This window comes from uncultured Pseudoflavonifractor sp., assembly GCF_944387275.1.
Taxonomy (GTDB): Bacteria; Bacillota; Clostridia; order Oscillospirales; family Oscillospiraceae; genus Pseudoflavonifractor; species Pseudoflavonifractor intestinihominis.
This window is the reverse complement of sequence record NZ_CALXEG010000004.1, coordinates 1-55,789: the sequence shown is the minus strand read 5'-3', so window position 1 is coordinate 55,789 and position 55,789 is coordinate 1. Positions and strand designations below refer to the sequence as shown.

At 64.4% G+C, this 55,789-nt stretch carries 53 protein-coding genes and 1 riboswitch (1 of these 54 cut by a window edge); of the genes, 32 read left to right on the top strand and 21 right to left on the bottom strand.

Translation table 11 applies throughout. The annotated features are described in order from the left end of the window. The 12 genes from Q0K23_RS02035 to Q0K23_RS01980 form a co-directional block, all read left to right on the top strand. On the top strand, positions 1 to 1,453 hold the 3' portion of the coding sequence (locus Q0K23_RS02035) for a UDP-N-acetylmuramoyl-L-alanyl-D-glutamate--2,6-diaminopimelate ligase (RefSeq protein WP_294517274.1). Its footprint begins 8 nt before the window's first position; only the last 1,453 of its 1,461 coding nucleotides appear in the window; the start codon falls outside the window, past its left edge; it ends in the stop codon at positions 1,451 to 1,453. Between the two features lie 134 nt (positions 1,454 to 1,587). Continuing rightward, entirely contained in the window at positions 1,588 to 2,574 is a 987-nt protein-coding gene (gene mraY, locus Q0K23_RS02030; protein WP_294517272.1) for a phospho-N-acetylmuramoyl-pentapeptide-transferase, read from the top strand. A 50-nt stretch (positions 2,575 to 2,624) separates the two neighbouring features. Then, positions 2,625 to 3,833, top strand: coding sequence for a putative lipid II flippase FtsW (gene ftsW / locus Q0K23_RS02025; protein ID WP_294517270.1), 1,209 nt, complete (start codon positions 2,625 to 2,627; stop codon positions 3,831 to 3,833). A 36-nt stretch (positions 3,834 to 3,869) separates the two neighbouring features. Then, positions 3,870 to 5,000, top strand: a complete 1,131-nt coding sequence (murG, locus tag Q0K23_RS02020; protein ID WP_294517393.1) for an undecaprenyldiphospho-muramoylpentapeptide beta-N-acetylglucosaminyltransferase — start codon at positions 3,870 to 3,872, stop codon at positions 4,998 to 5,000. 113 nt (positions 5,001 to 5,113) lie between these two features. Next, positions 5,114 to 6,376, top strand: coding sequence for a UDP-N-acetylglucosamine 1-carboxyvinyltransferase (gene murA, locus Q0K23_RS02015; RefSeq protein ID WP_294517241.1), 1,263 nt, complete (start codon positions 5,114 to 5,116; stop codon positions 6,374 to 6,376). A gap of 105 nt (positions 6,377 to 6,481) precedes the next feature. After that, entirely contained in the window at positions 6,482 to 7,252 is a 771-nt protein-coding gene (locus Q0K23_RS02010; protein ID WP_294517239.1) for a cell division protein FtsQ/DivIB, read from the top strand. A 28-nt stretch (positions 7,253 to 7,280) separates the two neighbouring features. Next, a complete protein-coding gene (locus Q0K23_RS02005; protein ID WP_294517237.1) occupies positions 7,281 to 8,051 on the top strand; it encodes a DUF881 domain-containing protein in 771 nt (256 codons plus the stop codon). Beyond that, on the top strand, positions 8,048 to 8,440 hold the full coding sequence (locus Q0K23_RS02000) for a small basic family protein (protein ID WP_294517235.1): 393 nt from the start codon (positions 8,048 to 8,050) through the stop codon (positions 8,438 to 8,440). The genes Q0K23_RS02005 and Q0K23_RS02000 overlap by 4 nt, the downstream gene beginning before the upstream one ends. 48 nt (positions 8,441 to 8,488) lie before the next feature. Continuing rightward, positions 8,489 to 9,619 carry a cell division protein FtsZ gene (gene ftsZ / locus Q0K23_RS01995; RefSeq protein ID WP_294517233.1) on the top strand — a complete coding sequence of 377 codons (1,131 nt, stop codon included), beginning with the start codon at positions 8,489 to 8,491 and terminating at the stop codon, positions 9,617 to 9,619. Between the two features lie 690 nt (positions 9,620 to 10,309). Next, on the top strand, positions 10,310 to 11,236 hold the full coding sequence (locus tag Q0K23_RS01990) for a magnesium transporter CorA family protein (protein WP_294517231.1): 927 nt from the start codon (positions 10,310 to 10,312) through the stop codon (positions 11,234 to 11,236). Positions 11,237 to 11,452: 216 nt separating this feature from the next. Then, positions 11,453 to 13,174 (top strand): FAD-binding protein, encoded by a 1,722-nt coding sequence (locus Q0K23_RS01985; protein ID WP_294517229.1) that lies wholly within the window; start codon positions 11,453 to 11,455, stop codon positions 13,172 to 13,174. A gap of 275 nt (positions 13,175 to 13,449) precedes the next feature. Then, the gene (locus tag Q0K23_RS01980) at positions 13,450 to 14,814 is read left to right on the top strand and encodes a citrate/2-methylcitrate synthase (RefSeq protein WP_294517226.1); all 1,365 of its coding nucleotides are present in this window, start codon (positions 13,450 to 13,452) and stop codon (positions 14,812 to 14,814) included. A 68-nt stretch (positions 14,815 to 14,882) separates the two neighbouring features. Here the strand turns inward: Q0K23_RS01980 and Q0K23_RS01975 are convergent, their stop codons facing one another. After that, positions 14,883 to 15,455, bottom strand: coding sequence for a chromate transporter (locus tag Q0K23_RS01975; protein ID WP_294517223.1), 573 nt, complete (start codon positions 15,453 to 15,455; stop codon positions 14,883 to 14,885). Beyond that, a complete protein-coding gene (locus tag Q0K23_RS01970) occupies positions 15,452 to 16,036 on the bottom strand; it encodes a chromate transporter (RefSeq protein WP_294517221.1) in 585 nt (194 codons plus the stop codon). Before Q0K23_RS01970 ends, Q0K23_RS01975 begins: the two co-directional genes overlap by 4 nt. 203 nt (positions 16,037 to 16,239) lie before the next feature. Here Q0K23_RS01970 and Q0K23_RS01965 point away from each other — a divergent pair, with 203 nt between their 5' ends. Next, positions 16,240 to 17,835 carry an L-aspartate oxidase gene (locus Q0K23_RS01965; RefSeq protein ID WP_294517219.1) on the top strand — a complete coding sequence of 532 codons (1,596 nt, stop codon included), beginning with the start codon at positions 16,240 to 16,242 and terminating at the stop codon, positions 17,833 to 17,835. A 50-nt stretch (positions 17,836 to 17,885) separates the two neighbouring features. On the opposite strand, the gene Q0K23_RS01960 is transcribed toward Q0K23_RS01965, so the two are convergent. Together Q0K23_RS01960 and Q0K23_RS01955 are read right to left on the bottom strand one after the other, a co-directional pair. Continuing rightward, positions 17,886 to 20,873, bottom strand: a complete 2,988-nt coding sequence (locus tag Q0K23_RS01960; RefSeq protein ID WP_294517217.1) for a M56 family metallopeptidase — start codon at positions 20,871 to 20,873, stop codon at positions 17,886 to 17,888. Further along, positions 20,874 to 21,254 (bottom strand): BlaI/MecI/CopY family transcriptional regulator, encoded by a 381-nt coding sequence (locus Q0K23_RS01955; protein ID WP_294517215.1) that lies wholly within the window; start codon positions 21,252 to 21,254, stop codon positions 20,874 to 20,876. Positions 21,255 to 21,507: 253 nt separating this feature from the next. Here Q0K23_RS01955 and feoB point away from each other — a divergent pair, with 253 nt between their 5' ends. Next, positions 21,508 to 23,940, top strand: a complete 2,433-nt coding sequence (feoB, locus tag Q0K23_RS01950) for a ferrous iron transport protein B (RefSeq protein ID WP_294517212.1) — start codon at positions 21,508 to 21,510, stop codon at positions 23,938 to 23,940. Positions 23,941 to 23,971: 31 nt separating this feature from the next. Continuing rightward, positions 23,972 to 24,124: a FeoB-associated Cys-rich membrane protein gene (locus Q0K23_RS01945; RefSeq protein WP_294517210.1), complete on the top strand. Its 153-nt coding sequence runs from the start codon at positions 23,972 to 23,974 to the stop codon at positions 24,122 to 24,124. A 52-nt stretch (positions 24,125 to 24,176) separates the two neighbouring features. On the opposite strand, the gene Q0K23_RS01940 is transcribed toward Q0K23_RS01945, so the two are convergent. Beyond that, on the bottom strand, positions 24,177 to 24,977 hold the full coding sequence (locus tag Q0K23_RS01940; RefSeq protein WP_294517208.1) for a TetR/AcrR family transcriptional regulator: 801 nt from the start codon (positions 24,975 to 24,977) through the stop codon (positions 24,177 to 24,179). Between the two features lie 157 nt (positions 24,978 to 25,134). Between Q0K23_RS01940 and Q0K23_RS01935 the strand changes: the two genes are divergently transcribed. From Q0K23_RS01935 to Q0K23_RS01915, 5 genes are all read left to right on the top strand, one after another. After that, positions 25,135 to 25,863 (top strand): NAD-dependent protein deacylase, encoded by a 729-nt coding sequence (locus tag Q0K23_RS01935; protein WP_294517204.1) that lies wholly within the window; start codon positions 25,135 to 25,137, stop codon positions 25,861 to 25,863. A 133-nt stretch (positions 25,864 to 25,996) separates the two neighbouring features. Continuing rightward, entirely contained in the window at positions 25,997 to 26,584 is a 588-nt protein-coding gene (locus Q0K23_RS01930; RefSeq protein WP_294517201.1) for a DUF2975 domain-containing protein, read from the top strand. Between the two features lie 14 nt (positions 26,585 to 26,598). Then, entirely contained in the window at positions 26,599 to 26,817 is a 219-nt protein-coding gene (locus Q0K23_RS01925; RefSeq protein ID WP_294517199.1) for a helix-turn-helix transcriptional regulator, read from the top strand. Further along, positions 26,814 to 27,308 (top strand): hypothetical protein, encoded by a 495-nt coding sequence (locus Q0K23_RS01920; protein ID WP_294517197.1) that lies wholly within the window; start codon positions 26,814 to 26,816, stop codon positions 27,306 to 27,308. The genes Q0K23_RS01925 and Q0K23_RS01920 overlap by 4 nt, the downstream gene beginning before the upstream one ends. 160 nt (positions 27,309 to 27,468) lie before the next feature. Then, positions 27,469 to 28,107, top strand: coding sequence for an alpha/beta fold hydrolase (locus tag Q0K23_RS01915; RefSeq protein WP_294517194.1), 639 nt, complete (start codon positions 27,469 to 27,471; stop codon positions 28,105 to 28,107). Between the two features lie 53 nt (positions 28,108 to 28,160). On the opposite strand, the gene cutA is transcribed toward Q0K23_RS01915, so the two are convergent. From cutA to yaaA, 4 genes are read right to left on the bottom strand one after another with little or no spacing between them, the layout of a single operon-like run. Then, positions 28,161 to 28,493 (bottom strand): divalent cation tolerance protein CutA, encoded by a 333-nt coding sequence (cutA, locus tag Q0K23_RS01910; protein ID WP_294517192.1) that lies wholly within the window; start codon positions 28,491 to 28,493, stop codon positions 28,161 to 28,163. Between the two features lie 21 nt (positions 28,494 to 28,514). Next, positions 28,515 to 28,907, bottom strand: coding sequence for a DUF5655 domain-containing protein (locus Q0K23_RS01905; RefSeq protein ID WP_294517189.1), 393 nt, complete (start codon positions 28,905 to 28,907; stop codon positions 28,515 to 28,517). A 24-nt stretch (positions 28,908 to 28,931) separates the two neighbouring features. Then, complete coding sequence (bcp, locus tag Q0K23_RS01900) at positions 28,932 to 29,396, bottom strand: thioredoxin-dependent thiol peroxidase (protein WP_294517187.1); 465 nt, start codon at positions 29,394 to 29,396, stop codon at positions 28,932 to 28,934. Between the two features lies 1 nt (position 29,397). After that, a complete protein-coding gene (gene yaaA / locus Q0K23_RS01895) occupies positions 29,398 to 30,147 on the bottom strand; it encodes a peroxide stress protein YaaA (RefSeq protein WP_294517185.1) in 750 nt (249 codons plus the stop codon). Positions 30,148 to 30,317: 170 nt separating this feature from the next. Between yaaA and Q0K23_RS01890 the strand changes: the two genes are divergently transcribed. From Q0K23_RS01890 to Q0K23_RS01880, 3 genes are all read left to right on the top strand, one after another. After that, complete coding sequence (locus tag Q0K23_RS01890) at positions 30,318 to 30,749, top strand: MarR family winged helix-turn-helix transcriptional regulator (protein WP_294517183.1); 432 nt, start codon at positions 30,318 to 30,320, stop codon at positions 30,747 to 30,749. After that, a complete protein-coding gene (locus Q0K23_RS01885) occupies positions 30,749 to 31,408 on the top strand; it encodes a YitT family protein (protein ID WP_294517181.1) in 660 nt (219 codons plus the stop codon). Before Q0K23_RS01890 ends, Q0K23_RS01885 begins: the two co-directional genes overlap by 1 nt. Before the next feature lie 92 nt (positions 31,409 to 31,500). Further along, positions 31,501 to 32,076: a 3'-5' exonuclease gene (locus Q0K23_RS01880; RefSeq protein ID WP_294517179.1), complete on the top strand. Its 576-nt coding sequence runs from the start codon at positions 31,501 to 31,503 to the stop codon at positions 32,074 to 32,076. Between the two features lie 50 nt (positions 32,077 to 32,126). Here Q0K23_RS01880 and Q0K23_RS01875 read toward each other — a convergent pair whose 3' ends face one another. From Q0K23_RS01875 to Q0K23_RS01860, 4 genes are all read right to left on the bottom strand, one after another. Further along, a complete protein-coding gene (locus Q0K23_RS01875) occupies positions 32,127 to 32,771 on the bottom strand; it encodes a metallophosphoesterase (RefSeq protein WP_294517177.1) in 645 nt (214 codons plus the stop codon). A gap of 39 nt (positions 32,772 to 32,810) precedes the next feature. Then, positions 32,811 to 33,566, bottom strand: a complete 756-nt coding sequence (locus Q0K23_RS01870) for an EFR1 family ferrodoxin (RefSeq protein WP_294517175.1) — start codon at positions 33,564 to 33,566, stop codon at positions 32,811 to 32,813. A gap of 179 nt (positions 33,567 to 33,745) precedes the next feature. Next, positions 33,746 to 34,741, bottom strand: coding sequence for a hypothetical protein (locus tag Q0K23_RS01865; RefSeq protein ID WP_294517172.1), 996 nt, complete (start codon positions 34,739 to 34,741; stop codon positions 33,746 to 33,748). A 164-nt stretch (positions 34,742 to 34,905) separates the two neighbouring features. Further along, on the bottom strand, positions 34,906 to 35,571 hold the full coding sequence (locus Q0K23_RS01860; RefSeq protein ID WP_294517170.1) for a hypothetical protein: 666 nt from the start codon (positions 35,569 to 35,571) through the stop codon (positions 34,906 to 34,908). A 281-nt stretch (positions 35,572 to 35,852) separates the two neighbouring features. On the opposite strand from Q0K23_RS01860, the gene Q0K23_RS01855 reads away from it, so the two are divergent. Together Q0K23_RS01855 and Q0K23_RS01850 are read left to right on the top strand one after the other, a co-directional pair. After that, positions 35,853 to 36,527, top strand: coding sequence for a response regulator transcription factor (locus Q0K23_RS01855; protein ID WP_294517168.1), 675 nt, complete (start codon positions 35,853 to 35,855; stop codon positions 36,525 to 36,527). Further along, on the top strand, positions 36,524 to 37,747 hold the full coding sequence (locus Q0K23_RS01850) for a cell wall metabolism sensor histidine kinase WalK (RefSeq protein WP_294517166.1): 1,224 nt from the start codon (positions 36,524 to 36,526) through the stop codon (positions 37,745 to 37,747). Before Q0K23_RS01855 ends, Q0K23_RS01850 begins: the two co-directional genes overlap by 4 nt. A gap of 58 nt (positions 37,748 to 37,805) precedes the next feature. Here Q0K23_RS01850 and Q0K23_RS01845 read toward each other — a convergent pair whose 3' ends face one another. The 8 genes from Q0K23_RS01845 to Q0K23_RS01810 form a co-directional block, all read right to left on the bottom strand. Then, entirely contained in the window at positions 37,806 to 39,218 is a 1,413-nt protein-coding gene (locus tag Q0K23_RS01845; RefSeq protein ID WP_294517164.1) for a DUF4340 domain-containing protein, read from the bottom strand. Next, a complete protein-coding gene (locus Q0K23_RS01840) occupies positions 39,205 to 40,650 on the bottom strand; it encodes a GldG family protein (RefSeq protein ID WP_294517162.1) in 1,446 nt (481 codons plus the stop codon). Before Q0K23_RS01840 ends, Q0K23_RS01845 begins: the two co-directional genes overlap by 14 nt. Then, entirely contained in the window at positions 40,650 to 41,513 is an 864-nt protein-coding gene (locus Q0K23_RS01835; protein ID WP_294517160.1) for an ABC transporter permease, read from the bottom strand. The genes Q0K23_RS01840 and Q0K23_RS01835 overlap by 1 nt, the downstream gene beginning before the upstream one ends. Further along, a complete protein-coding gene (locus Q0K23_RS01830; RefSeq protein ID WP_294517158.1) occupies positions 41,510 to 42,583 on the bottom strand; it encodes an ABC transporter ATP-binding protein in 1,074 nt (357 codons plus the stop codon). The genes Q0K23_RS01835 and Q0K23_RS01830 overlap by 4 nt, the downstream gene beginning before the upstream one ends. Positions 42,584 to 42,772: 189 nt before the next feature. Then, the gene (locus Q0K23_RS01825) at positions 42,773 to 44,539 is read right to left on the bottom strand and encodes an aryl-sulfate sulfotransferase (protein WP_294517156.1); all 1,767 of its coding nucleotides are present in this window, start codon (positions 44,537 to 44,539) and stop codon (positions 42,773 to 42,775) included. A 34-nt stretch (positions 44,540 to 44,573) separates the two neighbouring features. Continuing rightward, positions 44,574 to 45,350, bottom strand: coding sequence for a sulfite exporter TauE/SafE family protein (locus tag Q0K23_RS01820; RefSeq protein WP_294517154.1), 777 nt, complete (start codon positions 45,348 to 45,350; stop codon positions 44,574 to 44,576). A gap of 298 nt (positions 45,351 to 45,648) precedes the next feature. Further along, a complete protein-coding gene (locus tag Q0K23_RS01815) occupies positions 45,649 to 46,122 on the bottom strand; it encodes a TspO/MBR family protein (RefSeq protein WP_294517152.1) in 474 nt (157 codons plus the stop codon). Between the two features lie 51 nt (positions 46,123 to 46,173). Beyond that, positions 46,174 to 47,034 carry a hypothetical protein gene (locus Q0K23_RS01810; RefSeq protein ID WP_294517150.1) on the bottom strand — a complete coding sequence of 287 codons (861 nt, stop codon included), beginning with the start codon at positions 47,032 to 47,034 and terminating at the stop codon, positions 46,174 to 46,176. 195 nt (positions 47,035 to 47,229) lie between these two features. On the opposite strand from Q0K23_RS01810, the gene Q0K23_RS01805 reads away from it, so the two are divergent. The 7 genes from Q0K23_RS01805 to Q0K23_RS01775 all read left to right on the top strand — a co-directional run bounded on the left by Q0K23_RS01805 (position 47,230) and on the right by Q0K23_RS01775 (position 55,216). Then, a complete protein-coding gene (locus Q0K23_RS01805; protein ID WP_294517147.1) occupies positions 47,230 to 47,907 on the top strand; it encodes a TIGR00266 family protein in 678 nt (225 codons plus the stop codon). Between the two features lie 178 nt (positions 47,908 to 48,085). Continuing rightward, positions 48,086 to 49,225, top strand: coding sequence for an exonuclease SbcCD subunit D (locus Q0K23_RS01800; protein WP_294517145.1), 1,140 nt, complete (start codon positions 48,086 to 48,088; stop codon positions 49,223 to 49,225). Further along, positions 49,222 to 52,515 (top strand): SMC family ATPase, encoded by a 3,294-nt coding sequence (locus Q0K23_RS01795; protein ID WP_294517143.1) that lies wholly within the window; start codon positions 49,222 to 49,224, stop codon positions 52,513 to 52,515. Before Q0K23_RS01800 ends, Q0K23_RS01795 begins: the two co-directional genes overlap by 4 nt. Positions 52,516 to 52,613: 98 nt before the next feature. Next, positions 52,614 to 53,222, top strand: a complete 609-nt coding sequence (locus Q0K23_RS01790; protein WP_294517141.1) for a TetR/AcrR family transcriptional regulator — start codon at positions 52,614 to 52,616, stop codon at positions 53,220 to 53,222. A gap of 162 nt (positions 53,223 to 53,384) precedes the next feature. Next, positions 53,385 to 53,870 (top strand): hypothetical protein, encoded by a 486-nt coding sequence (locus Q0K23_RS01785; protein WP_294517138.1) that lies wholly within the window; start codon positions 53,385 to 53,387, stop codon positions 53,868 to 53,870. 7 nt (positions 53,871 to 53,877) lie between these two features. Beyond that, positions 53,878 to 54,060: a hypothetical protein gene (locus Q0K23_RS01780; RefSeq protein WP_294517136.1), complete on the top strand. Its 183-nt coding sequence runs from the start codon at positions 53,878 to 53,880 to the stop codon at positions 54,058 to 54,060. Beyond that, a complete protein-coding gene (locus Q0K23_RS01775; RefSeq protein ID WP_294517134.1) occupies positions 54,053 to 55,216 on the top strand; it encodes a DUF1266 domain-containing protein in 1,164 nt (387 codons plus the stop codon). The genes Q0K23_RS01780 and Q0K23_RS01775 overlap by 8 nt, the downstream gene beginning before the upstream one ends. A gap of 232 nt (positions 55,217 to 55,448) precedes the next feature. Then, a riboswitch (glycine riboswitch) is annotated at positions 55,449 to 55,548 on the top strand. Positions 55,549 to 55,789 lie beyond the last annotated feature (241 nt).

Below are 55,789 nucleotides of genomic sequence, written 5' to 3'. Positions count from 1 at the left end.
GAAGGCGCTTTTGTCCGGCGTGGCCCTCCTTGGGGGCTCCGTGGACGAGGATGTGGAAATTTCAGGAATCAGCTACGACACCCGCACCATCCGGCCGGGGGAGCTCTTTGTGGCCCTCACCGGCTACAAGACCGACGGCCACCAATTCCTCCATGAGGCGGTGGAGAAGGGGGCGGCGGCGGTCATCTGCCATAAGGCCCCCGACGGGCCCGGGCCCTGGCTCATCGCCGGGGATACCCGGGCCGCCCTGGCGGCGGTGTCCGCCAACTGGTTTGGCCGCCCGGCCGACGCCCTGACCGTCATCGGCGTCACCGGCACCAACGGCAAGACCACCACCACCTATCTCCTCAAGGCCATGCTGGAGCAGGTGCTGGGGGCAAAGGTGGGGCTCATGGGCACCAACCAGAACATGATCGGGGAGGAGATCGTCCCCGCCCACCGCACCACCCCCGAGTCCTGGGAGGTACAGAAGCTGCTGCGGGACATGGCGGACCGGGGCTGCACCCACGTGGTGATGGAGGTGTCCTCCCATGCCCTGGCCCTCCACCGGGTGGACGGCATCCGGTTCCAGGCCGGTATCTTTACCAACCTGACCCGGGACCACCTGGACTTCCACGGCACCATGGAGGAGTACCGGCGGGTGAAGGGGCTTCTCTTCCGCCAGACCGGCACGGCGGTGCTCAACCTGGACGACGAGGCCGGGCGGTACTACGCCTCCGCCGTCACCTGCCCGGCGGTGACCTACTCGGAGAACAAGGACGAGGCCGACGTGACCGCCAAGAACATCCGCCTGTTCCCTGACCGGGTGGAATTCGAGGCCCTCACCACCGGGGCCATCGCCCGGGTGAAGCTGCCCATCCCCGGCGGGTTCACCATCTACAACGCCCTGGGCGTCATCGCCTGCGGCCTGGCCCTGGGGCTGGACCTGCCGGAGGTGTGCGGCTCCCTGGCGGAGGCCAGGGGGGTCAAGGGCCGCATCGAGGTGGTGCCCACCCCGGCGGACTACACGGTCATCATCGACTACGCCCACACCCCCGACGCCCTGGAGAACATTCTCACCACCGTGCGGGACTTCACCCCGGGCCGGGTCGTCTGCCTGTTCGGCTGCGGCGGCGACCGGGACCGGACCAAGCGGCCCGTCATGGGGGCCATCGCGGCGGAGCTGGCCGACCTGGTGGTGCTCACCTCCGACAATCCCCGCACCGAGGACCCGGAGGCCATCCTGGCCGACATCCAGGCGGGCATGGAGGGGAGCGACACCCCCTGCATCGTGGTGCCCCACCGGCGGGAGGCCATCCGCCGGGCCCTGGACGAGGCCAGGACCGGGGACACGGTGGTGCTGGCGGGCAAGGGGCATGAGACCTATCAGGAGATCGGCACCACCCGCCGCCACCTGGACGAACGGGAGGAGGTGGCCGCCTATTTTGACGGCCAGTCCCGGGACTGTCCATGAAAATCGGAAAACAGAAGGAAAATTTGTTACTTTTTGAGTGGAAAACACCAGCTCGCTTATGGTAAAATACCACTTTGTGAAAACGGACCGGAGAAGCCCGGCGTGTGCGGGCGGAGGTTTGGGAGGTTCAAAAGATGAGATATGTAGTAAGCTTCCTGGTGGCCTTTGTGGTGGCCTTCCTGGCGGGTAAGGTGCTGATCCCCCTGCTGCGCCGGCTGAAGGCGGGGCAGGGCGTGAAGGAATACGGACCCGCGTGGCACAACTCCAAGCAGAACACCCCCACCATGGGCGGCCTGACCTTTATCGTGGGCATCACCGTGGCGGTGCTCACCGTGGGCTGGCGGGACATCGCCGCCGGGGCCTACGGCGCCCTGTTCGTGCTGGTGTTCGCCCTGGTGTTCGGCGCCATCGGCTTCTTTGACGACTATGTGAAGGTGAAGTACCACCACGGCGACGGCCTGTCCGCCGGGATGAAGTTCCTGCTCCAGCTGGCGGCCGCCATCGTGTTCACCCTGCTGCTGCGCCACTTCGGCTACCTGAGCTTCGACCTGTACATCCCCTTTGTCAACGTCACCCTGGACCTGCCCGAGTGGCTGTACATGGTCTTTGCCGCCTTTGTCATGGTGGGCACGGTCAACGCCGTCAACCTGACCGACGGCATCGACGGCCTGGCCACCGGCGTGACCATGCCCGTGTCCCTGTTCTTCCTGGCGGTGTCCGTCCTGTGGGGCGCCATTGAGCTGGGCGTGTTCGCATCCGCCCTGTTCGGCGGCCTGTGCGCCTTCCTCATCTACAACTTCCACCCCGCCAAGGTGTTCATGGGGGACACCGGCTCCCTGTTCCTGGGCGGCGTGGTGTGCGGCATGGCCTTTGCCCTGGATATCCCCCTGCTCCTGATCCTGGTGGGCATCATCTACATCGCCGAGACCCTGTCCGACATCATCCAGGTGACCTATTTCAAGCTGACCCACGGCAAGCGGATCTTCCGCATGGCGCCCCTGCACCACCACCTGGAGCTGGGGGGCTGGAGCGAGGTGAAGCTCTTTACCGTCTTTACCCTGATCACGCTGGCGGCCTGTCTGCTGGCCTATTTCGGCCTGATCAACCGCTATCCGTTCTGAGCTGACAGAGCGGGAGAAACCTTTGGGAGGTGACCGTCACGGCGCGGAAAATGAAGCGGGATCTCACCGTGGAGGAGCAGCTGGCACGGGGACCCATGGATCTGCCCTTCCTGATGCTGACCCTGATGCTCACGGGAATCGGGCTGGTGATGGTGTTCTCCGCCTCCTACGCCACAGCCTACTACGACGGCGTGGTGGCCAAGCACGACCCCACCTACTACTTTGTCCGCCAGGCCCTGTTCGGCGCGGCCGGCATTGTGGTCATGTACCTGGTGAGCAAACTCAACTACCAGCACTACCGCTGGCTGGCGGTCTTTGCCCTGCTGGCGGCCTTCCTGTGCCTGGTCCTGGTGTTCACCCCCCTGGGCTTCGGCAAGGCCACCACCGGCGCCCAGCGCTGGATCCGTGTGCCCGGCCTGGGCAGCTTCCAGCCCTCTGAGATCGCCAAGCTGGGCGTGATCCTCTACTTCTCCTCACGATTGTCCAAGCGGAGCACGGAGAAGCGAAAAAAGTACGACCTGCGCAAGCCCTCCGGCCGCCTGCTGGACCTGCTGGACCGGATCGGCTTCATTGAGCTGGTGCCCTATATGCTCATCCTGGGGGCAGTGGCCCTGCTCATGCTCATGGAGCCCCACATGTCGGGCACCATCCTCATCCTGGTGGCTGGCGCGGCTGTCCTCTTTGCAGGCGGCATCAAGCTGGGCTGGTTCGTGGCCGGCGGCGCGGTGGTGGGCGCGGGGCTGTGGTTCATCATGACCCAGACCAGCTACATGGCCGCCCGGCTGGCCATCTGGCAGGACCCCTGGAGCGACCCCCTCAACGGCGGCTATCAGACCATCCAGTCCCTGTACGCCATCGGCTCCGGCGGACTGCTGGGCGTGGGCCTGGGCAACTCCCGGCAGAAGTTCAACTACCTGCCCGAGCCGGAGAACGACTACGTGTTCTCCATCACCTGCGAGGAGCTGGGCTACATCGGCGCGGCCATCATTATCATTCTCTTCGCCCTGCTGGTCATCCGGGGCTACTGGATCGCCATCCACTCCCGGGACCGGTTCGGCGCGCTGCTGGTGGTGGGTATCACCACCCTGGTGGCGGTGCAGGTGTTCCTGAACATCGCCGTGGTCACCAACCTGATCCCCCCCACCGGCATCTCGCTGCCCTTCTTCAGCTACGGCGGCACGGCACTGGTCATACAATTGGTAGAAATGGGAATTGTCCTGTCGGTGTCCAGGCAGATACCGGCGCCCAGACAGGGCTGATACGTTACGGTACGAGAGGTTTGGAGTGAGGTATTGATGAACATCCTTTTCACCTGCGGCGGCACCGCGGGACATATCAATCCGGCGGTGGCGCTGGCCCGGCTCTTTCAGGAGCGGAATCCGGGCTGCCGCATCCTCTTTGTGGGAGCGGACGGGGGCATGGAGACCCGCCTGGTGCCCAAGGAGGGGTATGACATCCGCACGGTGACCATCACCAACTTCCAGCGGTCCCTGACCCCGGCGGCGGTGGGCCACAACCTGAAGACCCTCTTCAACATGGGCCGCTCCAAGAAGCAGGCCAACGCCATCCTGAACGAGTTCAAGCCCGACCTGGTGGTGGGCACCGGCGGCTACGCCTCCTACCCGGTGGTCAACGCCGCCGCCAAGCGGCACATCCCCACCGCGGTCCACGAGTCCAACGCGGTCCCCGGCCTGACCACCAAGGCCCTGTCCAAGGTGGTGGACGTGGTGATGGTGGGCTTTGAGGAGAGCCGGAACCACTACGAGCATCCGGAGAAGGTGGTGGTGACGGGTACCCCCGTCCGGGGCGACTTCTTCCGGTACACCAGGAAGGAGGCCCGGGAGAAGCTGGGCATTGCCGACGACCGGCCCCTGCTGCTGTCCTTCTTCGGCTCCCTGGGTGCGGCGGTGATGAACGACCTGATGGTGGACGTCATCGCCCAGGAGTGCGCCCAGGGCGCGCCCTTCCGCCACATCCACGGCGGCGGCCGGGACTTTCAGCGGATGCAGGCGGCCCTGTCCCGGAAGGGCGTCAGCCTGAAGGACACCGGCGTGGAGCTGCGGGAGTACATCTACGATATGCCGCTTATCATGGCGGCCGCCGACCTGGTGGTCTGCCGGGCGGGGGCCTCCACCATCTCGGAGATCTCCGCCATCGCCAAGCCCTCGGTGCTGGTGCCCTCCCCCAACGTGGTGGCCGACCACCAGACCAAGAACGCCAAGGTGCTCTCCGACCGGGGTGCGGCGGTGCTGCTGCCGGAGAAGGAGTGCGCCGGCAAGCCGGAGGTGCTGCTGGAGCTGCTCAACGGCCTGATGGCCGACAGCGCCCGCCGGGAGGACATGAGCCGGAACCTGCGGGAGATGGCCGTGCCCGACGCCAGCGAGCACATCTACCAGACCCTGGTGGGTCTGATGAAGAAAGGCTGAGATCCGTCCCATTTCAGCGTCCTTTGCCCTCTTTGCCCCGGGAACGCCCCTGGGAAGGGCCGCATAGTATGGCCTGAGTGAAAACAAGACCAACTTTGCGGAGGACGGAGGATATGAGTATTTTTCTGGTGGAGGGCGGCAGGCGGCTGGAGGGGACGGTCCGCGCCCACGGCGCCAAGAACAGCGTGCTGCCCATTCTGGCGGCCACAATCCTGGGCAGGGGGGAGAGCGTCATCCGCAACTGCCCCGACCTGTCGGACGTGACCGCGTCCCTGGCCATTCTGGAGCACTTGGGCTGCAAAACGGCCCGGGAGGGGGACACGGTGCGGGTGGATGCCTCCAGCCTGTCCCGGTGCGACGTGCCCGACAACCTGATGCGGGAGATGCGCTCTTCGGTCATCTTCCTGGGGGCCATCCTGGGCCGGATGGGGGAGGCGGTGCTGTCCGCCCCCGGGGGCTGCGAGCTGGGCCCCAGGCCCATCGATCTCCACCTGGCCTCCATCCGGGCCCTGGGGGGCGCGGTGGACGAGGCCGGCGGCGCCCTGCGCTGCACCGGCGGGCACCTGACCGGGGCGGACATCGTGCTCTCCATCCCCAGCGTGGGGGCCACGGAGAACACCATGCTGGCGGCGGTGGCCGCCGATGGGGTCACCACCATCACCAACGCCGCCCGGGAGCCGGAGATCGCCGATCTCCAGGCCTTCCTGCGCGCCATGGGGGCGGACGTCCGGGGGGCGGGCAGCTCCATGATCACCATCCGGGGGGGACTGCCCCTCCACGGGGCGGAGCACACTGTCATGGGCGACCGCATCGTGGCCGCTACATACCTGGCGGCGGCCGCCGCCGCGGGAGGGGAGATCGAGGTCACCGGCGCAGACTGCCGCCACCTGTCCACGGTGACAGCGGTGCTCAGCCAGGCGGGCTGCAAGGTCCGCAGCGACGACAGCCGGATCTCCCTCTCCCGGTCCGGCCCCATGCGGGGGGTCAGCCCGGTGCGCACCGCGCCCTATCCCGGCTTTCCCACCGACGCCCAGGCGCCCCTGATGGCGGCCCTGACCACGGCGGCGGGGACCTCGGTCTTTGTGGAGAACATCTTTGAGAGCCGCTACCGCCACGTGGATGAGCTCGCCCGCATGGGAGCCCATATCCGGGTGGAGGGAAGGGTGGCCGTGGTATTCGGCGTGGAGCGGCTGAAGGCCGCGGCAGTCCACGCCGCCGACCTGCGGGGCGGCGCAGCCCTGGTGGTGGCTGCCCTGGGGGCGGAGGGACGGAGCAGGATCTCCGGCCTCCACCACGTGGATCGGGGCTACCAGGACCTGGACGGGGCCCTGCGCAGCCTGGGGGCGGACATCGTCCGCCGGGAAGCGGACGGATAAGGGAAACTTAAGAATTTCCTCACACATTTTTCGATTATCTCCGGTATACTGAGAAGAAAAAACAGGCCGCCGGGCCCAGCCCGGCGGCAGCAGAGGAGCAGGGAAATGGCGGCGAGACGGAACAAGCGCAAGCGGCGGAACAGAGGACGCTTCGGCTTCCTCTATAAAGTGCTGTCCGCCGCCGTGATCGTAGCGGCGATCGTGGCGGGCTGCGCGGTGTTCTTCCGGGTGGAGAACATCGAGGTCAACGGCCAGTCGGCCTACACGGCGGACCAGATCATCAGCGCCGCCGAGGTGGAGCAGGGGGACAACCTCTTTGCCGTCAACAAGTTCAAGGTCATGCGGCAGATCATCTCCCGCTTGCCCTATGTGGACGAGATCTCCGTGTCCCGCCGCCTGCCTGACACCCTGGTCATCAACGTGACCGAGTGTGTGCCCGCGGCGGCCATCCAGGGCGGCGACGCCTGGTGGATCATCGATACCAAGGGCAAGATCCTGGAGCGGACCGACGAGACCCGGGCGGCGGAGTTCCCGCCCCTCACCGGCCTGACGCCGGACAGCCCCGTGGTGGGCGAGCAGCTGAAGGCGGCGGAAGGGGAGGAGAACAAGCTCTCCAGCCTGGAGAAGCTCTTCGCGGCCCTGGCCGCCCGGGGCATGACGGACCAGGCCGAGAGCTTTGACCTGACCGCCATCAACTTCATCAAAATGGGCTACGGCGGCCGGTTCACGGTGAAGATCCCCATGAACACCGACTTCAACCAGGCGGCCAAGATCCTGGAGGCGGCCATCGGGGCCCTGGAGGAGACCGACCGGGGCGTCATCGACCTGACCCTGGACGAGCCCCACTTTATCCCCTACGCATCCCTGCTGGGCTGAGAGATCCGGCGGGAAGGAAGGAGAAGCGATGGAACAGACCGAACGCAGGAAGAAAAACCGGGGTGAGCTGGCCATCGGCGGCGTGTGCGTGCTGCTGGGCATCCTGCTGGCGGTGCAGCTGCGCAGCGTCAAGGTGAACAGCGCCGCCGACGCCACCAGCGCAGGGCGCCTGGAGACCCTCCAGCAGCTCTACAACGAGACCGTGGACAACCTGGAGACCACCAAGGCCCAGCTGGAGCAGGTGCAGGCCGAGCTCCAGACCTACCGGGACGAGGCCGCCTCGGGCAGCGGCGAGAGCGAGGCCCTGCGGGCCGAGGTGGACAAGCTGGAGATGGAGGCCGGCCTGGTGGAGGTGGTTGGACCGGGCGTGATGGTGAGCCTGCAGGACTCCAGCGCCGCCAACGTCACCGGCGACGAGGCCGACTACCTCATCCACGACAACGACCTGCTCTCGGTGCTCAACGAGCTGCGGGACGCGGGGGCGGAGGCCATCTCCCTCAACGGGGAGCGGATCATGGCCACCACCGAGATCCGCTGCGCCGGGTCGGTGGTCATCGTCAACGGCCGGCGGTACACCGCGCCCTTTGTGTTCAACGCCATCGGCGACCCCGACACCCTCTACTCCGCCCTCACCATGCGCAACGGCGTGGTGGACGTGCTGGGGCAGTGGAAGATCGAGGTGAAGGTGACCCCCAGCGAGATGCTCACCGTGCCCGCCTACAACGGGGTCATCGACTTCCAGTACGCCAAGCCCTCCACCGCCCAGAGCGAGGGCACGGAAGGGGGCGCTGTGGGATGATCGAATTTGCCGGACTGATCGTGGGCCTAGTCATCGGCTGCTTCCTGCCCTGGCACGTGCCCAGCCAGTACAGCCTCTATGTGGCCACCGGCCTGCTGGCCGCCCTGGACTCCGCTCTGGGCGGCATGAACGCCCGCATCAAAAAGACCTTCAACCTGTCCATCTTCCTGTCCGGGTTCTTCGGCAACGCCATCATCGCCGTGTTCCTGACCTGGCTGGGGGACAAGCTGGGACTGCCCCTATATCTTGCGGCGGTGGTGGTCTTCGGCACCCGCATGTTCCAAAACTTTGCGGAAATCCGGCGGGAACTATTGACCTCACGCCAAAAGAAGGCTAGAATAGAACGAGACATAAATAATGGTCAGACCTCAGAAAATGAGCTGCCATAATTTTCATAAAAAGAGAGATTTCACTTCTTTCACATAGGAGGAGCAGTTATGCCTTTTGGATTGGACAGCGGCCCCGATACGGTAGTTACCATTAAGGTCATCGGCGTCGGCGGCGGCGGCAACAACGTGGTCAACCGGATGGTGAAGTCCGGGATGAAGGGCGTGGATTTTATCGCGGTGAACACGGATAAGCAGGCGCTTACCGTGTCCAGCGCTACCTATAAGATTCAGATCGGCGAGAAGCTGACCGGCGGCCAGGGCGCGGGCAGCGACCCCGAGGTGGGCCGCAAGTCCGCCGAGGAGAGCCGCAGCCAGATCTCCAAGGCCCTGGAGGACGCGGACATGGTCTTCATCACCGCCGGCATGGGCGGCGGCACCGGCACCGGCGCGGCCCCCATCGTGGCGGACATCGCCAAGGAGATGGGCATCCTCACCGTGGGCGTGGTCACCAAGCCCTTCAAGTTTGAGGGCCGCCGCCGCATGATGCAGGCGGAAAAGGGCATCGAGGAGCTGCGCACCCGGGTGGACAGCCTGGTCATCATCCCCAACGAGCGCCTCAAGTACGCCACCGACCAGAAGATCACCTTCGCCAACGCATTCGAGATCGCCGACGATGTGCTGCGCCAGGCGGTGCAGTCCATCTCCGACCTGATCAGCAACACCGGCTTCATCAACCTGGACTTTGCCGACGTGACCGCGGTCATGCAGAACGCGGGCATGGCCCACATGGGCGTGGGCCGGGCCGCCGGCAAGAACAAGGCCGAGGAGGCCGCCAAGATGGCCATCTCCAGCCCCCTGCTGGAGACCTCCATCAATGGCGCCAAGGGCGTGCTGGTCAACGTGACCGGCTCCATGGACATCGGCCTGGAGGAAGTGGAGACCGCCGCCAACCTGGTGCAGGAGGCCGCCCACGAGGAGGCCAACATCATCTTCGGCGCCGCCTTTGACGACTCCCTGGACGACGAGATCCGGGTCACCGTCATCGCCACCGGCTTCGAGGAGGTGGAGAGCAAGATCTCCGCCACCCCCTTCTCCAGAGGCGGGGAGCAGAAGGCGCCTGCCGCCGCTGCCGCCGCCGCTCAGGCCCCCAAGACCCTGGAGCCCATGACGGAGGCCGACTCCAAGATCGAGGACGACCCCTTCAACGACATCTTCAAGATCTTCAACCGGGGAAAATAACACTGTGACGCTGCACGCCGGTCTGCTCTCGGGCAGACCGGCGTGGTTTTTCGCCGGAGGCTGGCATACCTGGGGCTTCCCGGGTTGCATTCCAGAAAAAACAGGCTTATAATAATGTCTGCTGAATCAGCGGCAATGCGTTTGATCGATGCGGTACAGCCGCATAATTCTTTCAAACGGCGCACACCGGAGGTTTGAAAGAATTTATCCATTGCCATAATGTATGTTACGATAGGATCTGCCGGACAGGCCGCCTCAGGGTTTGGCCGTGGGGCTGCCGGCGGGAGATCCGGCGAATCGCATGGAGAAGGAGTGATATGCGCCGTGAGCAGCGACCCTCTGAGTCGAACGTGGAAGAAAAACAGGACCAGCACGGCGCATGGAGGCTGAAGGGCGGAGGCGGTCCGCCCCATGTCTGCGGCGCCCATGCCGCTGGCGGAGCGCGTCACGCACCCATCCAAGGCCCGCGCCATCGCGGGATTTGGATGAGGGTATGACAGGGCGTTTTCCGCGGCGGCCTCAAAAAAGGACGCGCGGACCTCTCCCGGCAGGTGCGGGAACGGCTGCGGCCGGCGCCTCGACGGCGGCCCTTGTCCCGATCATGTGACGGACAAGGGCGGACTGCCGCATTGCGGGCGCTGCGGAGACCGAGCCTGCCTGTCCCCGGCGCGTCGGAAAGACGTGATTTGAATGCTCTCCATCCATAAGACCATTGACAAGAAGATGACCCGGCTGGACGCCATCCAGGACGGCTGCTGGATCAACCTGACCTACCCCACCGAGGACGAGCTGAACACCGTGTCCGAGGCGCTGAACGTGGACTCCGGGTTTCTCCGGGCCGCCCTGGACGAGGAGGAGACCTCCCGTATCGACACGGAGGACGGCCAGACCCTGATTATCATCGACGTACCTGCCGTGGAGAAGGACGACGCGGTGGTCTACTCCACCATCCCTCTGGGCATCATCGTGACGGAAAAGCACATCATCACCGTCTGCCTGAAGGAATCCTCCATTGTGAAGGACTTCCAGGACGGTCTGGTGAAGAACGCAGAGACCCAGAAGCGGACCCGGTTCATCCTCTACATGCTGCTCCAGGTGGCCAAACGCTTCCTGCAATACCTGAAGCAGATCGACAAGATCTACAACTACATGGAGCGCCACCTCTACAAGTCCCAGCGGAACAAGGAGCTCATCCAGCTGCTGGACCTGGAGAAGTCCCTGGTCTACTTCAACACCTCCCTGAAGGCCAACGAGGTCACCCTGGAGAAGATCCTCCGTGGCCGCATCATCACCCTCTACGAGGAGGACCACGACCTGCTGGAGGATGTGCTGATCGAGGTCCGTCAGGCCATTGAGATGGCCAACATCTACTCCTCCATCATCTCCGGCATGATGGACGCCTTCGCCTCGGTCATCTCCAACAACCTGAACGTGATCATGAAGGTGCTGACCTCCATCACCGTTTTGCTCACAGTGCCGAATATCATCTTCGGATTCTATGGAATGAACATCACCGCCGGCCTGCCCCTGGATCAGTTCTGGTGGATTCCCCTGATTTTGGCCATCCTGATCCTCAGCATCGTGGCCCTGATCCTGAAAAAACACGATTTGTTTTAACTGCGAAGTGATTCCGCATGTCCCCCAACAGGGGACATGCGGAATTTGTATATTATGACGAAAATCTCTGGGGCCGGAGACAATTAGCAGTTGACAATTTGGACAAATGATATATAATTCACAATGTGCTGCAAAAAGCTCTGCCCTGCGGGAAAGAGGGCAGAGGGCCCAAAAGCAGCACAGAAAAAACGCGGATAGTGGAAAGGAATGCATGAAATGAAGAAAAGCAAACGCGTACTCAGCCTGGTTGCGGCCGGCGCCCTGCTCCTGACGGCGGCCTGCTCCAACGCTCCCTCTGCGGAGAGCCCCTCCGGCACCCCCTCTGCCAGCCAGCCTCAGGCCAGTGAGCCCGCTCAGACCACTGCGGCCAACGGCGTCTACGAGGGCAAGGGTACCGGCTACGGCGGTGAGGTGTCCGTCCTGGTGACCGTGGAGGACGGACAGATGACCGACCTGCGGCTGCTGGACAACCATGAAACGGCTCCTGTTGTCAACCGGGCGTTCCCCATTCTGAAGGAGCGCATCCTGGAGGCCCAGTCCCCCGTGGTGGACAGCGTCTCCAGCGCTACCTTCACCTCCTTCGCCGTGAAGGCCGCTGTGGCCGACGCTGCCAGCCAGTACGGCCAGGACTTCGGCGAGATCACCATGACCACCGCCAGCGCGGAGACCCCCGCCGCTCCCGAGGATACCTCCACCCAGCTGGTGGTGGTGGGCGGCGGCCCTGCCGGTCTCGCCGCCGCCATCTCCGCCAAGCAGAGCGGCGTGGAGAACGTGATCCTCATCGAGAAGCTGGGCATCCTGTCCGGCAACGGCAAGTTCGACATGAACTTCTTTGACCTCATCAACTCCAAGGCCCAGCACAAGGCGGGCATTGAGTATACCATCGAGCAGTTCATCGAGGAGAAGAAGGATGCCGGCAACACTCCCGAGCGCCTCCAGGCCTGGGCTGAGGGCGAGTGGACCCTGGACGCCTGGCTCCGCGACATGGACATCCTGCTCAACCAGTCCAACGGCGGCACCAACCACATGGCGGAGAGCGACGTCTACGCCGGCGACCACATCCAGACCGGTCTGGAGAAGGAGGCCTATGAGCTGGGCGTTGACATCCGCCTGGACAACAAGGGCACCGACCTCATCATGGAGGACGGCGTGTGCAAGGGCGTTGTGGTGGAGACCAAGGGCGGCACCTACAACATCACCGCCGACGCTGTGGTGGTGGCCACCGGCGGCTTCTGCAACAACAAGGAGCTGCTGGCCAAGTACGCCCCCGGCTATGAGGTGCTGGAGACCTCCAACTCCATGGGTACCACCGGCGACTTCATCCCCGTGTTTGAGAAGAACGGCTTCGGCCTGGAGAACATGGGCAAGATGTCCGTCTTCTCCTACATCCTCAACCCCCGCCGTGACCTGACCGGCGGCGGCTCCGGCTTCCTGCTGGTGAACAAGGACGGCGCCCGCTTTGTGGATGAGGCCTCCACCTCCGGACTGACCCTGGGCACCGCCATTCTGGCCCAGCCCGACGGCGCTGCCTTCTATCTGGCTGACCGCACCCTGTATGAGGACAACTACCGCACCCGCAAGCACGTGGCCGCCGGCTACTATCAGCAGGGCGAGACCCTGGACGAGCTGGCCGAAAAGCTGGGGATCGACGCCGAGGGCCTGAAGGCCTCTGTGGCGGACTACAACGCCAACCTGCCCGAGGGCGCCCGTCCCTTTGATGCCGAGGGCCCCTACTACGGCGCCAAGGTTCAGACCGCCAACCACATGACCAAGGGCGGCGTCACCGCCGACGAGCGGGCCCAGGTCCTCTATGAGGACGGCACCGTGGTGCCCGGCCTGTATGCCGCCGGTGAGGTCACCTGGATCAGCGGCGCTTACAGCGCGGCTGTCACCTTCGGCCGCATCGCCGGCGCCTCCGTGGCGGAGGACATCCTGTAAGCCGCCTTTGCCGCTGAGGGCATAAATCCACCTCAAAAAGCGTGCTGCTCTCTGAGCAGCACGCTTTTTTGCACATTTTTGCGTGAATTTGAGGACGGATGGCGAAATGTTTCATATAAAATAAGATTGAAAAACCGGGTTTTACAAAAACATTATGTATCCATTCATAAAATAGAAACAATTTCACGGTATAATAATCAGCAAGCTATCACTTTAATCAGCGAAATTACTGGGCCGCACGGAGGCGGCGTTTCCCGGAAAAAGGAGGTCTGACAATGGCAAGCAATCCGAATTACAATGAAGTGACGCCTGAGGTGACCGAGTTGGCCAATCTGGCCCTGGCCAACAGCAGTATTTCCCCCGACGACTACGTGAAGTACGACGTAAAGCGGGGACTGCGTGATCTCAACGGTAAGGGCGTCGTTGCGGGCCTGACCGAGATATCGGAGATCGTGGCCAAGAAGCTGGTGGACGGCAAGGAGATGCCCTGTGACGGTGAGCTCTACTACCGCGGCATCAACGTGGAGCAGCTGGTCAGCGGGGCGCTGAAGGAGAAGCGGTTCGGCTTTGAAGAGACCGCCTATCTGCTCCTTGTGGGCCGCCTGCCCAACGCCGAGGAGCTCTCCGCCTTCCGGGGCCAGCTCTCGTACTACCGCTCCCTGCCCACCAATTTTGTCCGGGACGTGATCCTCAAGGCCCCCAGCAGGGACATCATGAACTCCCTGGCCCGCAGCGTGCTCAACCTGGCCGCCTACGACGAGCGGGCGGACGACACCTCCCTGCCCAACGTGATGCGCCAGTGCCTGCAGATGATCGCCGTATTCCCCCTGCTGGCGGTGTACGGCTACCAGGCCTACAACTATAAGGAGGGCAACAGCCTGTATATCCACGCCCCCAGGGCGGAGCTGTCCATGGCGGAGAATATTCTGGCCCTGCTGCGGCCCGATGCGTCCTACTCCTTCTGGGAGGCCCACGTGCTGGACGTGTGCCTCACCCTCCACGCCGAGCACGGCGGCGGCAACAACTCCACCTTCACCACCCACGTGGTCACCTCCTCCGGCACGGATACATACTCCTGCATGGCGGCGGCCCTGGCCTCCCTGAAGGGCCCCAAGCACGGCGGCGCCAATATCAAGGTCATCCGCATGTTTGAGGACATGAAGGAGAAGGTGCGGGACTGGAAGGATGAGGATGAGGTGAAGGCCTACCTCCAGGCCCTGCTGGACCGGAAGGCCTTTGACAAGGCGGGCCTCATCTACGGCATGGGCCACGCGGTGTACTCCCTGTCCGACCCCCGGGCCAATATCCTCCGGTCCTTTGTGGAGCGGCTGTCCCGGGAGAAGGGCCGCACCGAGGAGTACGAGCTCTACTCCCTGGTGGAGCGGCTGGGCCCGCAGATCATTGCGGGCGACCGCAAGATCTACAAGGGCGTGTCCGCCAACGTGGACTTCTACTCCGGCTTTGTCTACCATATGCTGGACCTGCCCCTGGAGCTGTACACCCCCATCTTTGCCCTGGCACGTGTGGCGGGCTGGAGCGCCCACCGCATTGAGGAGCTCATCAACATGGGCAAGATCATCCGTCCCGCCTACCAGTACGTGGGACACCGGCAGCCCTACAAGACCCTGGAGGAGCGCTGAATCCAGAGAAAACAGACAGGAGGGCGGATGCAGACGCATCCGCCCTCCTGTTGCCTCAGAGAGGGGATTCAGCCGGTCAGACCGGGGAAGAGCAGATAGATGACGGCGCCCAGCACGCCGGCGCCCAGCATGACCCACACCGGGTCGGGCTTCCACTTCCGCAGCACCACAAAGCCCACGAGGAAGAGGCCGACCGCCGCCAGGTCGGGGAGGGCAGGCACAAAGCCGCCCTCACCCCAGAAGGCGGTGATCAGGATGGACAGGCCGGCGGAGGCGATAAGGGCCACCACGGCGGGGCGCAGCCCGTAGAGGGCGCCCTGAATGGCGGTGAGCTTCTGGTAGCGGTAGTAGAGGAAGGCCAGCAGGGAGACGATGATGCAGGAGGGGAACACACAGCCCACAGTGGCGATGATGGCGCCGGGCAGCCCGGCGATCTGAGTGCCCACAAAGGTGGCTGAGTTGATGGCGATGGGGCCGGGGGTCATCTGGGAGATGGTGATCAGGTCGGTGAACTCGGACATGGTGAGCCAGCCGTGGCCGTCCACCACCTGGGCCTGGATCAGGGGCAGGGCGGCATAGCCGCCGCCGAAGCTGAACAGGCCCACCTGGAAGAAGCTCCAGAAGAGCTGGAGATAGATCATACCTGCCCCTCCTCTTCTCCCGGGTTCCGGAGGCGGAACAGGGTGGCCAGAATGCCGATGGCGGCACAGGCCAGGATGATCCAGATGACGTTGACCCCCAGGAACCAGGTGACGGCAAAGGAGACCACCATAATGACCGTGGCCAGCCAATCCCGCTGGCGGAGGATGTTGCCCGCCATGTCCACCACAACGCTGGCGATCACGGCGGCCACACCGGCCTGCATACCCCGGAGCACGGCGGCCACCACCGGATTGGATTTGAAGGCGGAGTAGAACAGGGAGAGCACAGAGAGGATGATAAGGGGCGGCAGCACGGTGCCCAGAATGGCCACCGCGGCCCCGGGCAGACCGGCCACACGGTACCCCACCAGAATGGAGGCGTTGACCGCGATGGGTCCGGGCGCCGACTGGGCGATGGCGGTCAGGTCCAGCATCTCCTGCTCCTCCAGCCAGCCCAGATTGTCCACAAAGCGCTGCTTCATCAGTGGGACGATGACGTATCCGCCGCCAAAGGTGAAGGCGGAGAGCAGAAATGTGGACGAGAAGAGCCGCCAGTACAGGGCAGGCCCGCGTTTTTCCATAGAAATCCCTCATTTTCGGTAAATTGTGGGCAGCCACTATTATAATGCGGAAGGGAAGCGGCTGCAACCATGAAATCTCCGCTGCAAGGAGCGCCATAAAATCCTCTTGACATTCCCCCTGGAGGAGGGGTTATTCTGATAGAGAAGAGACAGGCGGCCGCAGGGGCCGCCAACATGCGGGAAGACGGAAAGGAGCCGGAGCAATGACACCTGTGAAGCTGGATACTGACGTGCTGGTGCTGGGAGGCGGCAGCGGCGGACTGTGCGCGGCCATGGCGGCCCGGGAGGCGGGCGCCCGGGTGACCCTGGTGTACAAGACGGGGGGCAACGCCACCGCCGTGGCGGCGGGCGGGTATGCCGTGGTGCTGCCCGACGCGGCGGATGACTCGGCGGACCACCTGATGGCGGATGCCCTCCGCAGCGGCGCGGGCCTGGTGGACCAGACCCTGCTGCGCCGGCTGGCAGAGCGGTCCTACCCCGCCATCCAGCGAGTGACAGACTGGGGCGTGGCGTTCTACCGGAACGAGGACGGCAGCTACCGCCGTTTCCGCTCCGGCGGCCACACGGTGCCCCGGTCCCTGCGGTGCGCCTCCGGACGGGGCAGCGACGCCTACGGCGTCCTCTTCCGCCGGGCGGGGGAGCAGGGCGTGACCATGCTGAAAAATGTCCTCATCACCCAGCTGCTGCTGAAGGACGGCCGGGTGTGCGGCGCGGCGGGCGTGGACGGGGAGGGCAGGCCCCTGATGATCGCCGCCAGGACAGTGGTGCTGGCCACCGGCGGCATGGCCGCCCTCTACGAGCACACCACCACCGCCCCCGGCCTCACCGGCGAGGGGTACATCCTGGCCCTGGAGGCGGGCTGCCGCCTGCGGGACATGGAGTTCGTCCAGTTCATGCCCACCACCCTGGCCGCGCCCCCGCATCTGAAGGGCAAGCTGGTCAACGACACCCTCCGGGGGGAGGGGGCCGCCATCCTCAACAGCGAGGGGGAGCGGTTCATGGAGCGCTACGACCCGGTGCTGAAGGATATGGCGGCCCGGGACATCCTGTCCGCCGCCATCGCCAAGGAGGTGGCCGCGGGCCGGGGCAGCCCCATGGGGGGCGCGTATGTGGACGCCCGGCACATCCCGGAAAAAGCCCTGCTCCAGAGCTTCGGCGCGTGCAAGGCCCTGCGGGCGGCGGGGATCGACCCGTCCAGGGACCTGATCGAGGTGGTGCCCGCGGCCCACTTCTCCTGCGGCGGCGTGGTCATCGATGTGGACTGCCACACCGATGTGCCCGGACTGTACGCCGTGGGCGAGGTGACCGGCGGCATCCACGGCGCCAACCGGCTGGGGGCCACGGCCCTGACCGAGAATGTGGTCTTCGGACAGATTGCCGGACAGCTGGCGGCGGAGGAGGCGGAAAAGACGCCCCTGCCCGCCGATCTGGCCTGGGAGGCGCCCGGCCAGTGCACCGACTGCCCGCCCGACCCGGAGACCGAGGTGGTGCTCACCGGCGGGGAGAAGAGCATCCGCCACATTCTCTGGCAGTACGGCGGCATCCTGCGGGACGCCCAGGGCCTGACCCAGGGCCTGGTGGAGCTGGGGCATCTGGACCGGCAGCTCTCCGACCTGCCCACCCCCAACTTTGTCCAGCAGCAGAAGAAGCGCCGCCTGACCCAGCTGGTCTATCTGGCCAGCCTGGTACTCCAGGCCGCCCTGCGGCGGACCGAGAGCCGGGGCTGCCACACCCGCACCGACTTCCCCGACACCGACCCCAACCAGCAGGAGAGCATCATCCTCTCCCTGAAGCCTTGAATAAGAGAAGTGCCCGGAGCTTTCGCTCCGGGCACTTCGTCTGTATGGGGTTACTCCTGTGAGAGGGCGTCGCCGAAGAAGTCGCTGTATCGGAAGGAGACGCCGTTGTCCATGGAGAAGAGCAGGTCCTCCACAGGCAGAACTTCCGCGGGGACGTTGAGGGCAAACCAGCCGTTGGCAGCCGCTGAGGTACGCAGCGTATAGGGAGGTTCGCCAGCAGTCTGGACGGTGATTTCCGCCGTGTTGTAGGGCACGTCGGGGCCGTCGAAATCGGTCCAGGTGGAGCCGCCCAGGAAGCCGAACACCAGGGCGTTTTCTTCATCGTACCGCAGCACACCGGCGGTGACCCGGGGGCTCATCAGGGGCGGGCAGGTGCCCTGCTCCGAGAGACGCCAGGTGCCGTCCTCATTCCGCCAGGCCAGCCGGGCCGCATAGCCCACCTCGCCGTTCCCGGTCCAGCTGCCGATGATCAGATAGCTGATCTCAGGGCTCTCATAGGGCGTGGCCACCACCACCTCATAGCCGTCCTCAGTGGCCAGGAAGGCGTCCACGGCCTTGTCCACGGGGAAGTCGGTCAGCCGGTCGTTGACCGGGAAATTGTCCTCATCTACAAAGGTCAGAGAGAGCGGGTCCTCGGGCTGGCCGGTCCGGGCGGGAATCCACTCCAGATGGAGCACCTTGCCCTCCGCGCCCTCGGCCAGACGGCCCAGCATGTCTCCGGGTTCCACCTGCTCGCCAACCGTCACATAGAGTTCCGACAGATTGGCATAGCGGAAGGAGCCCTCCTCACAGGAAACAAGGATGTAATTCCCGTACTGAGGGTCCGTGCCTGTCTCCGTGACTGTGCCGGAGCAGACGGAGGCAACGGCGACTGCGACAATGTCCACACCCGGGTGGTCCTGGGAGAAGGGGCGGGCGATCTGGTAGTGGCTGATGGCGGGCCAGAGATAGCCGCTGTAGGTGATGGGCTGACGGGCGGACTCAGTCAGGCCAACCACCTGCTCATCTCCGTCCAGATAGAGGGTGTAGCCCGAGTTCAGGCGGCCCTCCAGCGAGACCATGGCGGCGGAGTAAGGAAGGGGAGAAATCTGCTCAAAGCCGTACATGAAGAGGTTTACGGGGAAGTCGGGGTCGGAGAGGGGATAGGTCTTCTCATTCCCGTCCGCGGCCCGGAAGGTAAGCGCCGTATCGGAGAAGGAGACCACCTGTCCCGTCAAACGGGTGGGGAAGGGGGCGCCGCTCAGGGTGAAGTCCTCCGGGGTAAGCTGCCGGCCGGTGGCGTCCAGGGCCTGGTACTCATCCTGATTCGCCTCGGAGAACTGCACGTCGCTGGCGTATGTGGCGTAGAAAACCGTATCCTCTGTCTCGGCCAGAATTTCCATTTGGGAGGGATAGGCGCCTTCTGGGTCGCCGCCCCATGCCTCATAAAAGGCGTCCCGGTCCTCTGTATATACGCTCAGGAGCCAGCCGCCCATTTCATCCCGGTTTTTCAGGTAGAAGCCCCAGCTGTCCGGCCCCTCTGCCACCTCGTACAGCCCGGCCCAGTTCTCGGGCAGCTGAAGGGTGAAGCCCCAGACCTGGCTGGTGTAGGAGGGATTGGCCACTGTCCGCACCACGGGCAGCAGGTCCACGGTGATGCTCCGCTCGCCGTTCTCCGGGTCGGGCAGGGCGGCGTCCAGGGTGAGCTCGGTGAAGGCGGAGAGATCCCACGACGCCAGCAGGTCATCATCCTGGGTACGGATGGCGGCAATCTGGGCGTCGGTGAGGGGGATGGTGTAGGTTTCGCCCGCCTCCCAGACAGTGCCGTCCAGGAAGTGGAGGCTCATGCCGCTCCCGCCGTCCATTTCCTGCCGTCCCGCGATGTGGATGGACCAGTCGGAGGCGGGGGAGTAGCCCGCCGGGACGGTGAAGGTGAGGGTGGCGGTATCGGGGTCAAAGGCAATGCTCTCCGTTAGTGCGTCCAGGGCCTCCTGGGCGGTGAGGGTGTTTCCGGACGGAGTTTCCCCGCCGTCCACCTGCTCACAGGCCACCAGGCCGCCCAGGGCCAGCACCAGGGCCAGGGCACAGCACAGCAGGGGGATACCCCGGCGCTTTTTCAGGAACAGGTTGCCCAGACGGTCCTTTAGCTGCCCCTTCCCGCTGCCGAAGCGGGTGGACAGGGCAGGGCCGGAGGCATCCGCGGCGGCCTGGAGCAGCACCTGACCGTACGCCCGCCGTCCGCCGCCGTTCAGGCTGCGGATCACCGCCTCGTCACAGCACAGCTCCAGGTTGCGGCCCGCCTCCCGGGCCATCCACCACACCAGGGGGTTGAACCAGTGGACCGCGTTGGCCAGCAGCATGACCGCCTTGTAGGCCACGTCCCTGCGCTTCAGGTGGAGCAGCTCGTGGCGGAGGGTCAGGTCCAGCTCATTGTCCGCCAGGTCCCGGGTGGGGAGAAGGATCACCGGCCGGACCAGTCCCAGCATCATGGGGGAGCTGACGGCGGCAGAGCGCATCAGCCCCACGGACCGCCGGATGTGCAGTTCCTGCCGGAGGGAGGAGCACTTGTCCGCCTGTTCCGGGGCAGGGGGCAGGGCGAGGCGGAGCAGCCGCCGCCGGGCCAGCAGGTAGGAAATGCAGTGGAACGCCAGAAAGACCCCCGCGCCCGCCAGCCAGAGAATGGCCAGCAGCTGGGTGGAGCGGATGGTCACAGGCTCAGTCTCCGGGGCGGTCTGGGTCTGCTGGGGCAGAGGCTCCACCGGGGTGAGGGAAGTCTGCCCGGCGGGCTGCTGGGGCAGGGTGGAGACCTGGCTCTGCACTGGCGCAGGGCGCTGAACCGGCGCGGAGATGGAGTAGGACGGCACCTCCACCGTGACGGCGGGGGCGGACCGGCTCAGCTGGACCGGCAGAACCAGCCGCAGAGCCAGCAGGAGAAAGAGCACGTACAGGGTGGGGGCGGCGTACCGGTGGCGGATGCGCCGGGCCAGGAGCAGCAGGGGCAGCAGCACGGCGGAGCAGGCCGCCGACACGGTGAGCACGCGCAGGAGCAGATCTTCCATTTACCTCGCCTCCTCTTCCAGTTGGTCCAGGTAGGCCCGCAGCTCGGCCACATCCTCTTGGCGCAGGCTGCCGCCGTCGTGGAGTGCGGCAGCAAAGCGGCGGAGAGAGCCGGCGTAGAGCTTGCCCAGAACGGTCTTTCCCTCCTCCTCCTGATAGCGGGCCTTGGAGACCAGAGGGGCGTACAGGTTGGTCTTGCCCTCCTTGCGGCAGGAGAGGAAGCCTTTCTCCTCCAGCCGCTTCAGGTAGCTGTGGAGGGCGCTGGCGGTGAGGGGGCGGTCCAGGGCGGAGAGGATCTCCGGCGCAGTGATCGCGCCCTCAGCGGCCCACACAGCCAGCATGATGTCCAGCTCGGACTCGGGCAGACGCTTGAAGCCATCCATAGGGGGCACCTCCTTTTCTGCAAATGCAAATCTTATCTTCAAGTATATTCTACATTTGCAGAAAATACTTGTCAAGAGGAATTTCTGCTTTTGCAGAAAATAAGAAACCGGGCGAAAAACAAGTGATACAGAGAGAAGCCCAGCGAAAGACTGGATTTTCGGGCAGGTTTTCCCTTGACCGGCTGAGAAGGCAAAGGTATAATACAGACGAAGTTAGACGCAAGAAACTTTTTTGGATAGGATGGAGTTTTCCATGAGAACGGAGAAGGAAAAAAGGACCCTGGAGGACCTGGTCCCCGGCGAGCGTGGCATCATCCTCCGGGTGGGCAGCGACAAGGGCGCGGTGAAGCGCCGCCTGGTGGACATGGGCCTGACGCCGGGTACGGAAGTGATGGTGCGGAAGGTGGCCCCCTTCGGCGACCCCATCGAGGTCAATCTGCGGGGCTACGAGCTGTCCCTGCGGAAGGAGGACGCGGCCCAGATCACCCTGGCCATGGGAGAAGAGGCTCAGGCCTGCCGCAGCGAGCGGAAGCGCCGGTCCGGCATGATCCAGCGGGTGCCCGACGAGGAGACCCTGCGGCGGATGAGCGCCGCCCACCAGCACGAGGAGGAGGAGCACAGCTCCGTGCCCGACTACGCCAGCCACGACACCCGTGAGATGAAGCTGGCCCTGGTGGGCAACCCCAACTGCGGCAAGACCACCCTGTTCAACGCCCTCACCGGCTCCAACCAGTACGTGGGCAACTGGCCGGGCGTCACGGTGGAGAAGAAGGAGGGCAAGGCCGAGGTGGATGGCAAGAGTGTCACCGTGGTGGATCTGCCCGGCATTTACTCCCTGTCCCCCTACTCCATGGAGGAGATCGTGGCCCGGGACTTTATCGTGGGGGAGCACCCGGACGCCATCATCGACATCATCGACGCCACCAACATCGAGCGGAACCTGTACCTCACCGCCCAGCTGCTGGAGCTGGAGCGGCCCATGGTCATCGCCCTGAACTTCATGGACGAGGCCCGGCGCCACGGGGACAAGATCGACTGCCAGCGGCTGTCCGAGCTGCTGGGCGTGCCGGTGATCCCCATCACCGCCCGCACCGGTGAGAACATCCAGGAGCTGCTGCGGGTGGCCCACCAGCAGATGCACGTGGGCGTCACCCTGGAGCCCGACGACCTGTACGACGACTACACCCACCTGATCCACCACCAGGTGGGCGAGCTGATCCACGACCGGGCCTATGAGATCGGCCTGCCCGCCCACTGGGCCTCCATCAAGCTCATTGAGGGGGACGCCCTGGTGGAGAAGGCCCTGGACCTGCCGGCTGAGACCAAGCAAAAGCTGGAGAAGATCTTCCACGACTACGAGGAGGCCTACGCCCTGGGCGACCGGGAGACCCTGATCGCCGACGCCCGGTACCAGTTCATCCAGCGGGTGACCAGCGTATCGGTGGAGAAGGGACGGAAGGCAGGGGAGCTGACCCTGTCGGACAAGATCGACTCCATCGTCACCCACAAGTGGTTCGCCGTGCCCGTGTTCCTGCTGATGATGCTGGCCATGTTCTCCCTCACCTTCGGGCCTGGCGTGTTCCTGTCCGACCGGATCGAGGACCTGATGGGCGCCCTGGGCACCTGGGTCTCCGGCGCCCTGGCCGCGGCGGATACCGCCCCCTGGGTGTCCAGCCTGCTGGTGGACGGCATTATCTCCGGCGTGGGCGGCGTGCTCACCTTCCTGCCCCAGATCGCCCTGCTGTTCCTGTTCCTCTCCCTGCTGGAGGACTCGGGCTACATGGCCCGGGCGGCCTTCATCATGGACCGGCTGCTCCGCCGGTTTGGCCTGAGCGGCAAGGCCTTCATCCCCATGCTGATGGGCTTCGGCTGCACGGTGCCCGCCGTTATGGGCGCCCGCACCATGGAGAATGAGAAGGACCGCCGCATGACCATCATGCTGGTGCCCTTCATGTCCTGCTCCGCCCGTCTGCCGGTGTACGGCCTGCTGTCCGCCGCCTTCTTCCCCCAGTACGCCGGTCTGGTGGTCTTCTCCCTGTACATCATCGGCCTGCTGATGGCCGTCTGCTCCGGCCTGATCCTGAAAAAGACCATATTCAAGGGCGAGCCCGCCGCCTTTGTGCTGGAGCTGCCCCCCTACCGCCTGCCAACCCTGAAGAACTGCCTGATGCACGTGTGGGAGAAGGTCCGGGGCTTTCTGGTGAAGGCGGGCACCCTGATCCTGGCCATGAGCGTGGTGCTGTGGTTTCTCAAGTCCTTCGGCTGGAACGGCGGCCTGGTCATGGTGGAGGACGCCAGACAGTCCCTGCTGGGCGGCATCGGCGGCATCATCGCCCCCATCCTGGTGCCCCTGGGCTTCGGCACCTGGCAGGCCGCGGTGGCCCTGCTGTCCGGCCTGATCGCCAAGGAGGCGGTGGTCTCCTCCATGAGCCTGTTCTACGGCTTCTCCCTGAGCGCCAGCGGCGCGGTGGTGGCCTCCGCCCTGTCCGGCACCTTCCAGACCCCGGTGGCGGCCTACGCCTTCCTGGTCTTCGTGCTGCTGTACGTGCCCTGCGTGGCGGCTGTGTCCACCATCCACAAGGAGATGAACTCCACCAAGTGGACCATCCGCTCCATCCTGTGGCAGCTGTGCTGCGCCTATCTCATCTCCTTCCTGGTGTACCAGGTGGGCAGCCTGATCTTCTGAGTTGCGCGGTGAAATCCGCGGGAGGTTTTCTGTGAAATACATCATCTATGGAGCCGTGGCCGTCCTGGCGGTGTGGGCGGTGGTCTATCTGGTCCGCCATGTCCGCCGCCAGCTCAAGGGCGACTGCGGCTCCTGCGGCGGGTGCAGCGGCGACTGCTCCTGCTGCGGAAAAAAGAACAGCTGAAACAAAAACGCGTGCGTCTCTCAGAAGACGCACGCGTTTTCTGTCTGCCGGCTCAGGGCTCCAGGGCCCGGACAAAGGTGTCCACCGTGTTGTTGATGTAGTCCTGCTCCTCCACGTCGCAGGTGACGCCGTTGATGATGCGGAAAATCACCACGTAGGACATCAGGCTGCCCAGGAACACGTCGGTGATGCCGGGCACGTCGGCGTCGGCCCGGATGAGCCCCCGCTGCTGCTGGAGGGTGAGGAACTGGACCAGCCCCTTCCGGGCCACGCAGTAGCTGTACTGATAGTAGGCCGCGCCGAAGCTGGGGAACTTGTTGGAGTCCCGGATGACCGTGCCCAGGAAGGCGCTGCGCTCGGCGTTGCGGGCGTTGTTCAGGCAGCTCTTGGCCACCGTGCGCAGGTACTCCCGCCAGTCGCCGCTGTCGTTCCGGGTCTCGTCCGGGCCGTGGAAGCCGCTGGCGATGTAGTACTGGAGCACCTGGAGGAACAGATCCTCCTTGCTGGAACAGTACTGGTACAGCGCCGCCTTGGATAGCCCCGCCTTCTCGGCGATGGAGTCCATGGTGGTGCGCTCAAAGCCCTCGTCGCCGAAGATCTTTAGGGCGATGCGGCAGATATCCTCCCGCCTGCGCTCGAATTCCGGCCGGACGTCCGCCATGTGCTGGATGTCCAGAGAGGCGAAGAGGTCCTTTTTCCCGGAGAAATAGAGATAGATGGTGGAGGGAGAGATGCCCGCTTCAGCGGCAATGTCGCTGATTTTTGTCTCAGAGAAGCCTTTCTTCAGAAACACGCGCTTGGCTGCCGCTTGGATGCGCTCCTTCAGTTCCAGCTTCCTCAAATGATTTGTCATAGAAGCATCACCTGCTACCCAGCGGTCAATTTGGCTTCAGTATAGCGGAGAAGGCACCACACTGTCAAGATTTTCACACAGCGGAATTTTCCCATATTGGAATGGGGGCGGGGCTGTGGTACAATAGGGGTACATCAGATCAGGGGGGACGAGTGATATGGAGGAAAACAGAGCGCTCCTTCAGCGCTGGATTGACGAGAGCAGCCGGATCGTCTTTTTCGGCGGCGCCGGGGTGAGCACGGAGAGCGGCATTCCCGACTTCCGCAGCGTGGACGGCCTGTACAACCAGCAGTACAAGTACCCGCCCGAGACCATCCTGAGCCACACCTTCTATGAGGCCCAGCCCGAGGAGTTCTTCCGGTTCTACCGGAACAAGATGCTCTTTCCCGACGCCCAGCCCAATGCCGCCCACAAAAAGCTGGCCGAGCTGGAGGCGGCGGGCAAGCTGACCGCCGTGGTCACCCAGAACATCGACGGCCTCCACCAGAAGGCGGGTAGCAAGAACGTGCTGGAGCTCCACGGCTCGGTGCTACGCAACTACTGCGAGAAGTGCGGCAAGTTCTTCTCCCTGGCGGACGTGATGGCCTGTGACGGCGTGCCCCGCTGCGACAAGTGCGGCGGCCGGGTCAAGCCCGACGTGGTCCTCTATGAGGAGGCCCTGGACCAGGGAATCCTCACCGCCGCCCTGAAGGCCATAGAGCAGGCGGACATGCTCATCATCGGCGGAACCTCTCTGGCGGTCTATCCGGCGGCCAGCCTGGTGAACTATTACCGGGGCAATAAGCTGGTGCTCATCAACAAGAGCCCCACGCCTTACGACCGGAACGCCGACCTGGTCATCGCCGCCCCCATCGGCCAGGTGCTGGGCGGCATACAAGTGAAGTAAAACCTGCGGGTGGACGGGCTCTTTGCCTGCCCACCCTTTTTATCAATAAATATTTATCGAAAAACAATAAAAATAGATTGACAAACAATATGACCGGCGCTATAATGGCCCCATCAGCAAGGAGGGATTTCCCATGGAAAACTCAGCGGCCGCAAAGCTGGCCAAAATCCTGAACATCCTGGTGACCATCGCCTTTGTGTGCAATCTTCTGGCCCTGCCCCTGGTGCCCGGCCTGGTGGGCATCGCCTCGGAGGGCGGACTGAGATATTTTGCAGACTTTGTATCCCCAGGCAATCTGTCCGCCGGTACGCCCACAGCGGTGACGCTCTTCTTCGTGGTCTGCTGGCAGTACCTCACGCGTGTCTGGCGTACGCCTCACACCGCCGCCATCGCCGCCTTTCTCATGTTCTGCGGAGTGTGTACGGCCGTCATCCTGTGGCAGGCCAGGCGGGTGCTGGGCACCATCCGGAGGGGCAATCCCTTCTGCCGGGACAACGCCCGCAGCCTGAAGCGGGCGGCGGTGTGCTGCCTGGTCATCGCCCTGGTGGCCCTGGTCAGAACCATTTGGGCTGTGATTTTCTACCGCTCCGCCATCCCGGTATTTACCTATAACACCCTGTTTGTCCCTGTGTTCCTCATGGGCTTTCTGCTGTGCATGGTCATGTCCGCCCTCTTCCGCCAGGCCGCCGAGCTGAAGGAAGAGAACGACCTGACCATCTGAGGGAGGGGAGAGACATGCCCATTGTGGTCAATCTGGATGTGATGATGGCCAAGCGGAAGATGAGCCTGAGCGAGCTGGCCCAGCGGGTGGACCTGACCCTGGCCAACCTGTCGGTGCTCAAGAACAACCACGCCAAGGCGGTGCGGTTCACCACCCTGGAGGCCATCTGTAAGGCCCTGGACTGCCAGCCCGGGGACATTCTGGAGTATGTGCCGGAGGAGGGAGCGCAGTGAGACGAATTTTGATGCTTCTGATGGCCCTGGCCGCCGTCATGCAGCTGGCCGGCTGCGCCCCCTGGCCATCCTCCGGGCTCAAGGGGGAGTTCTCCCGGACATTGGGAGTAAACCTGACCGACGGACACGCGGTCGAGGAGGAGGACACCCACGGCGGCTTTCTCGGCGACGGGGACACCACCCTAATACTTACCTTCACTGGGGAGAACCGGACTGCCCTGGAGAAAGAGATAGCCGGAGCCGACGGCTGGAAGGCGCTGCCGCTGACCGAGAATCTGGAGCGGGTGGTGTACGAGGACTATTTCGGGGGCCTGTGTGAGGACGTGCCCCAGGACCTGACCGACGGCTGGTACTATTTCCTGGACCGCCACAGTGAGGCGGAGGACCCGGAGGACGACAGCGGGCTCTTTGGGCGTGGCTCCTATAACTTCACTTTGGCAATTTACGACAAGGAAAGCGGAGTTCTCTACTGCTATGAGCTGGACACATAGCGAATCGGCCCCATCAAGTGAAAAAATACACGAATAGAGAGAAAGTTTATGAAAAATTAAGGATTTTCCCCCTTGCAGGGAAATGGGAGATTCTCTATACTGAGGACATATTCTCATGGTTGCCGCAGCCTTGGGCTGCATCAGAAAGGAGGATCTACCCGTGCCCATCGTGTTCCTGCATGGACTGGGACAGAGACCTGAGGACTGGAATGCGGTTGTCAGCCGGCTGGACAAGGGGAGCCGGGCGCTGTGTCCGAATCTATATGCCCTGGAGCGGGAAGGGGAGGACTATTCTTCCCTCTATGGGGCGTTTGAACAATACTGTGACAGCCTGGAGGGGCCCCTGGACCTGTGCGGGCTGTCACTGGGGGGTGTGCTGGCCCTCCAGTACGCCGCGGAGCACCCCCAGCGGGTGAACAGCCTGGCCCTGATCGGCGCCCGGGCCTCCATGCCCAAGGTTCTGATGACGGTGCAGAACCTGCTGTTCCGGCTGATGCCCGCGGATTCCTTCCGGAAGCTGGGCTTGGAGAAGGGGACGGCCATCCGGCTGTGCGCCTCCATGGCGGATCTGGACCTGCGGCCGGAGCTGGAGCAGGTGGCCTGCCCGGTCCTGGTGCTCTGCGGCGAGCAGGACCGGGCCAACCGCCGGGCGGGGGAGGCGCTGGCGCGGATGCTGCCCCAGGCGGAGTTCCGGCTCATCGCCGAGGGTGGACACGAGTCCAATAAGGACGCCCCCGAGGCCCTGAGCGTGCTGCTCACCGACTTCTACAGGAGCCGCGCCGCGGTACAAAAGATATAAAAAGCAAAAGGGCGCGGGCTGTATTCACACAGCCCGCGCCCTTTTGCGCAGATTTACAGTCCAACCCGGTAGAGGGGGATGGCGTTGATGACCGGCTCCTCATAGGGGTGGACCCGCTTGACGGCGGCGATGGTCTCGTCCACCCGCTCCGTCCGGCAGGTGACCTCCACCTTCAGTTCCGGCTCGGCGCTGATCTGGCCCTCACAGCCTAGATATGGGGTGGTGCCAGGCAGGGGCCGCCAGCAGCCGGTGACCGGGGAATAGGACAGGCAGCAGTCATAGTTTCCGATGTGCCCCGCGTCTACCTCCATCAGGGCCTGCCGGAGGGCGTCCAGGTGGGTCTCAGGGATAAAGATTTCCAGCTTGCAGTAGGGAAACTCCGTCATGTGAGCCCCTCCTCCTAAAAATCACTTGCGCTGGGCAAAGTCCCAGGCCTCCTCCAGCCAGGACAGCAGCCGGCCGTCGACCTGCTCCGCCCTGTCCACCACCACGTGGTGGGTCCAGCGGTTGGGGTAGGGCTCCACGGCTACGGCGATGCGGGGGTCCGCCACCTGATGGGACAGTCCGAAGGTGACCAGGATGCAGTGCTCCGGCCAGTCCTTTTTCCGCCGCACGGGCAGGGAGGCGGCGGCGAACAGATGCCGCCCGTAGAAGCTGATCTGGCTCTTCTGCACCTTGACCGACGCCTGGGGAAAGGCGGTGTCCAGGGCGGTAAAAAGGGCCTCGTAGAGGGACAGCTCCAGGGGCCTGCCGTCAAAGTAGAACAGCAGGTCGGCGGCGTAGTGCGGGGAACAGTTCACGGCAGACGCCTCCTCCCGGAAGAATCACTGCCCGGACTTCAGGTAGTCCAGGATCTCGGCGGCGTTGGTGTCCGGCTTCACCTTGGGCATGGCCTTCTCGATGACGCCGTTTCCGTCGATGATATAGGTGGTGCGCACCACGCCCATGGACACCTTGCCGTAGAGCTTTTTCTCCTGCCACACGTCGTAGGCCTGAATGGAGGCCAGCTCCGGGTCGGAGAGGAGGATGAAGGGCAGGCTGTACTTGTCGGCGAACTTCCGGTGGGAGGCGGCGGAGTCCTTGCTCACGCCGATGACCGGCACGCCCAGCCGCGCAAACTCACCGTAGGCGGCGGCAAAGGCGCAGGCCTGTCTGGTGCAGCCCGGGGTGTTGTCCTTGGGGTAGAAGTAGAGCACCACTCTCTTCCCCGCAAAGTCGGACAGGGAGACGGGGTTGCCGTCCTGGTCGGGCAGGGTGAAGGCAGGGGCTTTGGTTCCGGCTTCCAGCATATCAGGTTGCTCCTTTCAAAAAGACAAAGTGGTTTTCATCGGAATGGACGGGGGAGAAGGCGTAGCCCAGGCCGGCGAAGTCCCGCAGGTCCTCCGCCCGCTCCACGCGGTTTTCCGCCATCCAGCGGACCATCTGGCCCCGGGCCATCTTGCAGGCGGTGCCTTTTTCCAGCACCTTCCCGCCCTTCTCCTCGCCGAAGGTGCAGGTGAGGAAGCGGACCTGGGGGGGCAGGTGGGGCTCCACCGCCCGGCTGTACTCCTTGGAGGCCAGGTTGACCACCAGGCCGGTCTCCGCCGCCAGAGCCTCCGCCAGCGCGCCGCCCCAGAAGGCATACAGGTCCCGGCAGCCGTCCACGGACAGCCGGGCCTGCATCTCCAGCCGGTAGGGGACCACGCCGTCAAAGGGGCGCAGCAGCCCGTAAAACCCGGAGAGAATGCGCAGATGGTCCCGGATGTAGTCCAGGTGGCCCGTCTCAAAGACGGTGGGGGCCATGTAGCGGTACTGGATGCCCTCGTAGGACAGGACGGCGGGGGTCAGGTTCCGCTCCAGGTCCATGGCCGCCAGCCGCTCCACATTGAGGGCGGCGATGGCGTCGTTGCACTTCCAGAGGGCCTGGAGCGCGGCCGGGGACATGGCCCGGAGGACGGAGAGCAGCCGCTCCGTCCGGGACAGAAAGGCGGGCAGGCTTTCCGGCGGAAAGCTGTCCGTGTCCACAATCATTTTCTTGGCCGGTGAGATGATGATCCGCATGGCAGGACTCCTTGTGTGGGATGGGCTGGGGTGAATGTGTCTGCTGACAGGATACCACAAAGCCGCCCGGCTTTCAAATGGCAATGTGGGGCGGGGGCTTGACAACGGCATGGACCGGACTATAATAAGTATCGATATAATAAGAAAGCTTATTATTCGGGAGAACAGACATGGAATCACTGCACTATCTGCTGATGAAGACCCACACCAATCTGAACCGCTGGATTTTGAACGAGGCGGCGGCCATGGGCCTGTCGCCGGGGCAGCCCAAGGTACTGGAGTGCCTGATGGGGCAGGGGGAGAGCAACCAGAAGGCCATTGCCGCCTTCTGCGAGATCGAGCAGGCCACGGTGGGCAGCATCCTGCTGCGCATGGAGCGGGACGGGCTGGTGCGCCGGACCCAGCGGGACGGCAACCGCCGGTCCCTGTACGTGTCCCTGACGCCGGAGGGCCGGCGGATGGGGGAACGGATGGCGGAGATTTTCCGCAGGGCCGACGCCCAGGCGGCTGCCGGACTGACGCCGGAGGAGCAGGACCAGCTGCGGGTCCTGCTGGAGAAGGTATACGGGTCCGTGTCGCCCGAGAGAAGGAGAAATGGATAATGGACACAGAACTTCGGAGCAAGATCACATCCTATGTCAAGCGGTACATCCTGCTGTGCGTGGGCCTGACCATCATGGCCTTCGGCGTGGCGTTTTCCATCAAGGCGGGGCTGGGCACCTCCCCCATCTCCAGCCTGCCCTACGTCATCAGCGAGTTCACCCCCCTCACCGTGGGGACCGCCACCATCGCCATGCACGTCACCCTGATTGTGCTGCAGATCCTGCTGCTGCGCAGGCAGTACGACCCCATCCAGCTGATCCAGCTGCCGGTGGCCCTGATCTTCGGCGCCCTGACCGACTTCAGTGTTTGGGCCCTCCAGGGCATTACCTGCACCTCCTACCCCATGGCGTGGGTGCTGTGCGTGGTGGGCATCCTGCTGGTGGGCGTGGGCGTCAGCTTTGAGGTCACCGCCGGGGTGGTCACCCTGGCCGGCGAGGGCATGGTCCTGGCCGTGTGCAAGGCGTTCCACGTGAAGTTCGCCAACGCCAAGGTGGGCTTTGACGTGACGCTGGTGGTGCTGGCCACCATCCTGTCCTTCCTGTTCCTGGGGAAGCTGACCGGCGTCCGGGAGGGCACGGTGGCGGCCGCCATCTGCGTGGGCCTCACCGCCAAGCAGGTGAACAAGCCCATGAAGCGGTTTGCCCAGCGGTACCTCTGACCGGGGACGGCTTGCCCCGGTGGCCGGGCTGTGGTACAATCGGAGGCGGGGCCAAGCCCCTGTCAGACACACAGCGCCGGGAGGACAGAGAGATGGACGGCAGATATATCGCCTTTGACGTGGAGACGCCCAATTACGCCAACGACCGCATGAGCGCCATCGGCATCACGGTGGTGGAGGCGGGGGAGATCGCCGGGGAGTACTACACGCTGGTGAACCCGGAGGAGCCCTTTGCTCCGTTCAACATGGCCCTGACGGGCATCACCCCCCAGATGGTGGCGGACAAGCCCACATTTCCCGAGCTGTGGCGGGAGATCGCCCCGGTGATGGACAGCGGCCTGCTCATCGCCCACAACGCCCCCTTTGACATGTCGGTGCTGGCCAAGTGCCTGCGGGACTACGGTATCCGCTGGCGTCCCACGGTGCCCTACGCCTGCACCTGCCAGATGAGCCGCCGCCTGCTGCCCCAGCTGCCCAACCACAAGCTGAACACGGTGAGCGACTATCTGGGCCTGGAACTGGACCACCACCACGCCGGCAGCGACAGCCTGGCCTGCGGGGAGATCCTGCTCCACCACCTGGAGTCAGGGGCCAGCGTGGCGCCCTTTGTCCGCACCTACGACATGGAGCGCCTGTGCACCGCCAAAGCGGGCGGACGGCGGAGATAAGAGAAAAAAGCGGCCGGACAGCTGAAGGGCTGTCCGGCCGCTTGGCCTGTTCAGACATAAAATTCCGCCATATCGTCCAGCCGCAGGCAGGCCAGCTGCCGGCACTCGCTGGGGTTGCCGCAGCCGCAGTCGATGTCGATGATCCCGTCCCCGTGCCAGATGGTCAGGGGGTCGTACATGTGGCCGGTGAGGAAGCAGGTGGGGGTGTGGCCCACAATGGCGGTGCGGCCGGGCAGGGGCGCGGGGGCGTCCGGCTCCGGCCGGTCCCAGATCCGGCGGTAGGGGTCCTCCGACGGCATGCCGTGGACCAGGTGAAAGGCCCGGTCCCCCACGTTCAGGTCCAGGTGGTCGGGCAGGCCGGACAGGAATTTGAGGATCTCCCACCGCTCCCGGGGGGAGCAGAGGTAGACCAGGTGGCGGTAGGTGCGGCTGCCGCCGTTCTGCTGCCAGAGGGCCCGGCTGCCGTAGACGCTGTTGGGCCCCAGGGTGTCCAGGCACATCTGCTCGTGGTTGCCCAGCAGCATATGGATGTTGTCCGCCGCCATGATCTCCCGGAGCAGGGCCACGCCGCCGGGGCTGCGGTCGATGACGTCCCCGATGATATACAGCGTATCCCGGCCGGAGAACTGGATCTTGTCCAGCATGGCGTGGAAACGGCCCTCCTCGCCGTGGAGGTCGGACATGCAGTAGATCATGCGATCAGCTCCTCTGAGGGGCGGGTCTCCCGGCGGAGACTAGCCCTGGTAGTCGGGGCACTGGTAGCGGGGCTTGCCCTGGCTGGCCTTGCCGTACTCAATGGCGCCGGTGGGACAGCCGCAGATGCAGGCCATACAGTGGGTGCACCGGTCGCCCCACACCGGCACGCCCTGCTCCATACGGATGTTGCCCAGGGGGCAGGCCGCCGCGCACTTGCCGCAGGAGACGCAGCTGCCCGCCACATGGAAGGGGGCGGCCTTCACGTTGAAGCGGTAGAACAGGGTGTTGACCAGGCCGGATTTGAGCCGGTCCGCAGCTCCGGCCTTCCGGGCGGGGAACTTCTCGCCCCGCTGGATGTACCCCGCCCCCTGCTCCAGCACGGGGCGGGCGGCGGCGATGATGCCCAGGGCCTCCTTCCGCTCCGGTGCGTTGAACATGGCGATATAGTTCTCCGGCATGACCACCGTCAGGGTGCCCCGGCAGCGGAGGCCCTTTTCCTGGCAGAGGGCGCGGTTCTTGTCGGCGGCGCTGCCGGTGTCCCCGCCGCAGGTCATGACAAAATAGGCGTCCCGGCTGCCGGAGAAGCGGCCGGCGCGGATAAAGTCGGCGAACACCCGGGGGATCTGCCAGCTGTAGGTGGGGCAGACAAAGACCCACGGCTTGGCAGAGGACAGCTCCACCGCCACGCCGTCCCGGATGAAATGAAAGGCGTCGGTGCAGTGGTCTCCCAGCTTGTCGGCCAGCATGCGGGCACAGTAGCGGCTGTTTCCGGTACCGGTAAAGTAGACGATCACAGATGGTCCCTCCTCTGGCGGTCAGCTTCCATCCCGACGGGAAAGCGCCGCCCTGTGATGTCTCCAGTATAACAGACTTTTGCCCCGCAGGGAACAAGAAAACGGCGGCAGAGGGGAGATTCCCTCTGCCGCCGCGGCGGGCCGGAAGCGTCAGCGAAGGGGGCGGTCTGTGCCGGAGCTCACTCGTAGACCAGACCGTCCCCGGAATCACTGGAGTTCTCCGCTTCACCGGCGCCGCCGGCATCCGTGCTGCTCCCGTCGGCGCCAGTGCTGTCGGTATCCGTGCCGCTCCCGTCGGCGCCGGTGCTGTCGGTATCCGTGCCGTTTGTGTCAGCGTCGGTGCTGTCGGTGGCTGTGGGCGTCTCGGACGCCTGGACGGATTCGGAGGGGCTGGCCGACGGGTCGGTCTGGCCGGCGCTCCCGCCCACGGCCACCGAGACCCCCACGATCAGGCACACCGCCACCAGAAGGGCGGCGGCCAGGATGGAATTCCTGGTCCGTTTTTTCTTCTTCCTGTCCAGGAAGGGCTGGCAGATGTTGTCGATGCCCATCTGGACGGTAATGGTGACGGTCCTGGGGATGGAGACCGCCTGGGGCTGTTCCAGCAGGGCCTGGTGGAAGGCCTCCGCCGTCATGGACACGCCCTCCTGGTCCGGGGCCAGGGCCAGGATACGGCTGATGTTGGCCTCCTCCGCCTGGAGCGCCAGCCGGACGGTCTCGGTGGTGGTGTTGAAGAGCTTGGCGATGCGCATGTCGTCGTACCCGAACACCCCGTGGAGCAGATAGATGAAGCGGTGGAGGGGCGGCAGGTTTTTCAGGACTATCTCCCAGGGCGCTCCGCTGAGGGACATCTTCCCGGCATCGTAGGGGGTGTTGATGAAGTTCCGGTTGACGGGGACCCGGAAGGCCTTGGCGTTCTTTCTGGCCGTCTGGGCCTTGCAGTAGTTGACCGCCTTCTTGGTGACCGTGTCCCTGAAATCCTGCTCTGAGATGACCTGCCCGGACACCACCAGCTCCCACATGGCCTTGAACACGTGGGACACGGCGTTACAGGCGGCGTTTTCGTCCAGGAGCAGGGCCTGGCACAGAAACATGATCCGGGCCTTGTTCTGCTCATAAAGGGTGCGCATCGCCTCGGGGCTGCCCTTGCGGGCGCTGTCTGTGATTTCTGCCATGGTATTCAACCTCTCTTGTTCTGGGATATCACGCCTCCGGCGCAGTTCTCCCGGCTATCATACGCCCCCGGACTAAAGCCGGACTAAAGGCTGCCGCCGGAAGATGGAAAAGAGAAAAAAGCCGGCAGAATGAGGATTCATTCTGCCGGCCCGGAAGGGGGAGGTCAGGCCGCGGCGGTGACCAGGGTGGAGTCACCGCTGTCGGCGGAGGGGGTGCCGGTGGGCTCGGGGGAGGCGTCGGAGCCGTTCTCCGCATCGCCGGAGGTACTGCCGTCCTGGGCGGCGTCGCTGCCGCCGTCCTCTGTGGCGCTGCCGCCGTCCTGTGCATCAGAGCTGCCGTCGCCCTCTGTGGCGTCCTCAGACTGGGCGGGGGCGGTGTAGTCCAGGACGATGAACTCCTGGATGCCGTCCTCCGTGGCGGTGACGGCGATGATGTCCCCCACGGTCACGCCGTCCGCGGTGGTGCTGTACAGGATGCCGGAAGACACGTACTCAAACACCGCGTCCGAGTCCAGAATGACGGTCTCGGAGCTGCCCGTGTCGGTGAGGACGGCGGAGCCCAGGTCGGTGTAGTCGGTGATCTCCGTGTCCGACTGGTAGACGCTGAGCCTGATGTAGGAGTCGCTGACGTAGGTCACTTCGCCGATCAGGTCCTCAGTTTCGGCGGCGTCCGTTCCGGTGGCGGCGTCGGCGGCCTCCGAGCTGACCGGGGTGTTTGTGCCGCCGTCCGCTGTGTCGTTCTCCGCCGTATCCGTCCCGCAGCCCGCAAGCAGGCCGATACACACAAGAGCCGTCAAAAGGGTGAAAAGTCGTCTGGTATTGTGTTTCATGCAGCAACCTTCTTTCTTGGGTCTGGTTGATGGAGTGGAGCGGCCTCTCTTCCGGCCGCAGGTACAGCATAAGGCCGGGCGTTAAAGGCATGCTAAAATTTTTCGTGAACAAACTGTGAATCCAGCTGTAAAAAGCCGGGAAAATCAAAACATTTTGTAAACGAAACGGTCCGCACGTTGATACCGGACCGGCGGGAGACTATAATAGGCACAGGAAAGAAACAAAGGGAGAGAAGCGGCGCGCAGCTCAGAACATCACCCAGGAAAGGCGGGTTGGGCTTATGCGGCTGCTTGTGGCAGAGGACGACCTGAAGCTGCTGAAATCCCTCAAGCACATCTTCGAGAAGAACAAGTACATGGTGGACGCGGTGTCCACCGGAACGGACGCCCTGGCCTATGCCGAGACGGAGGAGTACGACGGCATGGTGCTGGACATCATGATGCCCGGTCTGGACGGCATGGCGGTGCTGCGGCAGGTGCGGGGCCAGGGCATCTCCACCCCCGCCCTGTTCCTGACGGCCAGGACCGAGGTGGACCAGCGGGTGGAGGGGCTGGACGCGGGGGCGGACGACTACCTGTCCAAGCCCTTCTCCACCTCCGAGCTGCTGGCCCGGGTGCGGGCCATGCTGCGGCGGAAGGACAACTACGTGCCCGATCTGGTGCGGGTGGGGGATCTGGTGCTCAACCGGTCCACCTACGAGCTCAGCTGCAACGGGCTGACCCAGGCCCTCAGCGGCAGGGAGTTCCAGATCATGGAGATGCTGATCCAGCGGCCCAGCTTCATCGTCACCGCCGACGAGTTTCTCGCTCACGTGTGGGGCTGGGACAGCGAGGTGGACATCAGCGTGGTGTGGGTGCACATCTCCAACCTGCGGAAAAAGCTGGCGGCCCTGAAGGCCCCCGTGACCATCCGCTTTGTCCGCAACGCGGGGTACACCCTGGAGCAGGAAGCATGATCGACCGGCTGAGAAAGAAGTTCATCCGGATCTGCATGCTGTCCTTTGTGACGGTGTTTTTCCTCCTCTTTGCGGCCATCTATCTGTTCACCGAGGTCCAGACCAGCGCACGGCTGGACACCCTGGCCGACCTGGTGTCGGAGAACGACGGCATTTTCCCGGACTTTGAGCAGTTCGGGCCGGAGGCGGGGCAGATCCTGCCGCCGGACGGGGTGAACCAGGAGTCCCCCTTCACCACCCGGTTCTTCACCGTCCGCTTTGACGGGGACGGGGAGCTGGACTCGGTGGACATCCGGGCCATTGCCAGCGTCAGCGGGGAGGAGGCCCAGGCCTACGCCTCCGCCGCCCTGGAGAAGGGGAAGGAGCGGGGGTGGATCGGGAACTTCCGCTACAAGGTGTACGCCGTATCGGGCGGCACGGCGGTGGTGTTCATCAACGGCGCCGACACTAGGGAGCTGAACCAGCGCTTTCTGCTGACCGCCTCCTCGGTGTTTGTGGCGGGCAGCGTGGTGGTGCTGCTGCTGGTGATTCTGATCTCCAGGCGGGCGGTGAAGCCGGCCGTGGAGAGCTACCAGAAGCAGAAGCAGTTCGTCACCGACGCCAACCACGAGCTCAAGACCCCCCTGACCCTGATCCGCACCAACCTGGACATCATGGAGTCGGAGAACGGGCCCAATGAGTGGCTCAGCGACATCCGGGAGGAGACGGGCATCATGACCGAGCTGGTGAACCGGCTGGTGATGCTCAGCCGGATGGACGAGGACCAGAGCACCCTGGAGATGGCCCGCTTCAGCCTGAGCGAGGCGGTGGGCGAGACGGCGGCGGCCTTTGCCGGGACGATCCGGGAGAAGGGCATGACCCTGGAGCAGGACGTGCCGCCGGGGGTGACCTGTACCGGGGACGAGGCCGCCATCCGACAACTGCTCTCCATCCTCATGGACAACGCGGTGAAATACTGCGACAGGGGCGGCGTCATCCGGGTGGGGCTGTCCGGCGGGCGGCGGGCGGTGCTGACCGTGGACAACACCTATGAGGAGGTGGGCAGCATCCAGCTGGACCGCCTCTTTGACCGGTTCTACCGGGCGGACAGGGCCAGGACCTACGGCAGCGGGTTCGGCGTGGGGCTGTCCATCGCCAAGGCCATTGTGGAGAAGCACCGGGGTGAGATCGGCGTCTTCAACCTGGACGGCCGGACCATCCGCTTCCGGGTAAAGCTGTAATACAAAAAACCAGGACCGCAGAAGCGGTCCTGGTTTTTTGCGCTGTGTTGAGCTCTGTTTAGAGGACGATGGCGTTGACCGCCTCGATGAGGTCCACTACAGAGGAACGGGAGACCAGGGAGACGGGCTCGCCGTCCACCACGGCCAGGCACTGTTCGCCGTCGTAGCGGTACAGTTGGATCCGGATCTCCGGGTAGTCCTCGCTGTCCAGATGGACGGTCAGGCTGATCTCCTCCTTCTCGGTGGGCGCCTCGCCGGTGAAGCTGGAGGCGGTCAGGGCCTCCAGGGCGTCCTGCAGGTCGTCAATCTCAATTTCCTCGCCGTCATAGGAGAAGGTCCTGCTGTCGCCGGTGCCCTGGGAGGTGATGGTATAGGCCGCGTCCTCCAGGATGATGTCCAGACCGGTCACGTCGGCAAAGTCGGCGTAGAACACCTCCTGGTGCCGCAGGTCGTCGTAGGAGGCGGCCATCAGCTCCTTGTACTGAGCGCCGGTGATCTGGTAGATGATCTTGGACTCGCTGATGCGCGCATAGGCGGTGATGTCGGCGTCGTCCTCCTCCTCAGTGGACTGCGCATCCTCCGCCGCGCTCCGCTGGTCGGGGTCCCGGCTGACGCTGATGGTAAAGACAACGGGTTCGGCGGCCTCCTCGCCGTCCTCCTCTGCCTCGGGGGTGTAGGTGACGGCCACGGTCAGCTCCGGGTCGTCCAGGCCGTAGGTCGCCAGGTCCTCCTCACCGGCGTTGTAGGTCACATAGTCGGTGGGGCTCAGGCTGGTGATGCCGCTCAGGTAGCTGGTGACCAGGGCGGTGTCCAGAGGCAGGTAGGTCCCGTCCTGCTCCTTGAAGTACACGTCGTCGGCACAGCAGGAGTAGCCGCTGTCCTCCTGATAAATGACCTGGTAGGAGTCGGCGCCGGTGAACTGGATGGACGTCACCTGATCAAAGTCGGGGGTCTCGTCGTTGGCGATCAGGTCGCTGAGCTCCACGTCAAAGGTGTCCAGGGGGTCCTCCTGGACCAGATACACGTTGCCGTCCCCGATGGACACATACCGCTGGGCGTCCATGGTGCTGTAGTCCCCCAGCTGGATCTCGTAGCTGGCGTCCTCGGTGGCCAGATCGATGGTGCAGGTGGGGTCGTCCAGGCCGTACTGGGCGAAGTCGGTGACGTCGTGGATGATGAAGGCGGCGCCGAAGGCCTGGAAGGGCTCCAGCAGGTTATTGATTTTCTCCTCATCCACCGGGAAGGCCTCGTCCCCGTCGTAGAGCCAGGCGCCGTCCTTGTGGAAGGCCAGGCTCTCCCCGTCGTAGGTCCAGGAGAGGGACTGGACCGCGCTGGAGTCCACCTCCAGGATGATCTCGTCGGTGTTCTGAATGAGCTCCTGCTGCTCCTGGTAGTGCATGACCGCAAAGGCGGCAATGCACACCACCGCCAGCACCCCCAGCAGGATATAGATCCGTTTAGCCCGCTTCATTCTGAAGCCTCCTTCTTCTCACAATCACGCCAATGCCGATGCCCAGATAGGCCAGGGGGAACACGCCGATCATCAGCACCTTCAGCAGGGAGGCGGTGGAACTGCTGATGTTCAGGTAGTTGTAGTTGAGGGACTTGCTGCGGATGGCCATGGCCTCCCGCTCGCCGATGAGGGAGGACAGGGCGTTCATGGCCAGGTCGGAGTTGGCGCCGGAGGAGAAGGCGTTGTACATGTCCTCCAGGAAGGCGGAGGAGGTGAACCACACCATCTGTCCCTCGCTGCCGCAGTCCACGGACACCGCCACGGCGAAGGGGCCGTCAATGTCCCCGTCCTCCTTCTCGTAGGTCTCCAGGTCGTAGCCCGCGATCTTGCTGAAGGAGGCGTCGGAGGTGGTCATCAGGGCGGTGACGGCGCTGTTGGCGCCGCTCACATCCAGGCCCAGGGAGATGGGCATGATGGGGTAGTAGTGCTCGTCGATGAGGGAGTCGGTGATGTCGCTGCTGGCCATGTCGGGCAGCAGCACGTAGGGCTGGAGGGTGTAGTGCTCCCGGTCGGACTCCACCACGATGCCCTCCCGGGGCTCCACGCCGTAGTCGGTCAGCAGGCTGTACAGGTTGTCCAGGCTGCCGTCCTCCACCGGCCCGGCCACCACCAGCAGCTTGCCGCCGTTCTGGGTGTACTGGGCCAGCATATCCTTCTCCTCGGTGGAGATGTCGGAGGAGGGGGCGTAGATCATGATGCAGTCGGCCTCCTCGGGGATCTCGTCCACCGTCAGCAGGGAGAGGGTGTTCACCTCAATGTTCTCCTTCTCGATCTGGTCGCTGAAGGTGGCGGGCAGCTCCTGCTCGCCGTGGCCCTCCAGCACGTAGAGCTGGGGCAGGTCCTCAGTGACCACGTAGTCGATGGCGGAGGTGATGGCGCCCTCGCCGTCAAAGGAGGTGTTGTAGGAGTAGGAGTACATGTCCGCCTCCTGGATATAGATGTCGTCGTAGCCGATGAAGCGGCTGCGGTCGCCGCACTCCACCACCAGGCTGTTGTTCTGCACCGTCTCGTCGGTGTACTGCTCGGCAAAGGTGGGGTACACGTCCGGGTTCTTCTTGACCACCGAGATGTGGTCGGACAGGCTCTCGTACTTGTTGAGCAGATTCTCGATGATGTCGTCCTCCTCGCCGGACTGGACGATCCAGTAGATGGTCACGTCCTGTTCCAGGGCGTTGACCACCACCTTGGTGTTGCTGGTGATGGAGTAGAGCTTGGCGGAGCTGATATCGTATTTGGTCAGGGTGGTGGGCAGGGCGGACACCAGCACATTCACCGCGATGAGAATGGCCAGCACCACCGCCGTGATGATCAGGGAGTAGGAGCCGCCCTGAAAGGCGATGCGGTTTCTCGCCGCCTGCTCCCCGTCCCCATGGAGCTTCCAGAGCTTCATCAGTTGTACCTCCGTTTCTCAAGGGACTGGACCGAAAGGAAGAGGAAAAATCCGATCACAGACAGGTAGTACACAATGGCGGTCATGTCGAACACGCCGTTGACAAAGGCGCTGAACCGCTCAAAGAGGGAGAGCTGCTTCATGATGGCGGGCAGCAGGCCCTCGAACAGGGAGGCGTCCACAAAGCAGGTCACGCACACCGCCACCGCCAGCACCAGACTCACGCTGTAGGCCAGCAGCTCGTTTTTGGTCAGGTACCGGATGAGGGCGCCCAGGGCCAGGATGAGGACGGCCAGGGCCACCACCGAGCCGAAGGCGGTGGAGGACACGTACTCGGACAGGCTGACGCTGTAGTAATTGAACAGGATGACCGCGATGCCGATGCCTGCGGCCAGGCCCTGGTTGTCGGTCAGGCAGGAGATGAACACCCCCAGGGCCATGAGGGCGGCGCCCATCATGAAGATGGCGAACAGGGAGCCGTAGGAGGTGGGCAGGTAGACCTCGCCGAACTGGGCGAAGATCAGGGGGTAGATGGAGATGATGGCCAGGGGGATGAGGTAGACCACCAGCAGGGCCAGGTACTTGCCCGCGATGACCTGGGTGGTGGTGATGGGCAGGGAGTAGAGCAGCTGGTCGGTCTTCTGCTTGCGCTCCTCGGCGATGACCCGCATGGTCAGGATGGGCACGATGACCACGAACACGATGCTGCCGAAGCTGAGCACGTACTCGAAATTGCTCACCGCGGCCTGGAGATTGTACAGCATGGAGCCGATGCCCGCGATGGCCAGCAGGAAGGCCCCGAACACGTAGGCGGTGAAGGAGTGGAAATAGTTCCTCAATTCATGTTTCAGTACCGCTGTCATAGCTGATCTGCCTCACTTTCTGTACCGGCGGACTGGGCGTCCCCATCTTGCGGCGGCCCTTCCGGCGGCTGCTCCGCCTGGGGCTCCTCCGGCGCCGGATTGTCCGGCGCCCCCGCGCCCGGCTGGCCGGGGTCGCCGCCCTCGGTCAGCTCGATGAAGATGTCCTCCAGGCTGGCCTTCTTCAGGGACAGCTCCAGCAGGGCCTGCCTCCGGTCCGCGAAGGCGAAGAACAGCCGGCGGGACACCTCGTAGATGTCGCTGCTGTCGGTCTTCACCCGGGCGGACACCAGCCCGTTCTCCTTTTCGTCCAGCTGTACGCCGGAGATGTGCTCCACGCCGGAGAGAATGTCCGTCACCTGCTCCGCCTCCGCGTCGGTGGTGAAGACGATCTCATTGGAGGACAGCAGGCTCCTCTCCAGGTTGTCCGGCTCGTCAAAGGCCACCAGCTTGCCGTGGGCGATGATGAGGATCTTTTCGCAGATGGCCTGGACCTCCGAGAGGATGTGGGAGCTGAGGATGACGGTGTGCTCCTGGCCCAGCTGCTTGATGAGATCCCGGATCTCGATGATCTGGATGGGGTCCAGGCCCACGGTGGGCTCGTCCAGAATGATGACCCTGGGGCTGCCCAGCAGGGCCTGGGCGATGCCCACCCGCTGCTTGTAGCCCTTGGACAGGGCGGAGATGCGGCGGCTGCGTACGTCCTGGATCTTCACCTGGGCGATGACCCGGTCGATCTGCTCCTCCAGCTCCTTGCCCCGCAGGCCCTTGGCCTCGCCCACGAACCGCAGGTACTCCTCCGGCGTCTCGTTCATGTAGAGGGGCGGCTGCTCGGGGAGATAGCCGATCAGTTTCTTTGCCTTGTTGGCGTCCTCGAAGATGTCGTAGCCGCCCACCTCCACCTTGCCCGAGGTGGCGGAGAGACAGCCGGTCATCATGTTCATGGTGGTGGTCTTGCCCGCGCCGTTGGGGCCCAGGAAGCCGTAGACATGCCCCTCGTCGATCTCGAATGAGAGGTCGTCCACCGCCAGAAAGTCGCCGTAGTACTTGGTCAGATGCTCAACTTTTATCATTGCGGAACCTCCTCGCCGTTGATGGCGGTTTCCGGGCGGCCTGAGCCGCCCATACCTGATTCAATATAGTGCGCTGCCCTAAATTGGCGCTAAAGAAATGGACGGTGAGAGAAAAATAAGGACGCGGCCGGCTGCACTGGGCAGCCGGCCGCGTCCGAGCGGGAGGAGTATGTGAAAAACGGCGGGCAATTACTGGAACCAGATGGCCATGTCGTACTTGAAGGTGCGGTAGTTCTGCATGGTGCAGTCGTAGGCGTACTGCCGGATGAGCTGTCCGGCGCTGTCGTACTCGCCGAACACCATGGCCACGCCGCTGTTGACCACCCAGTTGTCCCCGCAGGGGGAGGCGTTGGACACGATGCTGGAGTAGGGCACGTCAAAGCTGGAGACCAGGGAATAGGTGCGGGCGTTCTCGTCGATGCGGTAGACGTAGACCTGGCTGGCGTCGTCCCCGTCGCCGTAGAGCTCGGTGCCCACGCTGTCCGCCACCTCCAGGGTGAGGCCGTCCCGGCTGTTCAGGGACCAGTAGTTGTTGTTGTACAGCGCCAGGTAGTACACCCCCGCCTCCTCGCCGTCGGCGTAGTACTCCACGCAGTGCTGGCCGTACTGGGGGACAAAGTCCCCCTCCTGGGTGAGACAGAGACCGGCATAGGCGGTGTCCGCCCAGAAGCGCTCATCCCCCGCCAGCCAGTCCACGGCGGGGGTGCTGTGGAGCCCCGTCACCTTGATGATGGAAGAGGTCTCCCGGGAGGAGATAATCACGCTGTCGTCCTCCGCCATGTACTGCACGCTGTTGAGGTGGAGCCAGTCCCACTCGCCCGCCTGCCAGAAGAAGTCGTCCCCGGCGCCCACAGGCCGGGTGGTCTCAAAGTAGGGCGCCATCAGCTGGCTGAAGTCCACCAGCTCGGTGACCGCGCCGGTGTCCGGGTCGATGGAGAGCAGCCTGTCCTCCACCGTCTCGCCGCCGGTCACCTCCGCCAGGGCCAGCACCTCTCCGTCGGCCCCCAGGCCGATGTCGTGGTGCAGGTCGTATCCGTCCAGCCGGTACACCTGGGTCACCCGGCCCAGCCCGTCGATGCGGGCCAGCTTGGAGGAGGACACGCAGGTGATGATCTCGTCCCCGTCGAAGAGCAGCCGGTCCAGGCCGTACCCCTCCAGCACCATCTCGTACCGCAGCACCCCGTCGTTGTCGAAGAAAAAGCCATACCCCAGATAGCCGTTGACCCGCATCATGGCGAAGAGACCGTCGGCCTGGGCCTGGTCCGACTCGCCTTCGGTCACCTCCAGGCGGGTGGAGTAGCCGGAGGAGGTGGAAGGCATGTCCACGGTGAAGGTCACGATCTGCCGGGCGTTGCCCCACTGGCCGGTCATGGTCAGGGTGACCTGGTTGGTCTCGCCGGGCACCAGGCCGATGAGCTGGAACTCATGGCTTTTGGTGAATTCCTGCCCGGAGCTGTCGGCGGCCGCGGCGGTGAAGTCGGCGATATCGCCGCCCTCCACATGGACCGTGTAGGTGACCTTGGTGGCCATGTCGGTCTCAAAGTACAGGTACAGGCCGTTGCTGCCCGTGCCGAAGGGGTTGAGCACCGCCAGGGGCATGGTGGCGGTCCAGGAGATGCCGGAGAGCTCCTTCAGGCTCTGGAGGGCGCCGTCCAGCCGCCGCTGCACGTCCAGGTCGTAGTAGGTGAAGCCCTCCTCGTCCATGTCCTGGGGGACCAGCTGAACGGTCCGCAGGCCGTCCCCCAGCTTGGCCTGGGCGATGTCCACCCGGAACTCCTCGCTCTGGTCGATGACAGCTCCCGCGTCGATCTCCCAGTCGGTGCGCACCACGTGCTCCTGGGCGGTGAAGGCCTTGGAGACCGCCGTCACCACCATGGGCACCGCCACCGCCAGCACCGCCGCGGCGATGACCAGAATCAGCAGCGCCTTTTTTATACGCTTTGTTGTCATTTGCATTCACCCGCTTTCCTTTGTGCATATCAGGGGGGCCTTACAGGAAGGTGATAACCACCAGAACCACGCCCAGCAGGGTGAGGATCACCCCGGTCAGGCGGTTGAGGAGCCTGGCGTCGGCCCGGGCGGCAATTTTGGCGGCGATCTGGGCCCACACCAGGGTGAACAACACGCACAGCACCAGCAGGTCCGGCCGGGGCGGGCTGCCCAGGGCGAAGTGGCTGACCGCGCCGGTGAGCGCGGAGAAGGTCATGACGAACACGCTGGTGCCCACGGCGGTTTTCAGCTCATAGCCCAGCAGGACGGTGAGGACCATCAGCATCATCATGCCGCCGCCCGCGCCGAAGAAGCCGCATATCAGCCCGATGCAGGCGCCGCCCGCCGCGCCCTTGACGATCCGGGCCCGGGCGCTGGCCCCCGCGATGGTGCGCCGGGTGGAGGTCACCGGGAAGAGGAGGAACCGGAGGCCCAGAAGCAGGGTCATCACCACGGAGAAGGAGCCCAGGGTGCTGTTGGGCACAAAGGTGGACAGCCAGCTGCCCACCAGCGTCATACTCAGCACGCCGCACATCATCACCAGGCCGTTTTTGACGTCCAGCACGCCGCTTTTGGCGTAGGTGCGGGCGCTGGCCGCGCTGGCCAGCACGTCGCTGGCCAGCGCGATGCCGATGGCGTCATAGGCGGGTATGCCCAGAAAGGTGACCAGCATGGGACTGATCACCGTGGCGGCACTCATCCCCGCGAAGCCGGTGCCCAGGCCCGCCCCCGCGCCCGCCAGAAAACAGATCAAAACCTCAAACCAGAGCCCTTCCAACCCTGTCTACCTCCCCGGCCGCCGGAGCGGAACCCGCCTCCGGGCAGCCATATCTGGATGTGAACTGGAGACATTGTAGCCTCCGTTTGAAAACAGGCGGTGAACTGAAAGGGATAAAATATGAATAATCTGTGAATATGTAAGCAAACTAACAGGATAAAATGGGATCAAAGTTTTCAAACGGAGGTAAAACGGGAGAAAGCTGAAATTATTCTTAAATTTCGTATTTAAAATAAAAGGAGGGACAGAGCGCGCAAAAAGAGAACCGGACCGGCAGGATATCCTGCCGGTCCGGCGCTCAGTTGAGGACCCACACGCCCAGATTCAGGTAAGCGGCAAAGGTCACCCACAGCAGATAGGGGACCTGGAGCAATCCGGCGGCCCTGTCCACCTGAAGGAAGGTGAAGAGCATCCAGAGGATGAGCCCCCACAGGACCAGCAGCCAGAGCAGGGAAAAGCCGAAGGCCTGGAGGCAGAAGAACAGGATGCTCCACAGAAAATTGAAGCCCAGTTGGACGAAGAAGAGCCGCAGGCCCCGTGTGCGGGCGGCGGATGCGGGGGCCAGGAACACCCGGGCCGCGCCGATGCCCATGAGGACAAAGAGGATGGCCCACACGATGGGGAACACCAGCGGGGGCGGGGACAGGGGCGGCTTGACGATGGACTGGCTGTAGGCCTTGGCTCCGTCCTGGGTCAGCCAGCCCGACAGCCCGCCCACCGCCTCGGAGAGCAGGATCCACGCCCCGTAGACCTTCCATGTGTGCTTGATCATACGCAATCACCCGGGGATAGGATATGCGTCCGGCGGGGAAATATGTATGGCTCAGGACTGCTCCGTGTCCTTGCCCTTCTCCCCGTGGGGGAAGGCGCCCCTGACGCCCTTGACCGCGCCGGTGTAGCTGACGGGCAGGGAGATGGAGAAGGTGACCTTGACCAGCCACACAAAGAACAGCATGACCAGGATGGGGATGACGCAGGAGGTGACCAGCATGACGGCCAGGGCCTCAATGAAGCTGTTGATCATGTCGCCCACCTTCTCCGAGATGCCGGAGGCCACGTTGGAGATGCCCTGGGTGATCTTGGAGATAAGCCCCTCCAGGAAGCCCACGTCGTCCTGTTCTTCCGTGCCCTCCGTGCTCTCCTGCACGTCCTCGGTGGTCTGCTTGGCGCTGTCGATAGTGGCCTCGATGGAGGCCTGGTAGGTGTTCTCGATCAGAGTGGAGATCTTCACGCTGACCGGGATGACCAGCACGATGGCCAGGCCGAAGATGAGCAGCTTTTTGGCCAGGGTCCGCAGGCCGTCCCGGTCCAGGAACACGTTGACGGCGTACAGCAGGCAGGAGATGGGAATGAGGAAGGTGAAGGAGACGAACCCGGTGAGGGTCAGCAGGTACTTCTCCAGGTAGATGGCGCACAGCACCACCAGGAAGCCGGAGCTCAGGTCGGCCAGCTTCTCGGCGATGGGTGTGGCGGTGTCGCCGGGGAGCAGGGTGAGGGCGGCGGAGGCGGCGGTGGAGGCGGCGGTCAGCTCCAGGACCGTGGTCTGTTTGGCGTCCAGGGAGGCGATGGAGTCGGCGTGGAATTCGGTGGAGGAGGCGATCCCAGACACCACGAACACGGAGAGGAAGGCCACCAGCAGCGGCACCACCACCAACAGGATCTTGATTCTATTTTTCTCTCTCATAAGCGTTTCCTTTCGTCAGAAGGGTTGATCGAGCGGACAATATCATACCATACCCCGGCCGGGTTGTCACGTCCGGGGGAGATCTCCCGGCTTTTGGAAGGCGGGAGAGTTTTTACGCGATTCGAAATTACTGCTTGACGGCCTGGGCGGCTGCATCTATGATGGAGGTATCCAGAAACGCTGAGGAGGATGGCTATGAGGTATGAGATTGCAGGCGGTTCCTTCCCCGTTGTGATGTGCCACTTGGAAAACGGCGAAAAGATGATCACCGAGAGCGGCTCCATGGTCTGGATGTCGCCCAACATGCAGATGGAGACCAGCGGCGGCGGCCTGGGCAAGATGTTCTCCCGGGCGTTCTCCGGCGAAAACATCTTCCAGAACATCTACACCGCCCGGGGCGACGGCATGATCACCTTCGGCTCCAGCTTTCCCGGGAAGATCATGCCCATGGAGATCGGGCCGGGCCGGGAGATGATTTTGCAGAAGAAGTCCTTTCTGGCGGCGGAGGCGGGGGTGGAGCTGTCCATCCACTTCAACCGCAAGCTGGGCGCGGGCTTTTTCGGCGGCGAGGGCTTTATCATGCAGCGGCTGTCCGGCCGGGGCATGGCCTTCGCGGAGATTGACGGCGACCTGATCGAGTACGACCTGATGCCGGGCCAGCAGCTGGTGGTGGACACGGGGAACGTGGCGGGCTTTGAGCCCACGGTGTCCATGGACATCCAGCAGGTGCCCGGGCTGAAGAACATGTTCTTCGGCGGCGAGGGCATCTTCAACACCCTGCTCACCGGCCCGGGGAAGGTGTGGCTCCAGACCATGCCCATCAGCAGCGTGGCCATGGCCATCCGGCCCTTCATCCCCACGGGAAATAACTGACCGAGACCGGCACAGGCCGGACGGGGCGCCGCTCCGTCCGGCCTGTGCTTTTTTGGCCCCGGTTGCGTCCGGGGGACCGCTCCGGTATAATACTGTCTGTACCAGGCGATTCATAAAACAGCGGATTCCGGCCGCTTTTATCACTTCAAACCAAGTTCCAATGGGAAGGAGCCCTGCCATGAAGCTCATTCATCTCTCCGACCTGCACCTGGGCAAGCGGGTCAACGAGTTCTCCATGCTGGAGGACCAGCAGTACATCCTGGCGGAGATCCTCGGGATCATCGACCGGGAGGCGCCCGACGGGGTGCTCATCGCCGGGGATGTCTACGACAAATCCGTGCCCTCCGCCGAGGCGGTGTCCCTGCTGGACGATTTTCTGGTGCGCCTGTCCGGGCGGAATCTTCAGGTCTTTGTCATCAGCGGCAACCACGACTCCCCCGAGCGCATGGCCTTCGGCGGGCGGCTCATGGCGGGCAGCGGCGTCCATCTGGCCCCCGTGTACGGCGGCAGGGTGGAGCCCATCACCCTCACCGACGGGTACGGCCCGGTGAACCTGTACCTGCTGCCCTTTCTCAAGCCCGCCCATGTCCGGCGGTGGTTCCCCCAGCGGGAGATCGCCACCTACACCGACGCCCTGGCCGCGGCCATTGAGGCCATGGAGGTGGACACCGCCGGGCGCAACGTGCTGGTGACCCACCAGTTCGTCACCGGCGCGGCCCGGTGCGACTCGGAGGAGGTGTCCGTGGGCGGGTCGGACAACGTGGACGTATCCGTCTTTGATTCCTTCGACTATGTGGCCCTGGGGCACATCCACGGCCCCCAGCGGGTGGGCCGGGACACGGTGCGCTACTGCGGCACCCCGCTGAAATACTCCTTCTCCGAGGCCGGACAGCAGAAGTCGGTCACCGTGGTGGAGCTGGGGGCCAAGGGGGACGTGGCAGTCCGCACCGTGCCCCTCACCCCCATGCGGGACATGGCGGAGCTGAAGGGCACCTATGAGACGCTGACCTTCCGGGGCTTTTACGAGGGGACAGGCTATCCGGGGGACTATGTCCACATCACCCTCACCGACGAGGAAGACATCCCCGACGCGGTGAGCAAGCTGCGGGTCATCTATCCCTATCTGATGAAGCTGGACTACGACAACGCCCGCACCCGGGCGGGAACCGTGGTCGACGGCCCGGAGGACAGGGAGAACAAATCCCCGCTGGAGCTGCTGGAGGAATTCTACGAGAAGCAGAATGGGCGGCCCATGGAGGAGGCCCAGCGGGCCTTTGCCCGGGACCTGATGGAGCATATTTGGGAGGGAGAGGCATGAGACCGCTGAAACTGACCCTGTCTGCCTTCGGGCCCTATGCGGGCACGACGGTGGTCGACCTGGAGAAGCTGGGCACCCAGGGGCTGTACCTCATCACCGGCGACACCGGCGCGGGCAAGACCACCATCTTTGACGCCATCACCTACGCCCTCTACGGCGAGCCCAGCGGCGAGAGCCGGGACCCGTCCATGTTCCGTTCCAAGTACGCCCGGCCCGACACCCCCACGGAGGTGGAGCTGGTGTTCTCCTACAGCGGCAGCACCTACACGGTCCGCCGGAACCCGGAGTACCAGCGCCCCGCCAGGCGGGGCGGCGGCACGACGGTCCAGAAGGCGGAGGCAGAGCTCCGCTTGCCCGACGGCAGCCTGGTGACCAAGGCCAGGGAGGTCAACAGCCGCATCGCCGCCATCATCGGCCTGGACCGGAACCAGTTCAGCCAGATCGCCATGATCGCCCAGGGGGACTTCCGCAAGCTGCTGGAGGCGGACACCAGAACCCGCCAGGAGATTTTCCGGGAAATTTTCAAGACCCGGTACTACATGGTCTTCCAGGAGCGGGTGAAAGGGGAGGCGGGAAAGCTGCAAAAGGCCTGCGAGACCGCCCGGGCCAGCGTGCAGCAGTATATCGGCGGCGTGCTCTGCCGTGAGGACGACCCGCTGGCGCCCAGGCTGGAGAAGGCGAAGGCGGGGGAGCTGCCCTTCCAGGAGACAGAGGAGCTGATCGAGACCCTGATCGGCCGGGACAGAGAGGCGGACGACCGGTGCCAGGAGGCCATGGAGGAGCTGGACCGGGCGCTGAAGGAGACGGCGGCGCTGCTGGGCAGGGCGGAGGAACTGGACAAGACCCGGCGCAGCCTGGAGCAGACCAGGGCCCAGCGGCAGGCGCTGCTGCCCAGACTGGAGGAGGCCCGCGGGGCCCTGGCGGCGGAGCAGGGGAGGCAGCCGCAGCGGGAGGCGCTGGCAAAGGAGCTGGCGGCCCTGGAGGCGGAGCTGCCCCGCTACCAGGAGCTCACCGGCAAGCAGGCGGCGCTGGATGCCCTGGAGGAGCGCATTTCCGGCCTGAAGGAGCGGCAGGAGCAGCTGGTCCGGGCCCGGCAGGGGCAGGCGGACCGGCTCTCCGAGTGGAAGAAGGAGGCCGAGGGGCTGTCCCAGGCGGAGGCGGAGCAGGCGCGGCTGAGCGGGGAGCAGTCCATGGCCCAGAGCCGCCGCGCCGCCCTGGATGCCCTGGCCCGGGACATGGCGGAGTGGAAGAACTACGGTGCCCAGCTCCAGGAGAGCCAGACCCGGCGGGAGGCCCTGTCCCGCCAGTGGGAGCAGCTGGCCGGGGAGGTCTCCCGGCAGAGCAGCGCCCTTCAGGCCAGCCGGGAGACCTGGTCGGCCACGGAGGGCCTGGAGGCGGAGGGGGAGAAGCTGTCCCACAGCCGGAGCCAGGCCCAGGAGCGGGCCCAGGCCCTGGACGCTCTGGAGGGCCTGCTGGAGCGCTGCCGGGCGTCCAGAGCGTCTCTGGAGCGGGCCCAGGCGGCCTACCGGACTGCGCAGGAACAAGCCGAGGAGGCGGAGGCGGTCTACACCCGGAAGAACCGGGCCTTTCTGGACGAGCAGGCGGGCATTCTGGCTCAGTCCCTGGAGGAGGGGAAGCCCTGCCCGGTGTGCGGCGCCCTCCACCACCCCGCGCCGGCCCGGGCGTCTGCGGAGGCCCCCACCGAGGCGGAGCTGAACCAGGCCAAGGCGGCTGCCGAGGCCGCCCGCCGGGCGGCCGGCGAGAAGAGCCTGGCGGCGGGCGGGGAGAAGACCGCCCTGGAGGCCAGGGAGGAGCAGCTGCTCCGCCAGATGGCCCCCTATGTGGCGGAGCCCAGCATAGCGGATGCCGCCGATCAGCTGTCGGCCTGCAAGGCGGAGACCGCCGCTGTCCTGGCCCGGATCCACCGGGAGCAGCAGGACCTGGAGGCCCGGCAGACCCACCGGGAGGAGCTGGGCCGGAGCATCAGGAGCCAGGAGGAGGAACTGGCGGCGCTGAACGCCCGGCAGGAGCAGCTGCGGGCGGACATGACCGGGGCGGAGGTGGCCCAGAGCGGCCTTCAGGGCCAGCGGGAACAGCTGGAGGGCAAGCTCCGGCGGCAGCTGGCCGAGCAGCTGGAGGGCTGCACCCTGGAGGCGGCGCCCCTGCGCATTCCGGCGGAGCTGGAGGCCGCCCGGGCCGCGCTGGATGAGCTGGGGCGGCGGCAGAAGGAGGCCGCAGCCCGTGCGGCCCGGAAGAAGGAGCTGGACGAGAAGATTCCCTCGGCGGAGCAGGAGGAGAAGAAGCTGGAGCAGGCGCACGCCGACTGCCGGGAGGCGCTGGCCGGGGCGGAGAGCCGGAAGCGGGAGCTGGCGGGACAGCTGGCCGAGCTGCGCGGCGGCCTCCGCTGGGCGGACGACGCCGCCGCCCGGGGACGGCAGAGCGCCCTGAAGGAGGAGATCGCGGGGCTGGACAAGGCCCTGGAGGCGGCCCAGACGGCCTGCGGCGCCCGGGAGAAGGAGCTGGCCGGGCTGGACACCGCCATCCGGGGGCTGACGGAGCTGCTGGAGGGCGGGGAGACCATCGACGTCCCGGCCCAGCAGGCCCGGAGCCAGGCGCTGAACGAGGCCCGGAACACCCGGGCCGCGGAGCGGCGGACCATCCACACCCGTCTGACCACCAACCAGACCGCCCTGGGGAACATCCGGGGGAAGGCGGCGGATCTGAAGGCCCTGGAGGCGCGGTACACCTGGGTGCGGGCCCTGTCCGACACGGCCAACGGCGCCCTGCAGGGCAAGGGAAAGGTGGCCCTGGAGACCTATATCCAGATGACCTTCTTCGACCGCATTCTCCGCCGGGCCAACGTCCGCTTCCTGGTCATGTCGGGCGGGCAGTACGAGCTCAAGCGCCGCCGGGAGGCGGAGGACAACCGCAGCCAGAGCGGCCTGGAGCTGGACGTGGTGGACCACTACAACGGCTCGGAGCGCAGCGTCAAGTCCCTGTCCGGCGGCGAGTCCTTCAAGGCCTCCCTCTCCCTGGCCCTGGGCCTGTCCGACGAGATCCAGTCCGCCGCCGGGGGCATCCGGCTGGACACCATGTTTGTGGACGAGGGCTTCGGCTCCCTGGACGAGGAGTCCCTCCAGCAGGCCATCCGGGCCCTCACCGGCCTGACCGAGGGCAACCGCCTGGTGGGCATCATCTCCCACGTGGCCGAGCTGAAGGAGAAGATCGACAAGCAGATCGTGGTTACCAAGGACCGGACCGGCGGCAGCCGGGTGGAGGTCGTGGTGTGATTTGAGGCGGCCGCTCCGGCTGGGGCTTGCCATGGCCGGGGCGGCGTGGTATAATAAATACAAAATCAGAGATTTGTTTTTATTCTGGGAGGGACACCATGCCGAAGGTGGCTTATACGGAGGAGGAGCGGGCGCGGGTCCGGGCGGCGCTGCTTGCCACGGGGCTGGAGCTGATGGCCCGGCAGGGCATCCAGCACACCACTGTGGAACAGATCTACAGGGCAGTGGGCATCTCGCGGACCTTTTTCTACTCCTTTTTCCCCACAAAGGAGGACTTTGTGGTGGAGACCCTCTACCTCCAGCAGCCCAAAATTCTGGCCTACGCCAGACAGCTGATGGCCGACCCGTCCCTCAGCTGGCGGGATGGGGTGCGGCAGTTTCTCCACGCCTGCTGCTACGGCGAGAAAAACGGCATCGCCGTCCTCACCGTGGAGGAACAGCAGCTCATTTTCCGCCGCCTCTCGCCGGAGAGCTACCAGACTTTTCGGGAGAAGCAGGCGCGGCTCTTCGGAGACATCCTGGAGTGCTTCGGCGTCCGGGCGAACGGGGAGCGGGTGGCCCTGTTCACCAACCTGAGCCTGAGCATCATGATCCTCCGCCGGGCCATCCCCAGCACCCTGCCCCTGTTTGTGCCCGAGGCCGCCGACAGGACCGTGGCCTTTCAGATCGACGCCATTGTGGACTATCTGGAGACAGTGAGAGAATAAACCCCACAGATCCGCCTGAATATATCAGGTTCGCCCCTGTTCAGGCGGATCTCTTTTCACAGAGAATAAAGATAAAATACTGTATTTGTTTTTATTTTCCCGACGGAGCGCAGGGACGGAAGCCCGTCCCCCTCAGATAAATGACGCCAGGAGGAGACGACCATGGGATTTTTCAGCAAACTTTTCAAGGGACCGGAGATCGACATGGAGAAAAGCAGGGCCAACGCCCAGAAGATGCGGCGGCTGTTCAACCAGGTGGTGGAGGACGGGGACCGGTACAGGCTGATCTACGGCTATACCGAGGACGTGAGCCGGTTCAACTACGGCTTTATCCACGGCAGCAAGACCAAGATCGGCAATTTGATCGTGGGCTGGAACCAGGCGGAGGAGACCATTGTGGTGGTGCCCACAGTCCCCGACCTGTCCGGCTGCGGGGACCCCGTCTGGTACCGCCGTTCCGAGATCCTGAAGGCCTACCGGAACAAGTACCCCACCGACGCCTTTGTCATCTACCCCGACCGAAAGGGCTATATCGCCATCAACGCCTACGACTGGCTGGAGGACGAGAAGCTCTATGTGTATGTGTCCCAGGAGCAGGAGCTGGCCGACTTCACGGCGTTCTTCACCGAGCGCTTTGCCAAGAAGTGAGGGGCACATGTGGTTTTACGAGCTGGGTGCCATACTGCTGGTCCTTGTGGCCGTGGTGATTGTGAGCAACCTGTGGTTCCATACGGTGGAGTCCCTGCTGGACCGGCTCAAGGGCCTGTTCAGCAGGCGCAAGGACTCGCCGGCATGGCACCCCTTGGAGCCGGAACAGGAGGAGCGGGACGATGATTGACTTTGATGAGATCCAGAGACGGGCCCGGGCGGCCAGTGAAAGGGCCTCGGCCAACCTGCGGGAGGCCGTGGAGAAGAGCGAAGCGCTGGCCGGCAGGATTGGGGAGGAGCCGGAGGAAAAGCTCTCCTCAGAGGAGGGCCGGGTGGAGGCCAACGCCTGGCAGCAGGTGGAGATCCTGGGCCAGACCTTCGGCGAGGAGGATATGGCCCAAATGGCGGCCAACCAGGCCCAGATGGTACAGATGATGCAGGAGCAGATGGCCCAGGCGGCCTCCATGGGGGCGGATGCGGTGATGAGCCAGCTGTTCGGCGAGGACATGGGGGTCATTGCGGCGGCGCTGGAGACCCTGTCCATGGAGGAGGACGGCGACGAGGAGGAACGTACGCTGGGCCCGGAGGAGGAGCAGGCGCTCTACACGCTGCTGGAGGACACCATGGCCCGGCTGGAGGCCATGCCCGAGCCTGAGCCGGAGCCCTACGGGAAGGACACCGCCCGGTGGGAGCAGTTCGGCGTCCTTCTCTCCGGCATTGTCTCTACCCTCAACGACCACCGGCTGGACGGCATGGATGTGGAGGAGCATATCCCGGTCATGGAGCAGCAGGTGGTGTCCATTGTGCGACGCTCCTGGGGCATTGACGGTCGGGCGGACCTGCTGGACATGATCCGATATCTGTCCCGGGAGGGCTACACCCTGCGGTACCGGATCTATGCCCAGGCGGCCTCGCCGGAGGAGCTCTGGGACGAGGACGACGACCAGGAGGACCGGGAGAACACGGCCCGGGCCTGGCGCTTTGCCCAGCGGTACCGGGACCATTACGCCCCAGGCTTTATGGCGGGCTGGGACGTGGGGCGGGCCGCCATGCTGACCCGCTGGGGCAGCTATCTGGGCTGGCTCACCCGGGAGGAAGCGGAGGGCATTCTGTGGGACCTGTCCCAGCAGGCGGCAGAAGAGCTGAACAGCTGGCGGGAGTTTGCCCAGTCCTACCTGTTCGGCGGCCTGATGTGGAAGCTGCTGTGCGGAGACCCGTCGGCAGCCAGCTATCTGGGGTACATAGCGGACGCCGCCGCAGCGCTGCTGGCCGGAAAAGAAGGCCGGGGCGGACAGTGGCGGGACTTCCCCTGGCCTGCCCGCCGAAAAATCGGTTTTGTGCACTGATGGAGGAGAAATGCAGTGACCAAGCCAGGAAACGGCGTGTTTTGGAGACAGAGGGCCGTTTGGAGCACCGGCGGCACACTGGAAGCTGAGGAAGGTCTTGACAATGTCCATCAATGACGGTATAATGTCCTTCACAACCGAACAGGACAATTGAAGCGCCCAGGAAAAAGCCGTTGGCTTGTCGAAGGAGTAACACTCTCAGGCGTTCCGGACCGGAACAGAGACTGCGCGTGGATGTCACTCTGGAGAAGCTCACGAACTGGGTGCCGAAGGGGCAAAGCGGCGCGGGACAGCGCCGCCAATCTCTCAGGCAAAAGGACAGAGGATGCACAGGGACGGCGGGGCCCATTGGCCCGGCCGGAGGCAGTGTTTTTTCTTTTCAGGCCGTGGGCAGACCCACGGTCTGTTTTTTTGAAGAGGAGAGAAAACACTATGATGGAAGCACTGCAAGCGCTGGAGGCGTGGCTCTATCCCCACGTCTGCAACATCAACGTCACCCTGTCCAGCTACATTCTGGTCTTTCTGCTCATCGGCGTGGGGCTCTGGTACTCCATCCGCACCCGCTTCATCCAG

What these genes read in the sequence shown, in the direction of transcription:
- Q0K23_RS02010 (WP_294517239.1), top strand. Translation starts at nt 6,482, where the DNA reads ATGGCGGCGAGACGGAACAAGCGCAAGCGGCGGAACAGAGGACGCTTC.
- yaaA (WP_294517185.1), bottom strand. Translation starts at nt 30,147, where the DNA reads ATGCGGATCATCATCTCACCGGCCAAGAAAATGATTGTGGACACGGAC.
- Q0K23_RS01890 (WP_294517183.1), top strand. Translation starts at nt 30,318, where the DNA reads ATGGAATCACTGCACTATCTGCTGATGAAGACCCACACCAATCTGAAC.
- Q0K23_RS01815 (WP_294517152.1), bottom strand. Translation starts at nt 46,122, where the DNA reads ATGATCAAGCACACATGGAAGGTCTACGGGGCGTGGATCCTGCTCTCC.
- ftsZ (WP_294517233.1), top strand. Translation starts at nt 8,489, where the DNA reads ATGCCTTTTGGATTGGACAGCGGCCCCGATACGGTAGTTACCATTAAG.
- Q0K23_RS01865 (WP_294517172.1), bottom strand. Translation starts at nt 34,741, where the DNA reads ATGGCAGAAATCACAGACAGCGCCCGCAAGGGCAGCCCCGAGGCGATG.
- Q0K23_RS01795 (WP_294517143.1), top strand. Translation starts at nt 49,222, where the DNA reads ATGAGACCGCTGAAACTGACCCTGTCTGCCTTCGGGCCCTATGCGGGC.
- Q0K23_RS01825 (WP_294517156.1), bottom strand. Translation starts at nt 44,539, where the DNA reads ATGCAAATGACAACAAAGCGTATAAAAAAGGCGCTGCTGATTCTGGTC.
- Q0K23_RS01925 (WP_294517199.1), top strand. Translation starts at nt 26,599, where the DNA reads ATGCCCATTGTGGTCAATCTGGATGTGATGATGGCCAAGCGGAAGATG.
- Q0K23_RS01875 (WP_294517177.1), bottom strand. Translation starts at nt 32,771, where the DNA reads ATGATCTACTGCATGTCCGACCTCCACGGCGAGGAGGGCCGTTTCCAC.
- Q0K23_RS02000 (WP_294517235.1), top strand. Translation starts at nt 8,048, where the DNA reads ATGATCGAATTTGCCGGACTGATCGTGGGCCTAGTCATCGGCTGCTTC.
- mraY (WP_294517272.1), top strand. Translation starts at nt 1,588, where the DNA reads ATGAGATATGTAGTAAGCTTCCTGGTGGCCTTTGTGGTGGCCTTCCTG.
- Q0K23_RS01980 (WP_294517226.1), top strand. Translation starts at nt 13,450, where the DNA reads ATGGCAAGCAATCCGAATTACAATGAAGTGACGCCTGAGGTGACCGAG.
- Q0K23_RS01785 (WP_294517138.1), top strand. Translation starts at nt 53,385, where the DNA reads ATGGGATTTTTCAGCAAACTTTTCAAGGGACCGGAGATCGACATGGAG.
- murA (WP_294517241.1), top strand. Translation starts at nt 5,114, where the DNA reads ATGAGTATTTTTCTGGTGGAGGGCGGCAGGCGGCTGGAGGGGACGGTC.
- Q0K23_RS01935 (WP_294517204.1), top strand. Translation starts at nt 25,135, where the DNA reads ATGGAGGAAAACAGAGCGCTCCTTCAGCGCTGGATTGACGAGAGCAGC.
- Q0K23_RS01775 (WP_294517134.1), top strand. Translation starts at nt 54,053, where the DNA reads ATGATTGACTTTGATGAGATCCAGAGACGGGCCCGGGCGGCCAGTGAA.
- Q0K23_RS01990 (WP_294517231.1), top strand. Translation starts at nt 10,310, where the DNA reads ATGCTCTCCATCCATAAGACCATTGACAAGAAGATGACCCGGCTGGAC.
- Q0K23_RS01880 (WP_294517179.1), top strand. Translation starts at nt 31,501, where the DNA reads ATGGACGGCAGATATATCGCCTTTGACGTGGAGACGCCCAATTACGCC.
- Q0K23_RS01835 (WP_294517160.1), bottom strand. Translation starts at nt 41,513, where the DNA reads ATGACAGCGGTACTGAAACATGAATTGAGGAACTATTTCCACTCCTTC.
- Q0K23_RS01780 (WP_294517136.1), top strand. Translation starts at nt 53,878, where the DNA reads ATGTGGTTTTACGAGCTGGGTGCCATACTGCTGGTCCTTGTGGCCGTG.
- Q0K23_RS01805 (WP_294517147.1), top strand. Translation starts at nt 47,230, where the DNA reads ATGAGGTATGAGATTGCAGGCGGTTCCTTCCCCGTTGTGATGTGCCAC.
- Q0K23_RS01930 (WP_294517201.1), top strand. Translation starts at nt 25,997, where the DNA reads ATGGAAAACTCAGCGGCCGCAAAGCTGGCCAAAATCCTGAACATCCTG.
- Q0K23_RS02005 (WP_294517237.1), top strand. Translation starts at nt 7,281, where the DNA reads ATGGAACAGACCGAACGCAGGAAGAAAAACCGGGGTGAGCTGGCCATC.
- Q0K23_RS01885 (WP_294517181.1), top strand. Translation starts at nt 30,749, where the DNA reads ATGGACACAGAACTTCGGAGCAAGATCACATCCTATGTCAAGCGGTAC.
- murG (WP_294517393.1), top strand. Translation starts at nt 3,870, where the DNA reads ATGAACATCCTTTTCACCTGCGGCGGCACCGCGGGACATATCAATCCG.
- feoB (WP_294517212.1), top strand. Translation starts at nt 21,508, where the DNA reads ATGAGAACGGAGAAGGAAAAAAGGACCCTGGAGGACCTGGTCCCCGGC.
- Q0K23_RS01790 (WP_294517141.1), top strand. Translation starts at nt 52,614, where the DNA reads ATGCCGAAGGTGGCTTATACGGAGGAGGAGCGGGCGCGGGTCCGGGCG.
- Q0K23_RS01955 (WP_294517215.1), bottom strand. Translation starts at nt 21,254, where the DNA reads ATGGATGGCTTCAAGCGTCTGCCCGAGTCCGAGCTGGACATCATGCTG.
- Q0K23_RS01960 (WP_294517217.1), bottom strand. Translation starts at nt 20,873, where the DNA reads ATGGAAGATCTGCTCCTGCGCGTGCTCACCGTGTCGGCGGCCTGCTCC.
- bcp (WP_294517187.1), bottom strand. Translation starts at nt 29,396, where the DNA reads ATGCTGGAAGCCGGAACCAAAGCCCCTGCCTTCACCCTGCCCGACCAG.
- ftsW (WP_294517270.1), top strand. Translation starts at nt 2,625, where the DNA reads ATGAAGCGGGATCTCACCGTGGAGGAGCAGCTGGCACGGGGACCCATG.
- Q0K23_RS01850 (WP_294517166.1), top strand. Translation starts at nt 36,524, where the DNA reads ATGATCGACCGGCTGAGAAAGAAGTTCATCCGGATCTGCATGCTGTCC.
- Q0K23_RS01810 (WP_294517150.1), bottom strand. Translation starts at nt 47,034, where the DNA reads ATGAGAGAGAAAAATAGAATCAAGATCCTGTTGGTGGTGGTGCCGCTG.
- Q0K23_RS01800 (WP_294517145.1), top strand. Translation starts at nt 48,086, where the DNA reads ATGAAGCTCATTCATCTCTCCGACCTGCACCTGGGCAAGCGGGTCAAC.
- Q0K23_RS01855 (WP_294517168.1), top strand. Translation starts at nt 35,853, where the DNA reads ATGCGGCTGCTTGTGGCAGAGGACGACCTGAAGCTGCTGAAATCCCTC.
- Q0K23_RS01970 (WP_294517221.1), bottom strand. Translation starts at nt 16,036, where the DNA reads ATGGAAAAACGCGGGCCTGCCCTGTACTGGCGGCTCTTCTCGTCCACA.
- Q0K23_RS01940 (WP_294517208.1), bottom strand. Translation starts at nt 24,977, where the DNA reads ATGACAAATCATTTGAGGAAGCTGGAACTGAAGGAGCGCATCCAAGCG.
- Q0K23_RS01845 (WP_294517164.1), bottom strand. Translation starts at nt 39,218, where the DNA reads ATGAAGCGGGCTAAACGGATCTATATCCTGCTGGGGGTGCTGGCGGTG.
- Q0K23_RS01975 (WP_294517223.1), bottom strand. Translation starts at nt 15,455, where the DNA reads ATGATCTATCTCCAGCTCTTCTGGAGCTTCTTCCAGGTGGGCCTGTTC.
- Q0K23_RS01965 (WP_294517219.1), top strand. Translation starts at nt 16,240, where the DNA reads ATGACACCTGTGAAGCTGGATACTGACGTGCTGGTGCTGGGAGGCGGC.
- Q0K23_RS01840 (WP_294517162.1), bottom strand. Translation starts at nt 40,650, where the DNA reads ATGAAGCTCTGGAAGCTCCATGGGGACGGGGAGCAGGCGGCGAGAAAC.
- Q0K23_RS01860 (WP_294517170.1), bottom strand. Translation starts at nt 35,571, where the DNA reads ATGAAACACAATACCAGACGACTTTTCACCCTTTTGACGGCTCTTGTG.
- Q0K23_RS01830 (WP_294517158.1), bottom strand. Translation starts at nt 42,583, where the DNA reads ATGATAAAAGTTGAGCATCTGACCAAGTACTACGGCGACTTTCTGGCG.
- cutA (WP_294517192.1), bottom strand. Translation starts at nt 28,493, where the DNA reads ATGACGGAGTTTCCCTACTGCAAGCTGGAAATCTTTATCCCTGAGACC.
- Q0K23_RS01985 (WP_294517229.1), top strand. Translation starts at nt 11,453, where the DNA reads ATGAAGAAAAGCAAACGCGTACTCAGCCTGGTTGCGGCCGGCGCCCTG.